General features: G+C 48.6%; 43 protein-coding genes (1 of these 43 running past the window's edge). 14 read left to right on the plus strand and 29 right to left on the minus strand.

The window, feature by feature from the left end; translation table 11 throughout:
• Positions 1-278: 278 nt before the first annotated feature.
• Complete coding sequence (locus VB741_RS18165) at positions 279-1799, plus strand: phosphomannomutase/phosphoglucomutase (RefSeq protein WP_323366609.1); 1521 nt, start codon at positions 279-281, stop codon at positions 1797-1799.
• 52 nt (positions 1800-1851) lie between these two features.
• On the opposite strand, the gene VB741_RS18170 is transcribed toward VB741_RS18165, so the two are convergent.
• The 22 genes from VB741_RS18170 to VB741_RS18275 all read right to left on the minus strand — a co-directional run bounded on the left by VB741_RS18170 (position 1852) and on the right by VB741_RS18275 (position 28050).
• Positions 1852-3045, minus strand: a complete 1194-nt coding sequence (locus VB741_RS18170) for a glycosyltransferase (RefSeq protein ID WP_323366610.1) — start codon at positions 3043-3045, stop codon at positions 1852-1854.
• Complete coding sequence (locus tag VB741_RS18175) at positions 3042-4160, minus strand: acyltransferase family protein (RefSeq protein WP_323366611.1); 1119 nt, start codon at positions 4158-4160, stop codon at positions 3042-3044. The genes VB741_RS18170 and VB741_RS18175 overlap by 4 nt, the downstream gene beginning before the upstream one ends.
• Positions 4161-4168: 8 nt before the next feature.
• Positions 4169-5242 carry a glycosyltransferase family 4 protein gene (locus tag VB741_RS18180; RefSeq protein ID WP_323366612.1) on the minus strand — a complete coding sequence of 358 codons (1074 nt, stop codon included), beginning with the start codon at positions 5240-5242 and terminating at the stop codon, positions 4169-4171.
• Positions 5242-6411, minus strand: a complete 1170-nt coding sequence (locus tag VB741_RS18185; RefSeq protein WP_323366613.1) for a glycosyltransferase — start codon at positions 6409-6411, stop codon at positions 5242-5244. Before VB741_RS18185 ends, VB741_RS18180 begins: the two co-directional genes overlap by 1 nt.
• Positions 6412-6448: 37 nt before the next feature.
• Positions 6449-7741, minus strand: a complete 1293-nt coding sequence (locus VB741_RS18190) for a hypothetical protein (RefSeq protein WP_323366614.1) — start codon at positions 7739-7741, stop codon at positions 6449-6451.
• A 4-nt stretch (positions 7742-7745) separates the two neighbouring features.
• Positions 7746-8438 (minus strand): hypothetical protein, encoded by a 693-nt coding sequence (locus tag VB741_RS18195; RefSeq protein WP_323366615.1) that lies wholly within the window; start codon positions 8436-8438, stop codon positions 7746-7748.
• 13 nt (positions 8439-8451) lie between these two features.
• Positions 8452-9819, minus strand: coding sequence for an O-antigen ligase domain-containing protein (locus VB741_RS18200; protein ID WP_323366616.1), 1368 nt, complete (start codon positions 9817-9819; stop codon positions 8452-8454).
• A 233-nt stretch (positions 9820-10052) separates the two neighbouring features.
• Positions 10053-11060, minus strand: coding sequence for a glycosyltransferase family 2 protein (locus VB741_RS18205; RefSeq protein ID WP_323366617.1), 1008 nt, complete (start codon positions 11058-11060; stop codon positions 10053-10055).
• Complete coding sequence (locus VB741_RS18210; protein WP_323366618.1) at positions 11060-12064, minus strand: glycosyltransferase family 2 protein; 1005 nt, start codon at positions 12062-12064, stop codon at positions 11060-11062. Before VB741_RS18210 ends, VB741_RS18205 begins: the two co-directional genes overlap by 1 nt.
• Positions 12065-12118: 54 nt before the next feature.
• The gene (locus VB741_RS18215; protein ID WP_323366619.1) at positions 12119-13390 is read right to left on the minus strand and encodes a glycosyltransferase; all 1272 of its coding nucleotides are present in this window, start codon (positions 13388-13390) and stop codon (positions 12119-12121) included.
• A 77-nt stretch (positions 13391-13467) separates the two neighbouring features.
• Positions 13468-14544, minus strand: a complete 1077-nt coding sequence (locus VB741_RS18220; protein ID WP_323366620.1) for a glycosyltransferase family 4 protein — start codon at positions 14542-14544, stop codon at positions 13468-13470.
• A 46-nt stretch (positions 14545-14590) separates the two neighbouring features.
• Entirely contained in the window at positions 14591-15649 is a 1059-nt protein-coding gene (locus VB741_RS18225) for a glycosyltransferase family 2 protein (protein WP_323366621.1), read from the minus strand.
• Between the two features lie 40 nt (positions 15650-15689).
• Positions 15690-17138, minus strand: coding sequence for an MOP flippase family protein (locus tag VB741_RS18230; protein WP_323366622.1), 1449 nt, complete (start codon positions 17136-17138; stop codon positions 15690-15692).
• A gap of 128 nt (positions 17139-17266) precedes the next feature.
• Entirely contained in the window at positions 17267-18202 is a 936-nt protein-coding gene (gene hepC / locus VB741_RS18235) for a heterocyst development glycosyltransferase HepC (protein ID WP_323366623.1), read from the minus strand.
• A gap of 157 nt (positions 18203-18359) precedes the next feature.
• The gene (locus tag VB741_RS18240; protein ID WP_323366624.1) at positions 18360-20615 is read right to left on the minus strand and encodes a GumC family protein; all 2256 of its coding nucleotides are present in this window, start codon (positions 20613-20615) and stop codon (positions 18360-18362) included.
• 93 nt (positions 20616-20708) lie between these two features.
• Positions 20709-21809, minus strand: coding sequence for a glycosyltransferase (locus VB741_RS18245; protein WP_323366625.1), 1101 nt, complete (start codon positions 21807-21809; stop codon positions 20709-20711).
• 125 nt (positions 21810-21934) lie between these two features.
• Positions 21935-23062, minus strand: coding sequence for an SLBB domain-containing protein (locus VB741_RS18250; RefSeq protein ID WP_323366626.1), 1128 nt, complete (start codon positions 23060-23062; stop codon positions 21935-21937).
• 1043 nt (positions 23063-24105) lie between these two features.
• Positions 24106-25260, minus strand: coding sequence for a bifunctional sterol desaturase/short chain dehydrogenase (locus tag VB741_RS18255; RefSeq protein WP_442786393.1), 1155 nt, complete (start codon positions 25258-25260; stop codon positions 24106-24108).
• Positions 25261-25312: 52 nt separating this feature from the next.
• Entirely contained in the window at positions 25313-25597 is a 285-nt protein-coding gene (locus tag VB741_RS18260) for a DUF427 domain-containing protein (RefSeq protein ID WP_323366628.1), read from the minus strand.
• A gap of 112 nt (positions 25598-25709) precedes the next feature.
• On the minus strand, positions 25710-26633 hold the full coding sequence (gene rimK, locus VB741_RS18265) for a 30S ribosomal protein S6--L-glutamate ligase (protein WP_323366629.1): 924 nt from the start codon (positions 26631-26633) through the stop codon (positions 25710-25712).
• Positions 26634-26688: 55 nt separating this feature from the next.
• A complete protein-coding gene (locus VB741_RS18270) occupies positions 26689-27156 on the minus strand; it encodes an ATP-dependent zinc protease family protein (RefSeq protein WP_323366630.1) in 468 nt (155 codons plus the stop codon).
• Positions 27157-27204: 48 nt separating this feature from the next.
• Positions 27205-28050 carry an Npun_R2479 family HD domain-containing metalloprotein gene (locus VB741_RS18275; RefSeq protein WP_323366666.1) on the minus strand — a complete coding sequence of 282 codons (846 nt, stop codon included), beginning with the start codon at positions 28048-28050 and terminating at the stop codon, positions 27205-27207.
• A 448-nt stretch (positions 28051-28498) separates the two neighbouring features.
• Here VB741_RS18275 and VB741_RS18280 point away from each other — a divergent pair, with 448 nt between their 5' ends.
• The 3 genes from VB741_RS18280 (at position 28499) to VB741_RS18290 (ending at position 33999) form a co-directional block, all read left to right on the plus strand.
• Positions 28499-29947: an efflux RND transporter periplasmic adaptor subunit gene (locus VB741_RS18280; RefSeq protein ID WP_323366631.1), complete on the plus strand. Its 1449-nt coding sequence runs from the start codon at positions 28499-28501 to the stop codon at positions 29945-29947.
• Between the two features lie 13 nt (positions 29948-29960).
• Positions 29961-33083, plus strand: coding sequence for an efflux RND transporter permease subunit (locus tag VB741_RS18285; RefSeq protein ID WP_323366632.1), 3123 nt, complete (start codon positions 29961-29963; stop codon positions 33081-33083).
• 328 nt (positions 33084-33411) lie between these two features.
• Positions 33412-33999: a hypothetical protein gene (locus tag VB741_RS18290; protein WP_323366633.1), complete on the plus strand. Its 588-nt coding sequence runs from the start codon at positions 33412-33414 to the stop codon at positions 33997-33999.
• Between the two features lie 27 nt (positions 34000-34026).
• On the opposite strand, the gene VB741_RS18295 is transcribed toward VB741_RS18290, so the two are convergent.
• Entirely contained in the window at positions 34027-34461 is a 435-nt protein-coding gene (locus VB741_RS18295; RefSeq protein ID WP_323366634.1) for a hypothetical protein, read from the minus strand.
• Positions 34462-34553: 92 nt separating this feature from the next.
• Here VB741_RS18295 and VB741_RS18300 point away from each other — a divergent pair, with 92 nt between their 5' ends.
• Positions 34554-36812 (plus strand): Tex family protein, encoded by a 2259-nt coding sequence (locus tag VB741_RS18300; RefSeq protein ID WP_323366635.1) that lies wholly within the window; start codon positions 34554-34556, stop codon positions 36810-36812.
• A gap of 94 nt (positions 36813-36906) precedes the next feature.
• On the opposite strand, the gene VB741_RS18305 is transcribed toward VB741_RS18300, so the two are convergent.
• Positions 36907-37890: a CAP domain-containing protein gene (locus VB741_RS18305; RefSeq protein ID WP_323366636.1), complete on the minus strand. Its 984-nt coding sequence runs from the start codon at positions 37888-37890 to the stop codon at positions 36907-36909.
• 261 nt (positions 37891-38151) lie between these two features.
• Between VB741_RS18305 and msrA the strand changes: the two genes are divergently transcribed.
• Positions 38152-38616: a peptide-methionine (S)-S-oxide reductase MsrA gene (gene msrA / locus VB741_RS18310; protein WP_323366637.1), complete on the plus strand. Its 465-nt coding sequence runs from the start codon at positions 38152-38154 to the stop codon at positions 38614-38616.
• 370 nt (positions 38617-38986) lie between these two features.
• On the opposite strand, the gene VB741_RS18315 is transcribed toward msrA, so the two are convergent.
• Positions 38987-39163 (minus strand): hypothetical protein, encoded by a 177-nt coding sequence (locus VB741_RS18315; protein WP_323366638.1) that lies wholly within the window; start codon positions 39161-39163, stop codon positions 38987-38989.
• A 484-nt stretch (positions 39164-39647) separates the two neighbouring features.
• Between VB741_RS18315 and VB741_RS18320 the strand changes: the two genes are divergently transcribed.
• Complete coding sequence (locus VB741_RS18320) at positions 39648-40238, plus strand: hypothetical protein (protein WP_323366639.1); 591 nt, start codon at positions 39648-39650, stop codon at positions 40236-40238.
• 84 nt (positions 40239-40322) lie between these two features.
• Here VB741_RS18320 and VB741_RS18325 read toward each other — a convergent pair whose 3' ends face one another.
• Positions 40323-41810: an NB-ARC domain-containing protein gene (locus VB741_RS18325; RefSeq protein WP_323366640.1), complete on the minus strand. Its 1488-nt coding sequence runs from the start codon at positions 41808-41810 to the stop codon at positions 40323-40325.
• Positions 41811-42035: 225 nt separating this feature from the next.
• Here VB741_RS18325 and VB741_RS18330 point away from each other — a divergent pair, with 225 nt between their 5' ends.
• A complete protein-coding gene (locus tag VB741_RS18330) occupies positions 42036-44594 on the plus strand; it encodes a VIT domain-containing protein (RefSeq protein WP_323366641.1) in 2559 nt (852 codons plus the stop codon).
• A gap of 137 nt (positions 44595-44731) precedes the next feature.
• Here the strand turns inward: VB741_RS18330 and VB741_RS18335 are convergent, their stop codons facing one another.
• Positions 44732-45523, minus strand: coding sequence for an SDR family oxidoreductase (locus VB741_RS18335; RefSeq protein WP_323366642.1), 792 nt, complete (start codon positions 45521-45523; stop codon positions 44732-44734).
• Positions 45524-45773: 250 nt separating this feature from the next.
• Here VB741_RS18335 and VB741_RS18340 point away from each other — a divergent pair, with 250 nt between their 5' ends.
• From VB741_RS18340 to VB741_RS18350, 3 genes are all read left to right on the plus strand, one after another.
• On the plus strand, positions 45774-46721 hold the full coding sequence (locus VB741_RS18340; RefSeq protein WP_323366643.1) for a glycosyltransferase family 2 protein: 948 nt from the start codon (positions 45774-45776) through the stop codon (positions 46719-46721).
• A 61-nt stretch (positions 46722-46782) separates the two neighbouring features.
• Positions 46783-50316 (plus strand): AAA-like domain-containing protein, encoded by a 3534-nt coding sequence (locus VB741_RS18345; protein WP_323366644.1) that lies wholly within the window; start codon positions 46783-46785, stop codon positions 50314-50316.
• A 375-nt stretch (positions 50317-50691) separates the two neighbouring features.
• Positions 50692-51084 carry a hypothetical protein gene (locus VB741_RS18350; RefSeq protein ID WP_323366645.1) on the plus strand — a complete coding sequence of 131 codons (393 nt, stop codon included), beginning with the start codon at positions 50692-50694 and terminating at the stop codon, positions 51082-51084.
• A 15-nt stretch (positions 51085-51099) separates the two neighbouring features.
• On the opposite strand, the gene VB741_RS18355 is transcribed toward VB741_RS18350, so the two are convergent.
• On the minus strand, positions 51100-52419 hold the full coding sequence (locus VB741_RS18355) for an AAA-like domain-containing protein (RefSeq protein ID WP_323366646.1): 1320 nt from the start codon (positions 52417-52419) through the stop codon (positions 51100-51102).
• Between the two features lie 285 nt (positions 52420-52704).
• Between VB741_RS18355 and VB741_RS18360 the strand changes: the two genes are divergently transcribed.
• The 3 genes from VB741_RS18360 (at position 52705) to VB741_RS18370 (ending at position 56859) form a co-directional block, all read left to right on the plus strand.
• Positions 52705-53955, plus strand: coding sequence for a PQQ-dependent sugar dehydrogenase (locus tag VB741_RS18360; protein ID WP_323366647.1), 1251 nt, complete (start codon positions 52705-52707; stop codon positions 53953-53955).
• A 183-nt stretch (positions 53956-54138) separates the two neighbouring features.
• Positions 54139-56136 carry an ATP-binding protein gene (locus tag VB741_RS18365; protein ID WP_323366648.1) on the plus strand — a complete coding sequence of 666 codons (1998 nt, stop codon included), beginning with the start codon at positions 54139-54141 and terminating at the stop codon, positions 56134-56136.
• Between the two features lie 63 nt (positions 56137-56199).
• On the plus strand, positions 56200-56859 hold the full coding sequence (locus tag VB741_RS18370; protein ID WP_323366649.1) for a response regulator: 660 nt from the start codon (positions 56200-56202) through the stop codon (positions 56857-56859).
• A 287-nt stretch (positions 56860-57146) separates the two neighbouring features.
• Here the strand turns inward: VB741_RS18370 and VB741_RS18375 are convergent, their stop codons facing one another.
• Positions 57147-57671 carry the 3' end of a protein kinase domain-containing protein gene (locus tag VB741_RS18375; protein ID WP_323366650.1) on the minus strand. Its footprint extends 2283 nt past the window's final position, so 525 of the gene's 2808 nt are visible here — the last part of the coding sequence; its start codon lies off the right edge, out of view; its stop codon occupies positions 57147-57149.

Below are 57671 nucleotides of genomic sequence, written 5' to 3' on the forward strand. Positions count from 1 at the left end.
TCACTGAGTTTGATGCGACCCTTGGGCTTGCTCAAGGAGGTTACCAATTCCTATATTTGGATTACGCTAGCTGATAATCTCTGTAACCTGGGAAAACTCTCTAATTTTTTAAGCCTGAGTAGTTACGAAAATTCAGCCGGTTTTGTTGTAATCACCCTAGAGAACTTTAGCCAGAGAACGCTACTGCTTAACAAAAACAGTGAATTTCTCGAATTGTCTATGGCACCAGGCATACTCAAAATGACCCCACTCCAACCCCATTTGATCCCCCCATCACCATGCAAGATTTCAACTGGAAAAAACTTCAAAATGGCTCGGATATCCGTGGTGTTGCCATCGACGGCGTCCCCAACGAACCCGTCAACCTCACCCCAGAAATTGCCCTGCGCCTAGGCCAAGCCTTCACCACCTGGCTAGCCACCAAACTCAATAAACCTACCACAGCTCTACAGCTCGCCGTCGGTCGTGATAGTCGGGTCTCTGGCCCCGTCCTCATGCAAAATGTGATGGACGGCATGGCCAGCCTCGGCGCTCAGGTCTATGACGTTGCCATGGCTTCCACACCCGCCATGTTCATGAGTACCGTCACCCCCGGTTTTGACTGCGATGGGGCGATCATGATGACCGCCAGTCACCTGCCCTTTAATCGCAATGGCCTGAAGTTTTTCACCGCCCAAGGTGGCCTGGGTAAACCAGATATTACCGAAATTCTGACCCTCGCGGAGAAAAATGACTTTTCCATGGCTGCCACTGCTGGAGTCATAACTGCCCGAGACTTTATCTCTGTCTATGCCAACCAGCTAGTGGAGAAAATCCGTACCGCTGTCAACTATGGAGAGAACTTTGATCATCCCCTCCAGGGACTGAAAATTATCGTCGATGCCGGTAATGGGGCCGGAGGGTTCTACGCCAGTAAAGTGCTCGAACCCTTAGGGGCCGATACCACCGGTAGCCAGTTCCTAGACCCCGATGGCATGTTCCCCAACCACATCCCTAACCCTGAAAACCCCGATGCCATGGCGTCTATTTGCCAGGCTGTACTAACCCATAAGGCTGACTTTGGGATCATTTTTGATACGGATGTGGACCGCTCAGCTGCGGTGGATCATCGGGGCCAGGAACTGAACCGCAATCGTCTGATTGCGCTGATTTCGGCCATTGTGTTGCAGGAACATCCTGGGTCCACCATTGTTACCGACTCCATTACCTCCGATGGCCTGACTCAATTTATTGAGCAGGATTTACAGGGCAAACACCACCGCTTTAATCGCGGCTATAAAAATGTCATCACCGAAGCTGTGCACCTTAATCAAACCGGAGAAGAATCCTGGTTGGCGATTGAAACCTCTGGCCATGGGGCCATGCGGGAAAACTATTTCCTAGACGATGGGGCCTACTTGGTGAGTAAGTTGTTGATTGAACTGGCTAAGGCTAAACAAACAGGACAATCGCTAACGGACCTGATTGCCGCTCTCAAAGAACCCCAAGAGAGTCAAGAAATTCGGATAAAAATTGAAGTAGATGAGTTTAAGACCTATGGTGAAAGTGTGATTTCACATCTCAAAACGTTTGTTGATCAACAGTCGGACTGGTCGTTGGTCCCGAACAACTATGAGGGGGTACGGGTGGCTTGTTCATCTGCTGCAGAGGACGGTTGGTTCCTATTAAGGCTTTCTCTCCATGATCCTGTGCTGCCTTTAAATATTGAGTCAAATGTGGCAGGGGGCGCTGCTAAAATCAGACAGCGGCTGATGACGTTCTTTAGTTCAATGGATTCCCTGGACTTAGCCGACCTGTAAACTTGCATCTATCTCAAAGCTAAAACGCTTTTATTGCCTGGGATATAGCCATTCAAGATGGATTTCTAATGTTGTTGATTTCACAGTTGCTAATCCTGCTGAGCAACTGTGAAATTTGCAAATTAGTAGCGGCTAAATTAAAACTCTGTATAGCTCGCTGTTGAGCTTTTTGGGCAATTGCTTTTGACTGGCTTGCCTGCTGCTGACAAGTATTGATTATGTCAGCTAATTTTTTAGCATCTCCAGGGGGAGTCAACCAACCTGTCTGCCCATGATCAATCAGCTCCACCGCTCCACCTGCTGCCGCCGCTACCACGGGTGTACCACACAGCATCGCTTCCACAATGACACGGCCAAAGGGTTCAGGCGCCGTAGAGGTATGGGTAACTAAATCACAGGCGGTCATGAGTTGTGGAATATCAGACCGAAACCCTAAAAACTTAACTCGGTGCTCCAGGTTCAGTGACTTAATCTGTTGATGTAATTGTTGTCCATAGGCCTGCTCACCAAATAGGGCATCCCCAACCAATAGGGCTGTCACATTATGCGGACAATATTGCAGTGCCTCGATCAATACATCCTGCCCTTTCCAGGGAGATAGACGACTAAAATGGCCAACAATAAATGGAGGTGTGCGATCTTCTAGCTGAGGTAGTATGGAGACTAGCTCAGCTTGTAAATGCTCTCGCTGGTTAGCGCAATGGAGATAATTTTCTAGGTTAAATCCGTTGTAAATCACATGCACTTTATCCCCATGCCCACCCGCTTGAATAAAAGCCTCACGACTTGCTTGTGAGTTGGCAATAACCAAGGCGGCTCGATTGGCCAAGGTAATAATAATGCGGCGATTAACGGTACTGAAATGATCAGGGGAAACAATATCGTGGAGATGATAGACCAGGGGGCGACGACTCAACAAACTGGCCAGCGCCCCAACAACTAAGGCTTTTTGGGTGTTTGCATACAGCAAATCGTACTGTTTACTCAGTTGAGCAACTGTGGTGATCAGGGGAATTAGCCGGTTTAAACTTTTAAGTCCGGCCAGGAAACCACTGTTTTTTTGTACTTGGAGGGTCTGCTGAGTGAGGATTTTAACAGGAATATTGCGTTTGCGCAGATATTCTGGAAAAGAACCCTCAGCAAAGACACCCACCAGGCTCGTTGCATGAAACTGCTGGGCAATATCAGCTAAACAAAGTTCAGCCCCACCCAACTTACCACTCTGATCGAGAAATAAAATCTTCATGCTTTTTTATACGTTAGACGATTTCTAAACATTGCAGCGACTCTCTTCTCAACATAGACATGGGCAAGCGCCCCAATCAGAACAGTCATTACACAGGCTAATACCATGCCGACTGTATAATAGCTAGTTCGATTGAGACCGGCAACCTGCATAGCTTTTGTGAAAATTGACAGGATTGGATAGTGGGTTAAATAAATGGAAAAAGCAGCCGCCCCAAGCATTACAAACCATCGATTTATTGATATCCTATAACTCTTTTCTAAGAAAGCAGCCCCACCAATAATGAGTATTGACGATAGGCCATAGGTCATAAATTCATAGTAGTGAGAAAAGCCAGTGGTCTCAGCACTGATCTGCAAAACATACACCTCTAATAATCCTGATAGGCAAAAAGCTAAGCAGCCCACCACTAACATGCTTAGGCTGACAGATTTTTTAAGCTGATTTGTTTTAAAGATAGTTCCTAGCAGACACCCTGCTAAAAATTCAAGATTGTAGTAAGAAAAAGTAAAATTGATTAGAAAGTGAGTTTTATCCCAAAGCTGAAATCCTGAGAAAATATCACCTAGTGCCACAAATGCCGATATTGAGAGTCCAGCTAATACAAGTTTAGACGCTACTTTAGGGATGAAAATCACTAAGGCAAACACAAAATAGAAAAATACTAGGTGACTCAGGAACCAGGCCGCGGAAATAATAGGAGCATGCTCTTGGGGAATCAGCAGTAACGACTTAATGATGACGGTAATATCTGTCTCATATCCTTTACCAAAGGATGGTACTAAAAAATAAACTGGAATAATGCAAAGGCTCACAAACCAGTAAAATGGATAAATCCGCTCACAGCGCTTGATTAAAAATTCTTTTGCTGAATTTTGATGCCCAATATATTTAAAGCTGGTCAAGGCCAACAAGAAACCACTTAAGACAAAAAAGAAATCTACACCCGAGTCTCCAAATTCAAATAAAGACAGTAAAAAGGGTTGATTAAATTTGAGTCTGAATAGCTCTGTCCCATGAAAGGCGACGATCAGTAGGGCCGCGATACCTCTCAGACTTTCTAATAGTTCCAGTTTTTGAGAGGATTGTTTGATAGTTTTAGTAGCAGATTTCATAGAGAGACCTAAATTGTTAGGCAATTTGGCTTCAGTTCACCGTATACTTGCAGGGTTTCATTGGCAACACGGGTTACGTTAAGCCAGTCGAGATTTTTTTGAGCCTGTTCTTTCCAATAATTTAGTTTGGTAGAATTCTGGAGTAGATCTGTAATGGTAATGGCTAAGGCTTGACTATCTCCCGGTGGGACTAACAGCCCTGCTCTTCCCTGTTCTAAAACTTCAGGAATACCATCCACACGGCTGGCTACAATGGCGCACCCCGCTTCTCGTGCTTCTGAAATAGCCAAGCCGAAAGGCTCTCGATGGGATGCTAAGACAAACACATCTGTGGACAACAAATAGGCCCGAGGATCGGACTGGAATCCTTCAAAATGAATCCGATCAGCGACTCGGGTCTGGTGAGCTTGGGTCTGAAATTTCTCTTTATCTGGACCATGACCGACTAGGTAAAGATGGGCTTCTGGACAATCTAGGGCAACGCGTTCAAAGGCGGTGATCAGCTCAGTAATGCCCTTGCGTGAATTCATTCCTGCCACCGTCGTGATGGCCGGACGCTGTAAAAAAACAGGCAGACAGTCTTTGGGAGAACCTGCCCGAGGGCTATCAAGGGTGCCGTTCGTGACCACTCGCAACTTTTTCTGGGGAATGCCCCGTTGTTGCATGGACTGAGATACGGCCTGGCTCACTGCGATCACACGATCGGCCAATCCCATTAGATTGGCACTTGCTTGAAACTCATTGTGCACGGTGGTGACTAGGCCGTACTGATTCCAAAGTTTCAGGCTGCGGGCCAGCAGCGCCCCTGTCATCATATGGGCATGGACGATATCCGGCTGTATCTGCTGAATAATCGCACGATACTGGACAACAACCCGAGCTAAATTAGGCCAGGTCCGGGTCTGGCTTACCTGAAAATGGGTCACCCCATGGTCGGCTAACAGCGTCTCATAGTCACCACCGCCAGACATAACACTGACGTCATAGCCGGCCTGGGCCTGAAGGCAGGCTAAATCGACGGCAACATTGACAATCCCATTCCCTATTTTTTGAATATGGTTGAGGATATGTAAGACTCGCATTATATTACCCCTACCGTGGAAGGTTGAGTGGAGGGCTGGATGGCTTGTAACCCATTCAATACATCTAAATATTGTTGAACAATACAATCGATGGTGAAGGCTTGCGATCGCACCCTAAGCACCGCCGCATCCATGGGGTTATTTAGCGTTGAAACAATAGCCTCAGCCATAGCTTCATGGTCACCGACCGGCACCAGTTTGCCATATTGGCCCTGGTTTAAAATTTCTGCGGGCCCACTTTCACAGTCAGTTGAGACAACCGGTGTGCCAGTTGCGATCGCTTCGGCAACTACATTCCCAAATCCCTCATAAATGGAGGATAAAACAAACACATCGGCCTTGGCCATATAGGCATAGGGGTTCTCGACAAACCCTGGAAAAAGAACATCATCTTGGAGACCAAAAGTTTCAATTAACCCATCCAGTTCAGGTTTAACCTCAGGCTCACGTCCATCCACATCCCCCAAAATCATCAATCGAGCTGGACAATGCTGACGCACCAGGGCCAATGCCTGCACTAACGTGGTAAAACTCTTTTGCTTAACAATTCGCCCCACACCTAATAAAACCGGAGGTTGACCTTCGGCAAACCAAGGATGAGTCACCGTCTCCTGGGATTTTTCAACAAAGTCCGATGTCACAACAGGGTTATGGATCACTGTCATCTCCTGCATCGGAATCTTGGCATTTTGTTCAAGATCGCGAGCTACACCGGCTGACGCTGTCACAATAGCATCAGCCCAAGGATAAAAGTGTTGTACTACAGACCACTTAAGCTTTTGCATTAGCATACCGTGGCGATCTTGAAATTGCTGGGAAAGGTTTGTCTGGACGCACATCACAACTTGAGTACTAACCCCTGCCAAACGCTTAGCCCACATAGCTGAACTAAAAATATCTAATGTAGAGATCAGGAAATTGGGCTGCTCTTGTTTTAAGTATTGCTTGAGGGCAAGGGTCTTAAACAGAAGCACAGGCGACTTTGCATCCAAGTTAACCAATCGTATGGTTTTTGGAATTTTCGATAAATAAGCTCCCTCAGCCTTGGCAACCACCAGATCGACATCAAACCCTCGCACTGCGAATCCCTCGGCCAGGTGCAGCATAACCCGCTCAGCCCCTCCACCATCGAGAGTAGGAATAAACAAACTAATAAATGGCTTTTGCATTTTTGCTCCTCAAGATTAAAATCTAAAAAACTTTGTTTTAAGCTGGCACTAGCTCCAGCACCGCAGGTGCATCATTGACATTTAAGACCAGTGACCTGGGGCTGGTATATTGTGCAGTTGATTCCACTGATTGCAGTGGTTGATAGAGTTTGGCGGCAGTGATGGCGGTCTCTAGTTGGATCGTGACGATTTGATTGGGCACGGAGATATCTTGCTGGGTTGACAAATCAAAACTGGGCACTTCTTGCCACAAAATCAAATAAAAATGTCCATTTTGTTTTTGGAGTAGGGTGTGATGAACATTTGTTGTTTCTCCAGTCATCGTATAACTGAGGGTGCCAGGAGAAAATGCACTGGCTGGATCTTGAAGCAGCGTAACTAAGTTTTTAATAGCCTCAAATGCGGGTTTCGGAGAACCATCCTGACGTAGTAAACCAAAGTTACCTTCCTTATCAGAACTTTTCCACTTGTCAATCAGCTCATTCAGATAGACTCGGCGGATATCTCGGTTAAAATACTCTAACCATAGTCGAGGAAAATATTTTCCAGCCGCTGCCTCTGATACACCGGGTTGACCCGAGTTATTAGAGACGGCATTATGCCATCCAGACTCAGTTGCAATCAAAGATTTGCCAGGACATATCTGCTGCGTAGCTGGGATCCAATGCCAATCTAGTCCCGCTGTGGGGGGTTCACCGCCAGGATAGCTATGCATGGCCCCATAATCACAGTCAACTGCCCCCAGTTGGCTAGCATTAGCCCAAAGAGCCACTGTCGGACTAAGCACATCAATCTGAGCCGTTGCTGGATCACCTTTAATCGCACCATACAGCTCAGATTGAAAGATTTTCACCCCGGCTGGAAAAGGCTGATCTTTATAGGTCAAGTTTTCCCAAACATCCCACTCATTAGGCCCTTCAACCGCCTCAACGGATGTGGGCATAGCCTTGACAATATCCACGGCCACTGACGCAGTTGCCTGATCCCTGGGATCCATCACCAGGGTAGATTTGATCCCCAGGGTCGCTAACTCCGAAAGCTTTGCCTGGGTAACTGTGTCATTGAGGGCGACCCCATCTCGAATGTGGTGAATACCTAGTTCTTGCAATTTCGGCTTAATAATGGAATCGTATTCACCATAGGCACTATTGGTTCTGTTGAGATGGACAACGACACCGATTGAATCAACAAATGAACTAGCAGAGTGGGCCGTTTCAGAGAGACTTTGAGATTGACTAGATAGTGCGGTAATGCCAGCAACTACGGTACTTACTAAAAATATTAGTAAATATTGCCAACGTTGATTCCAGATAGACAACCAATATTTCATAGGTCTAATTTTCCAAAAATTTCTGATACAACAAATTAGCCGTTAGCAAGAGAGGCTGCTCAGTTAGTTCTTTCAGAACATCTTGCTTAATCCGAGCTTTTTTCTCAGTGGGAATAGCCACTAAATGTTCAGGCTGCTTCAGATCTTTTTGAGCTTTCTGAAGTTGGTTAAAAATAGTAAATTTAACTTCAGATGTCATGGGCTCCATATAAAATGAAGTACCGTAACGCTGGTTAATTCTCTCGACAACTTGATGTGGATGCTGTGTTGTATCTTGAAAGTCTGAAATGACAATATTTTTACGTACTGGCCAAATTCGTTCGTAAAAATTGATATAGCTTTGAATCGCGAATCGAGTAGATAGGTTGCGGTCAACGACTAGGACCGATGCAATAGCATCGATCGGATTGCGAATTAAGACAATACAGGGAACATCGTATTCGATGGCTTTGATCACTTGCAAGGGGGCATGCATGTGATGTGCCGCTTTTATTGTAGGATTATACATCTGAAATACCCTAGAAAAAAATGAATTTGCAGAGCGGGGAAAGCCCTCTATACAAATATCTTTTTCAGGAGACACTTTCTTCTCTTTATTTTTCTCAGACAATGGGAGCAGCTTAAACAGGATTTCATGGCGTCCCATGATATGTCCGGCTCGATATTTTGTGTTTTTAATCAGTTTTCTGACAATCATGGGTTGTAAGCGATTAGACGGGGGTGATAAGGGAGTCATTGATTGTTTGTGAATGTATGATTTTGAGTTGAGCGTGATATCGAGATGCCGCTAGACCCATGCCTAAAAATCCCCAGAGCACCATGCCAACAATGCCAACCATGGCAACATTAAGACCAATTTGGGCAAAAATGCCAAATGCGATCGCACGGGCTGCACTGGCAAATGGATCAACGCAGGCTTCAGCCCCCTGAAAAAGCTTAAAGAAAATGAGAAACATTCCGGTGAGATATGGGATTGTTCCCATCCATCCCAGGGAAAACAGGAATGTCAAAATACTACTATCATTACTACCTAAATGCTCACTTTCCACCACTGTTCCTAACCCTTGACCAATCCCCTGGGTCAAGGCCTCACCCAGTAGCTCGTTGTAGCCGTCTAACCGGGCTTGATAGCTACCATCCTCCTGGGTATTTGAGAGGGACTCTAAACGTGGCGCAATCTCGCTGGCCAAAGGCTCTATGGAAGCTAATGGGATTACAAGTAAAGCCATCGTCATGAGTGTAACTAATAAGCGAACTTGCAGGTGTGATCTCAGTGAGGGGAGATATAACATTAACGCAGCTACCCAACTCAGCCAACCGGAGCGAGCCAGGGTTAATAAAAAAGAGAGATATCCAGCTCCAGTGGCCACAAACTTTAGGTTACCTCGATTACTCAATAGTAAAATCAGACCAGCCATCATGACAGCAGCAAAGGGCTGAGGAGAATTCATCGTGCTCCATACCCGAATGCCTAATGGTTCTGGATAACCAAAGACATTCGTATCCACAGCATTCACTAACCAGAAACGATCCCATTCCGGAGCCGTGAGGTATTGCCAAACGCCATACCCCCCCATCACCAGGACACCCCAGAGAAAAGTACACTGAATATTGTTTCGATAGGCAGGATACTCTCGCCAGTGGACAAACAAGTGAAACCCAAACAATAGTGGGGGCAACCAGTTTAGTAGGGCAACCACCGTCCCAGCTAACGGGTTTTGTACCAGTCCAATTAAAAATCCATAAAAGACACTGGCAAAGCATAGGAGAAAGGGGCCTCCTCCCTGACGATGGACAATAGGAAGGTGACGGAACAATGTTACTACAGAAATCAGAGTGACTAAAGGTGGAGCTAACAAGACGATGCTAGGATCTTGCCAGCCACTTTGTTGATCAATCAGACGGCGGACAAGCGGCGTTAGGAACCAGATCCACCAAGTAAACCCAATGTAGAGCAAGGGATAACGTACATAAAGTAGTGCGCCAACAGCCGTCGCCCCCAACGGAAAGAGCAGTCGCAAGCCCCCCCCCGCTCCGGCCAGAATGCCTAAGCCGACCATTAGGACTAAGCTCAACATTCCGGTCCAGGCTAAAGCAGGACGGAAATTAAGCCAAGCAAATGTACCCTGGCTAGAAGAATGGTGCAATTGTTGCTCTTGCAATATCATCTGATTTTGTTAGAAGTCATAAAGGGTGCTACCTCAAGCGGGGAAATCTTAGTCAGAGGCTGGAGCCAGACTTTAGAAACATGTCAGCTTTAGAATGGTGACCACCTTAAAATCAATGGTTACCCTTTGCTGAGCACCATCTGTTATCGCAGCTTTGTCAATCCAGGGTTAGGCATATGAGCCAAGGAAAGAGCCATAGATTGAGGTAAATAACTCATGCTAAGGGCAATCAACGTGCGTAAACTGAATTTCTGATGTCGCCATGACTGATGCAGATGGAAACGAGCTTCTACAGGTTGTCCCAGGCGCAGAAATCCAATGCCTAACGTCGTACTGGCATGGGCCCATTCTCGCTGAAAATAAGATCGATAATCGCGCAGATTTTCATCTTCCATAAACTGCTGATGGCAGAATGTGGCCGCTTTACCCTTGCGAATTTTGGCTTGAATATTACGACTCCCACTTACCATATTTTCAGATTTAGCATGCATCCGATAGTAGGCTAAACGCTCTGAACAATAATAGGCTCCCTGACCTGAACGACAACCTAAATAGGCAAGGTAATAATCCCAAAATACACCTGCTTTAAACAATTTGTCCCAGGACACTGCATTTCTACGAATTAAGGCAGCAGATGCTGTAAATACAGCCTGATCAACTAACCCAATTTTCCAAAAAGGTTGGTAAATGCCTTCCTGTAGTTTATGCCGTTTTTCTCGTTTACTATGCTTTTGACTAGCCGCCCAATTGACATGGCCATGGTCATCCATAATGTAATAGTCACAAAAAGCCAGCACCAACTCTGAATTCTCTTCTAAGGGGTGTACTAATTTTTCTAAAAAGTCTTTGTCCCATCGATCATCATCGTTAAGACTAGCAACGTATTTGCCATGGGTTTCAGCAAAAGCATAGGTTGAATTTAAGCCAATACCAACATTTTTAGCATTGCGTCGTAGGCGTAGACGTGGGTCTTGAAACGATTCCACAATGGGCTGAGGACTTTCATCACTGCAGTCATCTGAAACAATGATTTCGAGATTGGTATAGGTTTGGTTGATCACACTTGCGATCGCTTCTTTCAAATAGTCTAAGCGATTATAGGTGGGAATAATTACGCTAATTAGCGGGGCATTAAACATGGCTTTTATCATTACTGTTGTATTAACTTATTTTGTGGCCATATGGAAAATTTAGAAATCTGCTGGAATCCAGAAATAAATTGTTGATACAGTCTGTCACCTAAACGACGACGCAAAAAAAGAATGAGTCCTAATCGATGAAAGACTTTTGAATTAAAAAGAGCAGGATAATACCGAAGAGATTTTTCCTTTAAGGCATGTGCAGCGTCAAGATCATAGTTTTGTAAAGCACGATAGGCCACAGAAAGATAGGCAAGCCCATATGCTTTATCTTTCATAGCAGTTCCATCTATTTCACTATTTTGAAATGCCTTTTCTATAACTTTTAGGCGACCCTGTAAATGTAATTGTAAATTATGAGACTTGCTATTGGCATGGATTCTGTAACGAACTAAGGGCTCTTTTATGACAGCAAATTCATATTTTTCGGCAATCCGAATCCACATATCCCAATCTTCTGCAGATCGCAGATTCTGATCAAATAATCCAACTGACTCAAAACATTGACGCCGAACCATAGGGGTACTGCCACACATGATTGGATTTTCCTCAATCACCGATTCCCACACATGTCCTTCAGCATTAGATATTCCGATTTTTCCAATTGAGATACCCTCATCATCAATATTTGAGATCCAAGTGTTGACTAACCCTACATTGAGAAAAGTATCTAAAATATAAACCTGTTGTTCAAGCTTTGTTGGCTCCCAAAGATCATCAGCATCAAGAAAGGCAATATACTGCCCATTCGATGCAAGTACTCCTGCGTTGCGTGCTGTTGCACAGCCTTGATTTTCTTGATTGATTAGCTTGATTCGACTATCCGTAAGACCAGCTGCCCAATCAGTTATATGATCGGTACTCCCATCATTAATAATCAGAACCTCAAAATCAGCATAGGTCTGTCCCAAAACACTATTCAATGTTTTGGGAAGAAAAGCCATCGAATTATAAGCTGGTATTATTACAGAAACCTTTGTCACAGTTTTATTCTCCCCAAAAATCAGCGTCGTCATGTCAATCTGTAGTATCCAAGAATGTTGATAGAATTAAGCTAATTTAACCTAAATTCAATGGGTTGTAGCCAGCTCAAATGAAGGCTCAAAAAGTATTTTTTGGTATAGTTTTTCCAATCGTTCATTCAATTGTTCTAAATTGTAGTCTCTGACAATTTTTAGTTTACCTGCTTTGCCCATTTCTTCTGACTCATCAGGATGGTCCATTAGATAGCAAATTCTATCAGCAAGGTTATCGATATCTCTTTCGGGTACTAAAAAACCAGAAATACCATCGTCAACCAACTCAGGAATACCACTGTGATAGGTACTAATCACAGGTAATTCCATCGCCATTGCTTCCATCAAAACAACCGGTATTCCTTCCATGTCACCGTCTTTACTTGTCACACTTGGTGCAAGCAAAACATGCGACCGATTAAGTAGTGCAACAACATCATTGGACTTTTTTTGACCATGCAAAATGATGCAGTCCGATAAATTCAGATCAGTAATTAATTGTTGTAATTTATCCCTTAGATCACCATCGCCAATAATGTTGTACTCAATATTAGCAATCTTTCGATCTTTTAATATTTTTGCAATAGCACGTATAGCATATTCCAAACCTTTCTTCTCCACTAATCGAGACACGGAGACTAATCGGATTATCTCTTTAGACTTATGCTTATAAGCAGTAGAGGCAGCAAATTTTCTCAAATCTATCCCCATACGATGTACAAACAATTTATGCTCATCACATCCCATCTGGATCAACTTTTGCTTCCAGTAATTGCTGATGGGGCTAAATAGATCTCCCTCTAAGAAAAGGGATGAATAGACGCTTTCTCCGAACTCATGCACACTTTTGGTAACGTCAAAACCATGAAATGTTGTAATTAGTTTTCCATCAATCGCTCCTATGTTTCGGACATGCATCCCTTGTAAACCACTCCAGCCAAAGTGACATTGAATAATATCGTAACAAGCCTGACGATTGATAAAAGGAATGCATAAGTATAACAATCTCAAAGAAGCTGCATTTTTTCCATGCTTAAAGATATTTAGACTTTTGAGAATTAATAAAGAATTCTGAAATATATTGAGAGTGGCCAATTTGAGCCCCTTGAAAGCACGCAATATATAATTTTGCGGAATCTTAGGCCAATAATAGGTCCGTTCCAATAAACTATATTTGTTTATTTCTGGATGAACCGTGTCTTCATCACTGACTGTAGTTGCAAAAACATCAACTTCATGACCTTGTTGAATCAATCCAACAATCTGATCAAGTATAAAAGTTTGAGATATTGCTGGAAACTCGCCCAGAAAAAACGCAATTTTCATAATTTTAGCCAACCTAGAAAGAAGTCATATTCTGGTGTATCAAAATATATATATAGTCTATGCACTAAAGAGGTTTCTCAAAAATTCACCTTTTTGTATAGGTTGAAGGTTTGGTTTGCGATCGCAGACCAGTCTAGCTGAGTTTCAGCAAATTTTCGAGCAGCTTGCCCCTGTTTAATCTGACTCTCTTGAGATTCAGCTAAGGTCAAAATAGCTTCAACAAACCCATTAACGTCTCTGGGTGGTAACAAAGTAGAAAATGAGTCTCGTGTATAATCTGGCATGCCTCCTATATCATTCGAGATAATAGGCAGACCACAAGCAATACTTTCGAGTAAAGCATTATTAGCAGTACAGTCCAAGAGTGGTAATACCAAAGCTTTTGCCCGTCGATATACATTTCGGAGTTGTTCATCAGATAAGCCTCCGCACCAGTGAACTTGATCATAGTGTGCAATGCGGTAGAACTGAGGCTGTTGACGTTTGTTAGCAGGTACAATTAGGTCAAATTGAATTCCTGGATCACGAGCTAAAGTTGTCTCGATGACCTGAGATAGAGTATCCAAGTCTCTTAGCCAAGTCCCAGAAAAAACGAAACGAGGCATCTCAGTTCGGATTGGACTGGGACTGGGGCAAAAAAACTTGGTATCAACCCCATGTAGAATCAGGTGAACACGTCCTGGCAGGCAAGTTTCAAAGAAACTGAGTTCGCGGCTACTCAAGACAATTAGGGCATCCAGGGAACCCAGCAGTTCTGGATTGTGGCGCTCCAGCCGCCAGAGCCCAGCGGGCTGATGGGCCGTTGCCATTAAACGATAACGGAAACGACTTTTCCACTGGGCTAAAAGACCTAACATACGCTCTACATAGAGAACATGAATCAAGCTGGAACGATGCCAGAGGCTCTGACAAAGCGCGTTGAGTTCCATATAAGTACTATCAGAACTATATGTATCACTACCTTTAATATCCCTTGCAAAATAGCTGACACTCCGACGGGCTAGTCCCCGTAGGGGTTTGTTAGGTCGATACACAGTGCGATAGGCTGTTGGCTTTTGAGTCGCAAGGATATCGCATACTTTCTCATAGCCACTGTGACTCCCCATCCAGGGAAAGCTTTCACGAAGCCAAATGGTTGTTGATTGAGTGTTCATAGTCTTGCTCTATTTCTAGACGATAAAAGTCACCGTTACTATAGTCTTATGATCGAACAAGATGTCTATCATAGTTGTGGGCAGCTAGAAAGTTTCTAATATAAGTAGCTGGATTAAATTGTTGCTGAGACAGCTTAAACCAGCAGTAGTGAATAACAACACGTGGATATAAACCAGAAAACCTAATCAGGAATATAGTTTTTTTAATGGGATGAGATGAGCGTTCTGCCAGCCCAAATAATAACTGTTTAAATCGATAACAGTAAGTTAGCTGTCTGATCTCTAAATCAGATTCTTGAAGCAGCGCTTTGTCAATCAAACCCATGATAGCTGATTTAATCATTGTGCACCACAAGGCTTGCCCCTCAGCAGAGAAAATAAAGTCGTTTTGAGTGGCTTGTTTAGAATGAACTCGCCATGTGGCCAGGTAGTAAGGGACATGAATAGTATTAGAAGTTAAGCCGACTCTAATGCCCCATTCAAAGTCCCCATGAGAGCCAAAATCAGTCCTGAAATCTCCAACTTTCTCAAAAAAATTACGACGGATCAAGAGCTGAGTAAGAGATGAATACATTGTACCAAGGGCGCAGTAGAGTATGCCATCATAAGGGGCAAGTCGGATATGCTGTTGATTAATATACTCACCAAAGAACTTAATTTTATCCCATGTATTCCATTGTTTTCTGGTTTGCTGACCTGTTTCGTCAATAATATTAAGACAGCAATGGGCAATATCGCAGTTTGGCTGAGATTCTAAGGCCGCCACCATTTTCTCCAAACAGTCAGATGTCATGGTGTCATCGCTAGTAGCAATATAAACATACTCGCCATGAGCTTGAGAAAGACAGCGATTGATACCTGCATAGACGCCTTCACGCGGTGCTTGAGTAGCATAGATACGACTGTCTTTGTTGGCATAGGTTTGGATAAGTTCCCAAGAACCATCGTCCGAGTAGCTATCGACAACAACGAGTTCCCAGTCATTAAGCGTCTGGCTTAGAATCGTATCCAATCTTTCTGCCAAAAAAGGAAATGTATTAAGACTTGGCAGAAGAATCGAAACCTTAGGAGGCGTATTGTTTATTGATTCAAGATCTAAATGCATTGTTTATTCACCGTCGTTATTGCCATCACCGCCATCTTTATCATGAAGCAGGTATTGGAAAAAGATTATTTCTGATTTCTTTAATGAGTTTTGGGGAGACTGACGCTAGAGCAAACACATAAACTAAACTGCCTAACACTACGCCCATCACTAAAATCAAAGTATCACTTAACAGCCAGTCTTCAACTGTGTATCGCATAACAAATAACCCTATAGCCATAACTGCTGAAGAAATTAGGGGAGGTAAAAATTGCAATAGATATCTACCTAAGTTGATATGAATAATTTTTTTAATCAAAAGCAAAGGTATTGGGGAGAATACATAGCCTCCAATCACGAGGCCAATGGCTACAGCAACAATTCCCCAATGGACTAGAAACACAAATACAGTAATGTTACACAGCATACTTAAACATTGTAAGCCTAAGTTCCACGAAGGTTTACCTATTGACAGTAGAATTGTTCCATTAAACTGATAAACTGATTGTAGTATGCCGCTAAAAGCTAAGATCCTCATAACGGGGACACTTGGCATCCACTCTGCACCGAAAAGGGCTTGAATCAATTCAGGTGCTAAGATTGCCATGCCGATAAAAGCAGGGAATGAGACTAGACTTGTATACTGAGTAACTTTATAAAAGGTTTTTCTCATGCGCTCTGGATCTTCTTGCATTCGAGAGAATGTAGGCAAAGCCACTTGAGTAGTTACTGTGGTTAATAGTTTAATCATAATTAGCAGGAGCCGATAGGCAACGCTGTAGTAACCCAAAGCAACCGGCCCCAAGAAGTAGCCAATCAACATATCGTCTGAACGAAGATTGAAAAAACTCAGAAAATTCAAACCGATGATGTTGATGCCATAGCTAAAAAGTTCTTTAAAATGCTTAGGCGAAAATCTAAGTCTTGGCCTCCAGGCACTTGAACTCCATAGCATTACTGCACCTGTGAAGCCAAACACTATCTCCTTTATGACTAAACTCCAAATCCCTAAACCCATGAGGGCAGAACCTAGTCCGGCTATCCCACAGGCTACTGTTGCAACTAGAGAACGGGCTGCAAAAATCTTAAACTGCATGTTGCGTTGCAAAATTGCAGACTGCACACTACTGAGTCCTGCAAACAAAAAGCTGATGGACATCCATCGAATAATCGGAGCTAGCTCTGGCTCACTATAGAAGTTTGCAACTACTCCAGCCCCAGAAAAAACTGCTAGCAGAAAGACTAATCCCATTAGCACACTGGTCCAGAAGGCGGTATCTAGGTGCTCTGGCTCTAACTCATCTTTTTGAATAATCGCTTGTGCAAATCCTTGATCCAAAAAGATCTGCATAAAATACATAAAGACATTCGCCAGGGCCACTAACCCAAATGCCTCAGCCCCTAGCAGCCGTGCCAACAACAGAAAAATTGTAATTGAGACAAGCTGCGCGCCCCATTTTTCTAAGGCAGACCACTTTGCTCCCCGGATTGCCTTTTGTCGCAAACTCATAAGACACTACTCGCACTGGTAAGAGAAACTATTATTTATAGATTGGTAATGACTGCATTAGCAGTCATTACCTTTAAGTCAGAGTTTTTTCATAACCCATGCATTCGAAGTCACCATGAAACACTAACTTAGAACGCACCAAAGCCATTTACTACCTTAGGCAACGTCATTAATAACAACTTCAGATCTTCCTTAAATGTCCACTGTCTCAGATAGTCTAAGTCCATCCGATTAACAGCCGCTAAGTCACAAAACTTCGATCGTGCGGTCACCTGCCACATCCCTGTCATGCCTGGTAGTGCTCTCAATCGCTGCTGCAGTAATGGTTCAATGCGTACTGCATCATATAGAGCCCAAGGCCTTGGCCCCACTAAGGTCATCTCTCCTCGTAATACGTTTAACAACTGTGGTAGCTCATCCAAACTAAACTTTCGTAGCCAATGTCCCACTTTTGTCACCCGTGGATCGTGTTCCAGTTTATGTAGTAGCCCTTTCTGGTTTGTCATCACTTTATGGTGCCGGGTTTCTGCATCTGTCGCCATACTGCGAAACTTACAGATTTGGAATAGCCTGCCCTGGTAACCTACACGCCACTGACGAAATAAAATAGGTCCTCGGGAATCTAATCGTACCCCTATGGCCAACAGCCCCATTAGTGGCGTTAAAACCACCCAAAGAAGCAATGCAACGCACCAGTCTGCCAGCCGTTTTACTCGCCAGAGGATGGGTTGGCGATTCTGTGGTAAATCAGGTGCCGAAGGCACATTTAGATAAATCTGCTTTTTAGTGGCATGACAAATATCTGCCCAGGCCTTAAACTTTGATGAGTCCAGGGCTGGATCAAGATATATGCGTTTAACCGGTGAATGGCGTAAACAATCATATAACCAAGTTTTATTTCTCAGAGCAGGCATCTCAGGTTCTGACTCTGAAGAGCGAGGTCGCACAATCAATACATTCTTTTCCCAGGTCAATATGCAACCTTCAAAGGGAGAAGATGACCACTTATTAGGCGGCATTTGGAAAATTAGGGGGGCCTTTAACAAAACTGTGGATGTAGTCATAAGTCTGAAGAATCTCTTAATAGAAAGCCTAGTTCACTCAAGCTAGTCTGTTGCCATAAAAACTAATTTGCCTTGAGTCGATTTATTTGGTGTAAATTGACTCATCTTCCCAGTTGTGCAGTCTTTAACTGTCATGCAGTTTTTACTGTTCCAGTCCTTAGCTGCGCCAGAGCATTGCGGGCTCTTTAGAGACTTTTGCAGCCCCATTGCGTTCATATAATCTATCTGGCCGGGAATTTTCTCGATGCCCATTGGCAACAATGCCGATGGTATTAACCTGATTGAGCATGGTTATGGCATGGGTCAAATCGTCTTGAGTAATACGATCTAAGCGACTGACCATAACCGAAGCGCTGCACATAGAGGCTAGTTGCAATCCATCAGCTAACCCTGAAATGGCAGGAGCATCAACAATAACTAAATCATAGCTTGCTTCAGCTTTTGTCAAAAACTGCTGCATTTGCAAGGAACTCAAAAGTCTCATGGGATCTTCTGAAACTGAACCTGCTGGCAATACATCTACGTTAGCATCTAAATAGGATAATGAGACAGGAGAAATAGTTGTTTTATCATATTGGGTTAGGTTGTCATGCAGCTGGGTTGATAATCCCTGTGTGTTTAATAACCCCAAATATTTATGCAGTGATGGGTTCCGAAAGTTAGCGTCAATGAGCAATACGCGTTTATGCGCCCGTGCTGCACTGAGGGCTAACCCTATGGACAGGGTCGTCTTGCCTTCCTCCACTAAGGCTGATGTAACTAGCAATGAAGATAACGATTGGCTATTCGTAAGCTGGATCGTCTTATAAATTAAGTCAACAGCATTTCGAAATGTCTGACTTTGGTTTAGGGTAAGTGAATCAGACATTATTGGCTTGCTATCAAGCATCGTAAACAATGCACCTACCCTGCTTTCGTGTATTTCTGGAATAACACCCAAAAGAGGCAAGGCTACCTGTTTTCTTAATTCATCTGATGTGCGTACGACGGTATCTATAGCCTCTCGACTAAAAGCCAATGCCCCGCCCAAAAATACTCCTGCTACAACTCCCAACAGTAGATTTTGTTTGGGTTGGGGTGATATTTTTTCACCCAGCTGAGAGGGTTCAACAATATCCCAACTAAATCCACCCTGAGCTAATTCATTGCTCAATTCTTGACGAAGTTGCAAGAGTTGCTCCAATGACTGCTGTTGTATTTGTGCCTCAGGTTGAATCCGATTGTATTCTGCAATTAAGCTAGGAAATTTAGCTAGATCAGCCTGTAATTGTTGTGCAGCCTGCTCCAATCCAGTTTTTCGAGCCTTGAGGCTCTGTAAACTGACGTTAGCCTGTACAAGGCTGCTGACTAACTCTAGATCAATTGCCCCCAATTGTCCCTCTTTTAGTAATGCGGTTTCATTTAGATCAAATTGTTCTGGAATTTGTCCTAATGAGCGTTCAACTTCCGCCTGCAACAATGAAATCTGTCCCTGTCGCTGGGCGATCAGATCCTGAACACCCGGATCAGCCTCAGCATAAAGAGATTGTCGTTGCTCCAGCGCTAACTCCGTCTCTTGTAAGGCGTTGAGAAGCTGCTGGTAACGAGACGATTGGCTCAGGCGTGAGGCAATTAAAGCTGACTGTGGATCAGCTTGCAGTTGCTCTTGTAGAGCATTATATTCAGCCTGAACATCCAGATATTGAGTATCAACATCTATTCTGGTTTGCTCTATTTGTCTAAGCGAGTCAGCAACTGTGAGAGATTGCTGTTCTGGATCAATTAAGTTTTCTGCTTCACGAAACTGTTTTAAGGCTTGACGAGATACAGCCAGATCTTGCTGAACACCTTTGATTTGCTGATTGACTAAGGCTAAGCCGCGTTTAAGGCGCTGTTCTTGCTGTTCTTCATTGTAGCTCAGATACACATCACCTAATTTTTCTAAAAATGATTGAACAATTACCGGGTCTTCTCCGTTAAAGGTTGCTTTGAAAATTCCAGTTTTTTCATCACCTTCGGCTACTTGAGACAGGGTCAATTTTGTGTGCAGTCTGTCAGCACATGCTGATAAGGCTTCTGACTGCTCACAGAGTTCTGGATACTCAATACGTAGTCTCTTAACGGTTTGCTCAATAAATGATTTACTTCGCATTAGATTCAGTTGAGTTGCGTAGTCTGTCTGGGATGAAGAGGAACGTCGCCCTTCTTGTTGCCCTGCGGTGATATCAACGGTCTGACGATAGTTTGGTTCAACCAGTACCTGCATTGAACTTTGGTAGACCGGATTTTCTTTTAGGGTTAATGCGATCGCAATACCGACTGTCCCTACAATCGCCCCTCCAAACCAGGCAAAACGTCGTATCAGTATATTCAGAAGCTGACCATATCCGATCTCCGGTTTCTCTACAGCGGGGGAGAATTGTGTTGTTTGCATGGGTTTGTATCCTTTTCGCCATCAGTTCGCTATTAGTTCGCTATCAGATTGATTAGCTGCACCTGCTTGTCCCTAGTCCTATACAAGTGGGTTTTAGGCAACACCTCTATACTCTCCGTAGTTTTCTTCAATGATGGTTAAAACCTTTTTAAAGAAAACATCTTCTGTAAAATTCTGCAGAACATGTTCTCGAATTTGGCGATAGTTCCATTGAATGTTGTTGGCCTTAAGCATTGCCCGATACAAAGCTTCTGGAGACTGACGATAGAAAAAGACCCCGGTTTTCCCAGGTATTTGGGTATCTAACACACCGCCAGCTCCATAGGCAACAACAGGAGTACCACTGGCATTAGCTTCAATGGGTACTAAACCATAATCTTCTAAGGCAGTTACAATGACTGCTTTTGCCCGTGCCATTAGACTCCTACGCTGCTCATCACTCACATGCCCAAGAAATGAGATATTCGACAGAGCAGCTAATTCTAATCTCTCTCTCTCTGGCCCATCACCTGTGATAATCAGCGGCCATCCTAGCCAGTTAAACGCTTCGATCACAATATCTACTCTTTTATAACCTAATAAACGAGATGAAACCAGATAAAAATCTTCCTTTTGGTCAGAAAACTCAAACTGATTTATATCAATTGGATAGTTAACGGTAATAGCAGGTTGTTTATATATCTGCTGAATTCGTTCTGCCACAACGGTTGAATTTGAAATATATAAGTCTGGTTTTTGGGCATGGGTTAGGTCAATTTGTCTCAGTTTTTGAAAAACTGGCTCAATAATGGGCATTAATGCCTTATACCTTCTGTACTGATCAATGTAGGTATGCGTATCCCAAAGAAACCGAGTGATGTTATGGCAAAAGCAAACATGATAGGCATCAGGGCGTTTTATAACAGATTTTGCAAAGCTCGTTGTACTACTAATAATCAGATCATATTTTTTTAGATCCAAGGCTTCAAAGGCTGGAAAGTAGAACGGTGCAAGTAATCTGAAATTTTTGCTGGCACCTGGAATTGCTTGTAGCTTGGTCGTGTAAACGGGCCGTTCTCCAACATCGATTGTATCTTCTGGACTATACAACGAGGTATAAATATCAGCATCAGGAAATTGTCTACAAAGGAGTTCAAATACTCGCTCTGCCCCACCTTTTTGCGTCAGATAATCGTGTACCAAAGCCATTTTCATACTAGTCATACTCTAGAAAGGACAACAAAAATTAACCAGCACTATCTAGAGGGAACTAATGAGGCCTTAAGATTAGCCTCATTTTTAAACCTATTAAGCTGTATTTTGGAGAAAACCGGCACAGACTACAAACCAAACAGGCGAAGAATATTAAGACCAACGCTCAAGGGGGACAACACCGCTCCAAATGCATCACTCGCACGAGCTAAGCCAGAACGTTTCACAATGACGGTATCATTCGGACGCAAAGATGGATTAGTATCTTCATTAATACCTTGGGCAAAATCAACTTCGATCTCTCTCTGGGAGACTGTCCCATTAAGATTCAATCGGACTAACGTTACCGTTCCATGTCTAGCCCGATTGTTGAATCCTCCCGCCGCCAATATGGCTTGGTTAAGGGGAGTGTTAGGCGGAACAGTAATATTGCCCGGAGCTTCGACTTCTCCAACAACATTGATGGGAATCGCATCAGGTGAAAAACTTGCCGTAGCTAATTCAGTTATTTCATCCGTATTGAGGGTACTGGCGGTCGGAATAATAATGCGATCGCCATCTTGTAATTGAAGATCTTCACTTAAATCTCCTTCCTTTAAGAGATTCCAAAGGTTGACTGGAACAGTTTGAGATTGATTTGCCTTGCCCAGGCTGTCACCGACTGGGGCCATACTCGATAACAGTGCATCCGGTGAGCGTGGCAGACGACGTTGGACTTCAATCTGGCGAATATCTGCTAGTTGGGTGATTCCACCTGCTAGTTCAATGGCTTGGGTTAGGGTTGGTATGTCGGTCACTGAGCCAGTTGTACTGCCCTCGGCGGCAGAAATGCGATAGGCTCCTGGACGATGTACTTCGCCTGCCACTGCAATTTGAATAGGGCGAGTTTCCAATACACTAATGGTGACAACAGGTCGCTGAACATAGGGTTCAAGACTCTGCTCGATCTGGATTGTTGCCTGTTGTAGAGATAAGCCATCAACATCAATGGCTCCTACTATTGGCATATTTAGACGGCCACTAGATAATATTTTAAACTCTCCACTGTAGTCGGGAATATTGAATACGTCAATTCGTAAATAATCACCAGCGCCAAGAATATAAGACTCTCCTACTGCCAGTTCCATCGCAGCTGATGTATCCAATGCTGGCAAATTTGGTGCGGTGGGCAAGGATAATTCCCCCGGAGACGTAGACTGCGCAGTAGCCGTATGGCTAGCAGATTCTCCTAAAACCAAACAAACCAGAGTCAACATAATCAGGAATCGCCCTCTAGGCGCGTCTGTAAAGACAGTGGAAAAACTTTTTTTCATGGTTACTGTCAACAAAAAATAGCAACATCTGAACCTTCTAAGCAATTAAACAACTACTTATGACAGATGCAAAACTGCATACATAACTCTCCCCTAAACAGGTATGAGTATTTAATCACGGAAAATATGAACAACAGTGACTCAGAACTTCGCGCTAAAGGCACTGCAGAGCTGACCTCCATGCACGTACTGGCGTAGCACGATTAAGGTCACAAACATCTAACAGCCTGTGGCTCAGGCTCTACTATCTATTAGGTTGATTAATTCTTCTCTCAGTACAGATTCTAGATGGAATGATTAAATACAGGGCACAAATAATATCTAGCCTGATCTAGGTATCCAGGAAACGGCGACTCATTAACGGTCAGCATAGCCGCTGCTGATTTAGAAACAGTGTTAGCTTTTAGAAGCTTAAATACAGAGCATAAATAATGTCTAGCCTTGTGCAGCTGCTTGGGAAACCACGACGATCCATCAATCACAAATGCACATATTCATAAAATGTACCTTGCACTACAGGAAGGAAGTTTCTTTGCTCAAAATAAAAACTTCCAGCTGGACTCAAAATAGAATATGTGTGAAAAGTTATCCTCTAGGGAGCTTCAAAAACTACAGCAGATAAACAGTTTGAAGCACTAAGCGTTAGCGTTTAAGCTTTATGTATCTATACAATAGCGCAAACTTTAAAAATGAACCACATAACTTTATATTGTTATTGCATATTTTTTGTAAAGCTCTAAATCTCTTGGTCGATGGCAATGTTCTAGTTTAAGTAATTGATATTAGCTCAAAGTCAAGCTGATGTTGGGCTAGGCCGATAAAAACAAGGCGGTTATTTCCTTGGCTATTGCCGGTGATAAAATCTCTGCCTATCGAGAGTGCCTAGGGGTATCGTTCACCGTGCATACACATCAAGCCGGATGATAGGGTCTCCATTTTCTGTTGATGGGCAAACGGGTGATCTCAAAAAAGATCCTGGGTCGTCATTAGCGTGAAAAAAGTTTGAAATAAATGGTTTGCATGGTTTCTTTGACTGGAAACAACAAGTAGGTGAGGGGATTGATGGTGACAATGATGTTGCGGATGTCTCTTTTGACTAAGGCAACAATGGCCCCGGCTACCCAATCGGCGGACATGACCCCGACTGGATTCAGCTGGCTCTTAAAGGGGCCCAACACCAGCTTACGGATGACGCAGGGGGCATCCTGACGACGTAGGGTGATCAAATCTCCCAGCAGTCGTTTTGAGGTTTCATAGAGGGGGCTAAAGGCTGGGTTTACTTCCGCTTCGGAGGTATTGACCCACAGTTCTTTGGTGGCGGGACCGAGGCGATTGTCGACGGTGCCTAAAAACACCTCCATCAGTCGCCAGGCCGATAGAGCATTGACCTCAAGGGATGTGGCGATCGCATCTGCCGACCGGGCCCCTTGGACATTCACCCCGTGGTTAATCACCAGGATATTAACCTGATTTAGCATGGGCTTCAGGTCCTGTTCCTGGCCGGGGATCCAGGCAACCACCTGGGTGGCCCCGGCAATCACTGCATCGGCGGAGCGGCTAAGGGCAATGGGTTTTGCCCCCTGGGCCGCCAGCTGTTTAATCAGGGCTCGGCCTAAAGTACCAGAGGCTCCAGTGACGGCTACCGTTTTGCCCTTGAGGGATAGGGCGGTGCCTAGGAGCTTGTCCGATAGGGTGAAGTAACCGGCATAGTAGGCATTGGTCTCATCAAAGTGGTGCCGCCAGTGGTAGGTGCGATTCACCAGCCATAAACCGGGTGGGGTTTTGAGGGGGCCTGGCTCGTGGGTGAGGTCCGTGGCGTGGAGTAAGCCCTGCGATCGCAACAACGCCGCCACCAAAAACCCAGTCCCATAGAGACAGCCCAACCAAAATCCCCACAGGGGAGTCAAGAGGGCCACCATCGCCATCACCGCCATCATCACCAGGGACTCAGGCACATCGTTATATAGCTGAGCCTTTTGATAGAGTTCCTTACTCACGGGGGTAAAGTCTTTGCGATAGGCCTTATGGTGCCAATTATGCAGGCGCATCAGGGGTGACCAAACATGGCTAGCCACATGGTAGCTATCCCGCACCATCTCCACCGCAAATACAGACACCAGACCCCACAGCCCCTGAATCATCCAGGTCGTGTCTGGGTCTCCTAAAACATGCACCACAAGATTTTCCTCTGACTTAAGCCTCTACGGTGACACCGCGCCAGAACGCGACATAGCCCTTAATGTTGCTGGCAGCCTCTTTGGGTGCGGCATAGTACCAAGCCGCATCCTTATTTTGTTGGCCATCAACGTCAAGGGAGTAGTAGTTGGCCAGCCCTTTCCAGCCACAGGTAGACGTGGTGTTACTGGGCTTGAAGTAGTCCATGTTCAGGGCCTCAGGGGGAAAATACTGATTCCCCTCAACCACTTCACATCGATCACTTTCAGCCAGTACAGCCCCATTCCAAATTGCCTTGGGCATCGTTCCTATCTCCCCAATGGTTTGATCAATGTTTCGATATGTATCGTAACTGATGGTAAATCTTATTTGGCCTGGAGGGAAGGGCCATAGCTATTAGTGGGGGGCAACTGCCCTAACCCTGACCCGGTGACTTTTGCTCGACCTTTTGTTCAGCTTTTTGTTTTGCCCTTTGTTTCTCCAAATACTCAATTATCTTGCTAGCAATATCAATCTCCGTAGCCCGCTCAATGCCCTCTAAACCCGGAGATGAGTTCACCTCGATGACCAAGGGTCCCTGGCTGGCCCGCAGCAGGTCCACACCAGCTACCTGCAGCCCCATGGCCTTAGCTGCCCTAACGGCCGTATCCCGCTCCTGCAAACTGAGCTTGACCCGACAAACCTTCCCGCCGCGATGGACATTAGAGCGAAATTCACCGGGGGCGCCCTGACGTTTCATCGCAGCCACCACCTGGTCATTCACCACAAAGCATCTCAGGTCCTGCCCTTTGGCCTCCTTGATATACTCCTGCACCAAAATATTGACATTCAAACCGCGAAACGCCTCAATTACCGATTTCGCCGCCTGGTAGGTTTCCGCCAACACCACTCCGATCCCCTGGGTCCCTTCCAGCAGCTTGATCACTAGGGGAGCCCCCCCCACCAGCTCAATCACCCCCTCAATATCTTTGGTGGAATGGGCAAACCCCGTGACTGGTAGCCCCACCCCCTCTTTAGACAACAATTGTAAACAGCGCAGCTTATCGCGGGAGCGGGAAATCGCCTCAGACCCATTGGCACTCAACACCCCCATCATTTCAAACTGGCGCACCACCGCTGTGCCATAAAAAGTATAGCTGGCCCCAATCCGGGGGATCACCGCATCCACGTTAGTCAGGGGTTCGCCCTGATAAATCAACTTGGGACAGTCGGCTGTGATGTCGATATAACAGCGCATATGGTCAATTATTTTCATAATATGACCCCGTTTATTGCCCGCTTCCAGCAGCCGACGAGTGGAGTATAGAGATGCATCGCGCGATAGCACAGCAATTTTCATAGCAAGCTCAGAACGAGGTAGAGGCAGTGGGCTATCAGCCAGATGATTCCACCCACTATGATTCCACAGAGTGAGTGAGGAAGGAGGGCTGGCGACGCAGCAAAAACGAATTCCCCGGATCGACTAAACAGCGATCGCGAATGGCCTGCCGCCCCAGCAACATGCGAAACCCCATCTCATCCCGATTGGTTAAGGTCAGCTCTATGGGCCAAATTGATCCCCCTAGGGACAGGGTGGTTAGCACCACGGGCCGTTGTTCCTGGTGTCCTCCCGAATCAGTCACCAAGCGTTGGCACAGCAACGTCGCCTCGGCCTGCACCAGTTTTGAATCATCATGCTGAACCGGAGCAATATGGAAACGTACTTTTTGCCCGCCCTCCGTCTCAAACTGCTCGATATTGAGGGCATGAATGGAGGAAGAACGGGCCCCCGTGTCCACCTTGGCCTTAATTCTGTCAATACCCAACTCGGGCAACATGACCCATTCACGCCAACCAATCAGTAATAAGGGTTGGGCATCCATCTATTCACCGACTCCAAGCCTGTAAAGGCTCAGTATCTAATACCATGGCTAACAAGGGAGTAAATCCCGCTCATATTCCACCATAAAGACATTGGAATAGAGATTAGCAATGATTTGCTTACCCTCCTGGGTGAGAGCCAGGTAGCGCAAACTATCATGAACGTAATGGTGGACAACATTCCAATAAAACTTGGGATAGTTGCTGCGCAGATCGTGGGGAGTGACGTAGTTCAGCTCTTTATTTTGGCCAGTTTCTTCAAACTCATAGAAGAGGGCGCTAATTTTTTTCAGATAGCGTGGATCGCTGAGTTGACCAATTAAATCCGCCGCCCGAATCAGCCCAGGATAGTTGTTGGTATCCTGATGATCTTCTTCCTTGGGCACCGGAAACCGCGTCAACTCAATATTGTTTTTGATCCGCTTTGCATCAATGCGCTGATTGTTGCCAAACCGTTCTTCCACAAATAGTTTGCCCCGGTCCACATGGTAGGGCGTTAGGGCGGCATCGGTGGCCCCAGGGTCGAGTTGGACCATTTCTCCTCTACCGGTGGCGTAGCGATTTTCGTAATCCCGATCATCACGACATACGCCTTTGACATAGCCAATGTCGTGGCACACCAAGGAAATGATGAAATGGAGCCAGTCTTCGGCACTCACCCCCCCTTCACGGGTGTGCTTACCCCGCAAAATCTCTTGGCCCACCAGGGTAACTAAAATCGTGTGCTCCACGTTGTGGTAAAGGGCATCACTATTGGCGATGTTTTCCAAGGCCATGCTTCCAGCCCAGGCAATAATTTCTTCGTAGTCATGGTGCAGCCCACCATAGGTGCGTCGATAGCCAAACCGTATTTTTTCAACGAAATCAGCGATCAGAATCTCGGTGGCATTAAACATGGTATGGACTGCCTTGATGGAGGGAAATAAATGCACAGCGTTTAAGCTGAGCTAACGCTAGCACACTGTTAGGCTACCCTTGAATACGCCAAAGGTCCTGTAATGATATGCCTGCGTAGCCTAGATTGTGTAGGGTTTTCTAGATGGAAGTAAGTACGTAACTATGTCAGTCGTTCTAAACCATATCCAGGTAAACCCTGGGGTTTCTGCATGGACCCTGATTGATAAGTTTGGGACTGAGTAAGTTTGGGATAGATACCTGATTGGACATCCGCTCGATAGACGGTTGTGATATCTGCGAAATCCTTGGGGTTAGCTTGTCAGATAAAACTGGCACCGACTGTGATCACAGTCATCCTGAATTACGCCATAATGACAGCAGGTTTACATTTTCTTAAGATTTCCCGTATTGGGTTGGTCTTGTAGTAGTTCTGGTGATTGCTAGTCTGTGACGTATCGAAATTTTCAAGACGATCCTTCCATTCAAGACGACCCTAATGGTCAGAATGCCCTTGGCACATCTGGCACATCTAACGAGAGTTCTGGGGAAATATTTGGGGAGCGCTCCCTAAATATTTTTGGTGGCACTCCTGCAAATAGCGCCATGCCCAAGCGCTCGGGCCTATCCGGAGTCAGGGGAATAGGTCTGGGGTTGCTGCTGGGGATAGGGGTTTCCCTGTTGGGGGGACGACTACTATCGCGGCCAACGGCGGCACCGACTGAGACCAACGCGGCTGGGGCTGACACATCAACGGCCCCTGGGACTGCCGCCAGTGTGACCGTACAGCAAATCCAAGCCGCCACCATTCAGCAATCTTTAAAGGCGACGGGAACGGTGCAGGCCTTTGATTTACTGCAGGTGTCGCCCCAGGTGGGCGGGCTGCAAATTCGGGAGGTGCGGGTACGGCAGGGAGACCAGGTGACGGCCGGACAGGTGCTAGCGGTGTTCGATGACTCGGTGCTGCGGACTCAGCTGGCCCAGGCTGAGGCCAACTATGCCCAGGCCGAAGCCGAGGTGGTGCAAAAGCAAGCTTCCCAGGCCCAGGCCGAAGCCACCGCCGCTGAAGCCCAGGAAAACTTTGACCGCTACCAATCCCTCTATGACCAAGGGGGAATCAGTGAGGAACAGCTCAACAGCCGTCGGACCCATGCGATTACGGCAAGGGAAGCCGTCAGTGTTGCCCAAGCAGAAGTGCAGAGTGCCCAGGCTGCCGTCAATAGTCGCAGGGCTGAGATTAATCGATTGGAAACTCAGCTAGGACAAACACTGGTCATCGCCCCCGCCAATGGCCAGATTGCTGAACGTCAGGCCAAGGTTGGGGATACCCCATCTACGGGCAGCGCCCTGTTTACGATGATTCAAGATGGTTTATTAGAGCTAGTGGTGGACCTTCCCCAGCGACAGCTAGCGGCGGTTCAGGTGGGGATGCCGGTGAAGATTAGCTCCTCCTCCAATGACCAGATCAGCCTGTCAGGGGTGGTGCGCTCCATTGACCCCCAGGTGAATCAGCAAACGCGACAGGCGGCGGTCAATATTAGTCTGTCAGCCAATGGCCAATTGCGCCCGGGCATGTTTTTGCAGGCTGAATTTATGACGAGCCAACGGACAGGCATGGTGCTGCCCGCTAACGCCATTCTGCCCCAGGCAGACGATAGCTCTAGGGTGTTTACGGTCAACGATGACGACCAGGCGGAACTTGTGACCGTCACGGTGGGAGCCCGACTGGCGGCCACAGATAGTCAACCGGAGCGGTTAGAGATTTTGTCGGGACTGGATGAGGGGATGCAGGTGATCGTGGAAGGGGCTAGCTATTTACAGCCCGGTGACCGGGTGTCAGCGGTGCCGTCTCCTTTTTCTCAATCTGAAACAAAGGCCATCCCCAACCCAGCGGAATAACCGGAGAAACCCCATGAATTGGAATATTTCTGAGTGGGCCATACGCAGGCCAGTGCCGACACTGGTGCTATTTTTGGTGCTCACCCTGTCGGGATGGCTGTCGTTTACTCAGCTGGGTATTGATGCCAACCCAAACATTGACATTCCAGCGGTGATTGTCACGGTGAATCAGCTGGGGGCTGGTCCAGAGGAGATGGAAACCCAGATCACCAAAAAGGTGGAAGATGCGGTGTCGGGCCTTGGCAACATTGATAATGTCAGCTCCACGGTGACCGATGGGAACTCCACCACGGTGATTAGTTTTGACCTGGGGGTGGATACGGAACAGGCCACGAATGATGTGCGAGATGCCGTGACGCGGGTGCGGGATGACCTGCCCCAGGATGCCCAGGAGCCCCAGGTGCGACGGTTAAAGTTTGAGGGGGGACCGTTTCTGACCTATACGGTGAGTTCCGCTACCCGCTCGGTGGAAAATCTGAGTGATTTGGTGGACCGCACCATTGCCACAGAACTGTTGTCGGTGAAGGGGGTGGCCCAGGTACAGCGCTTTGGTGGGGTGGATCGGGAGATTATTGTTGACCTGGATCCGAATGAGCTAGATGCCCTGGGTATTACGGCCACCCAGGTGAATGAGCAGGTACGTCGTTCAAACATTAATTTGCCCGGTGGGCGCAGCAACATTTTAGGCCAGGAGCAGGGGATTCGCACCCTAGGCAGTGCTGCCACGGTGGAGATGTTGCAAAGCCTGGGGGTTAATCTGCCCGACGGCGGTACGGTGCCGATCCAAACCTTGGGCCGGGTGCATGATGATTTTGGCGAGGCGCGACAGTCGGCCTATTTGGATAATCAGCCGGTGGTGTCGTTTTCTGTGTTTCGCAGTAGTGGCAGTTTGCTGGTGGAGGTGGAGGATGGTGTGAAGGATGCGATCGCATCCCTCACCGACACCCTAGACGACGTCCAGTTCGACCTGATCTACACCCGCGCCACCGATGTGCGCAATTCCTACAAGGCCTCCATTGAGTCACTGATCGTGGGTTCCATCCTGGCGGTGCTGGTGGTCGGCGTATTCCTGCGCAACTGGCGCACCACATTAATTACCGCCACCGCCCTCCCCCTCTCCATCATCCCCACCTTTCTGGTATTGAAATACCTGGACTATACCCTCAACAGCATGACCCTGCTGGCCCTCACCCTAGCGGTGGGCAACCTGGTGGATGACGCCATCGTAGAAATCGAAAACGTGGAGCGCCACATCGCCATGGGCAAACCCCCCATGCGCGCCGCCATGGACTCCACCGCCGAAGTGGGCCTAGCGGTGGTCACCACCACCGCCACCATTGTGGCCGTGTTTTTACCCGTGGCCTTTATGGGGGGGGTGCCCGGTCAGTTTTTCCAACCCTTTGGGGTGACCGTGGCCGTCTCCACCATGTTTTCCACCCTGGTGGCCCGGCTGATGACGCCGATGATGGCGGCCTATTTATTGAAGCCCAAACCCATTGATGCCCAAGCATCCCATCAATCCGATGGGTATCGCGTGGGGGATATTTACGTGCCCAAGGGGTTGCTGCCCTACTTCCGTTTAGTGCGGGGAGCGCTGCGGCACCGGGTGTTAACCGTGGGCCTGGCGGTGGGCTTTTTCATTGCCAGTCTGATGTTGTCGCGGTTTATCCCCACCAGCTTGTTTGCCGCCGGGGATACGGGACTGTCTAACTTAAGTATTGAGCTACCCCCCGGTAGCACCCTGGCCAAAACGGAGCTGGTCACCCAGTACATTAGCGATCAGCTCAAGACCCATGGGGCGGTGGACAATGTATATGTTTCCCAAGAGCCAGCTCAAGCCTCGGCCGTAGCCCGGCTCCAGCCCAAGTCCCAGCGGGTATCACGGGAACAGTTTGAAAACGACATGCGCCAGATGTTTAAGCAGATCCCTGGCACCCGCATTAGTTTTGAAAACCAAGGCGGTGCGGGCGGCGGTGGCAAAGCCTTAGAAATTACCCTGCGCAGCGATAACCCGGCGGCATTGAAGGCCTCCTCCGATGCCTTAACCCAGGAAATACGTCAGATTGCTGGGTTGGTGGAAGTCAGCTCCAGTGCCAACCTAGTGAAACCCGAGATTTTAATTCGTCCCGATGCTCAACGGGCGGCGGATTTGGGGGTCACTGTGCGAGACATTGCTAGTACAGCATCCCTGGCCACCTTGGGGGATGCGGAATCGGACCTGGCAGAGTTTGACGTGGGGGACCGGCTAATTCCCATCCGGGTGCGGTTGGCCTCGGAATTTCGCAATGATCTCTCCACCTTAGAAAACCTCAAGGTGCTCAACAACCGAGGGCAACTGGTGCCCCTGATTGCGGTGGCCGATGTGGACTTTGGCAGTGGTCCGGCCCAGGTGGATCGGCTGGATCGATCGCGCCAGGTCACCATTGGAGCCAACCTGGATGGCATTACCCTGGGGCAAGGTTTGGAACAGATTTACGCCCTACCCGCCTTTGTTAATTTGCCTGAAGGTGTGTCCCAACAGCCCTCCGGCGATGCGGAAATCATGCGGGAGGTCTTTAGTCGGTTTGGCATTGCCCTGGCCACGGCCATTGTCATGATCTATGCCGTGCTGGTGCTGTTGTACAACAGCTTTATCTATCCCTTTGCGGTGATGGTGGCCCTGCCCCTGTGCATTGGTGGGGCACTGCTGGGATTGATGATTGCCCAAAAGCCCCTGGGGCTATTTGCCCTAATCGGCATGGTGCTGTTGATGGGACTGGTAACCAAAAATTCAATTTTGCTGGTGGACTATGCCCTGATGGCAAAGGCAAAAGGGATTTCTTTGCGGCAGTCGGTGATTGAGGCGGGACTGACCCGACTGCGACCGATTTTAATGACTTCGATTTCCACCATGGCGGGCATGGTACCCATTGCCATGGAATGGGGAGCCGGTGGCGAAACCCGTAGCCCCATGGCGATTGCCGTCATTGGTGGATTTTCCACAGCGACGCTGCTAACACTGGTGGTGGTGCCCGTGTGCTTTACCTTGATTGCCCAGTTTAATGATGGGATTGGCTCCCTATTGGGACGATGGACGGGGTTGGGTAATGACCGCGAGACTGGTCAACCGGAACCCATGACCACGGGCGTTAAATAGGCTGTGGTTGGGCCAAAACAGACCGCCCTGGGATAAATGCCGCCCTAAGCATGGGCAATGTTAGATAAAGTCTCGAACAAATGAATTCCCGTGGGTGAAAATTTCGTAAATTCACCGCCAAATGCTCCATGATTTCCCTGATGTGTAGTTAAGTTAAGCATAGGGATTTATGCCCGTACTGATGCCATACAGATGCCCGTACTGATGCTAAACGTATCTGCTGCGGGGATAGATATCCATGGTTATGGGTAATTTTATCGATTTAATTTATCCATTAGATTCGCGTTTCTGTTCATCTTTCTCAATCATTTAATTTCCATCATTTAATATGACCTCCCCTCAACCTACTAATTCAACCTCTCAACAGGCACCCGTTGAGCAATCGGCACCCGTTGAGCAACCGGCACCCATTGAGCAACCGACACCCATTGAGCAACCGACACCCGTGGCTCAACAGGCACCTGTTGAGCAATTGGATAAACCGTTGGCGGCTCCACATCCTGCCCATTTGCCCCAGAAGAAAAAAGGGACCGGCAAGGCTTGGTTGATGATATTGACATTTTTGGGTGGGGGTACTTGGTTGGCGTTATTTGTGGCCGGCATGGTGACCTTAGGCGGCGTACCCTTTTCAGTTGTTAGCCGAGTGTTGGCTACTCCGGATACCCGTAGAGCGTTATTTACCTTCAGGGCAACCCACCTCCATGACCTGATGAACGATATGGGTATCGAGGAGGAAATTAAGCAGTACCACAGCAAGCATATTAAAGACCCCGTGGAGTTGGACCAGCATATTCACCAAGTTCTCTATAATTGGACCCGCTATGTGGGTGAAAATTATGTGGTAGGGCCGAGGGGAAAACTGATTCCGAAAACCTATGACATCGTTGATGAAATCTATGAATGTCCTGAATGTTAGAGCCACACACCTGGGGCAGTCAAAGCATTAGAACGCATTACGAATGCCAAAGGCTTGCTGGACGGGGGGTTGTAAAAAATAGTAGATATAAAAACCACTGAAGGCAATAGAAGCCAGGCTGATGGGGCTTAGGAGCAGCAGTCCGCCCAGGTTGCCAAAGATGCCTAGGGCTTGTAATCCCAGGTTTAGGTACCAGGCCCAGGATTTTAGGGCCCATAGCCCCACTGCGATCGCAGCATTGCCGATGGCCATCACCAGAAAAATGCCCCCCAGCACCTTGGGGAAGGTTTCGGGTACCCCCGCCGGTAGCTGATCTAAAAAGTCCGACATCTCAGCATCGAGGCGCATTTCACCAAGAATCAGCTGGCCCAGGAAAAAGGTGCCCACACTGATTAGGGCGAGGAAAAGGGCTACGAGGCCATCAATTACTGCCAGGACTGTCACACCGATGGGCCGTTGCATAATTTTCACTAACTACACCTACTTGTAATTCAAGGTATATCAAAATTGCTAGGTATAATCATGGCTGCCTATGCGTAGGAATTTAGCCTGTTATGCAGTTTGCTTCTGTTATTGCCGCCGATTTGTCCGTCCGCTCTGCCCAGGTAGAGGCCGCGCTGGAACTGCTAGAGACCGGGGCAACGGTGCCGTTTATTGCCCGGTATCGCAAGGAAAAGACGGGGGAGCTGGATGAACGGCAGCTGCGGCAAATTGAGGAGCAGTTTGCCTACCTGACGGAGCTGACGAACCGCAAGCAGACAGTGCTGGAGTCGATTGAGAGCCAGGGTAAGCTGACACCGGAACTGCGCGATCGCATTACTAAATGCATGGTCAAAACAGAGCTGGAGGACCTGTACCTGCCCTATCGGCCCAAACGTCGCACCCGGGCCACCATTGCCCGCGAAAAGGGGTTAGAGCCCCTGGCAGAGCAGATTGCCCAGCTGAATAAAACTGGCGAGGCGGTGAAATCCCTGGATGACCTAGCGGCAAACTTTATTACGGATGAGGTACCCGATGGGGCGGCGGCCCTGCAGGGGGCATCTGACATTTTGGCGGAGGGGATTGCGGAGCAGTCGGACCTGCGGGCCTATGTACGTCAGACCCTACTAAAAACAGGGGTATTTAGCTCCTCGATTAAGCCGGACTATCCCGAGGGCAGCACTAAGTATGAGATGTATCGGAACTATGAGTGTGCGATCGCAAAACTAGCCCCCCACAATTTACTGGCCCTACTGCGGGGAGATAAGGAAGGCATCCTCAAGGTCAACCTCATCGGGGACGAGGACAAAATTCTGGAGCATCTGGCATACAGCCAGATCCGCACCAAGCAGGCCAATGTGGGACAGTTTTACCAGGCCGTGATAAAAGACGCCTTCTCTCGGCTCATGAAAACCTCCCTCACCAATGAGGTAATTTCCGAGAAAAAAGCCTGGGCCGATGGAGAATCCATCGACACCTTTGCCGTCAATATCAAAAATCTGTTGTTGGCCGCTCCCGCCGGGATGAAACCCACCCTGGGGGTGGACCCTGGCTTTCGCACAGGTTGTAAAGTCGCCGCCATTGACGGCACCGGCAAGTTCTTAGAATACAAACCAATTTTTCCCCATACGGGTAAACCAGAAGCAGCAGCCAAGATTCTCACAGAGATGATCAAGCGCCACCATATTCAGCTGATCGCCATTGGCAATGGCACCGCCAGCCGAGAGACCGATGCCTTTGTCGCAAATGTGATCCGAGACCTAGACCCCAAGCCCATCAAAGTGATGGTCAATGAGTCCGGGGCATCGATTTATTCCGCCAGTGAAGTGGCCATATCTGAATTTCCTGACCTGGACATCACCGTGCGGGGGGCCATCAGCATTGCCCGTCGGCTCCAGGATCCCCTGGCAGAACTGGTGAAAATTGAACCCAAGTCCATTGGCGTAGGCCAGTATCAGCATGATGTGGACCAGAAGCAGCTGAAGCAAAAGCTAGACGCCACAGTGGAAAGCTGTGTGAACTATGTTGGGGTGGATTTGAACATCGCCTCCCGCGAGCTGCTCACCTATGTGTCGGGGGTTAGTTCAGCCATTGCCAACAACATTGTTGCCTATCGGAATGAGCATGGGGCATTTTACAGTCGGCGACAGTTGCTCCAGGTGGCAAAGCTAGGACCCAAGGCCTATGAGCAATGTGCCGGATTTTTACGCATTCGGGATGGAAAAAATCCCTTAGACAATACGGCGGTACATCCCGAGAGTTACGACACGGCAACAACAATTTTAAAGGATAAAGGTGTAGACCTAAAGGCGGGGCTGAGGGAGCTAAACTTAGCGAATTTAGACCTGCAGCGATATGTGACCGATGCGGTAGGACTGCCCACCCTGCGAGACATTGTGAAAGAACTAGAAAAACCGGGGCGGGATCCACGGGCCGAGTTTACCTATGCCAGCTTCCAGGAAGGGGTGAATGAGATTTCGGACCTGAGGGAAGGCATGGTCCTGGAAGGGGTGATCACCAATGTGGCCAACTTTGGGGCGTTTGTGGATATTGGGGTGCATCAGGATGGGCTGGTGCATGTGTCGCAACTGGTGAATCGGTATGTGAGCGACCCGAAGGACGTTGTGCAGGTGGGGCAGGTGGTGAAGGTGAAGGTGTTGGAAATTAATCAGGAGTTAAAGCGGATTGGGTTGAGTATGAAGGCGGTGGACGGGGACAGCGGGAAAGCTGCCCCGCAGCCGAGTGGGAAGCGGGCGGTGGAGAAGGCGTTGCCGAAAGCAGCTAGTTTGGGGGATTTGCAGATGAAGTTTAGTCGCCCGAAACGGCGGAAATAAATTTATCGAACACCAAAGCCGAATGCCGTAAACCTAATGCTTCTAGACTGACACTCCCCCTTTTTCTCAAGACTTTGCGATCTACTAAGGATGGTTAGTTCTCTCTCCTAGGAAAGATTATTCCTAACGCCGCTGTTAGTAACCCTAACGCCATGGCTGGTTCCGGCGTACTCATGGGTTCATTGCTTAGGTGAGCTGACAGGACGGCCTGGGTAGCGGATATTTCTACTGCCACCAATTCGGCCTCAACCTTACCTAAGGCATAGGCCGTCTGGATTTTTTTCCCAATCTCCCCATCCCCCACAGCCAAGGCATCAGCCGAAATATCAGCAGTAATGGCCCCCTGGATTTTTTCCCCAATCTTCCCATCCCCCAAAGCCAAGGCATTAGCCGAGACATCAGCGGTAATGGCCCCACTGAGCACCGCCGTGTCACTACTGGCAATATCACCAATACTACAGTTACTAGGACTATAGGCCGCTTCAATATCGGTGTTACTATCCGTTGGTCGACCGAAGTCTTGGACCCAGTAACTATCAAAGTTCGAGCTGCCATTGGCACCAGGCGCTGGATCAAAAAACAACCCAAAACCCACATCAACATAGTTTGGATTAAGTAAATTAACCCGATGTCCGGGGCTATTGAGCCAATCCGCTACCACGTCTTCAGCCGAGTTATATCCGGCTGCAATGTTCTCGGCCGCTGAACTAAATCGATAATTCGTAGCCCGAATTCGACTAGCGACGGTCGACAAACCATCAGGACTGGTATGGGCAAAGTAATCCCTATTGGCCATGTCCTCCGCATGGCCCTGGGCCATCTGACCCAGTTTACGAGAAAACCGTAGTGTGGAAACCCCATGGTCAACACGCACTTGATTGGTTACCGCCAGCAGGTCATTAAAAATAGCCTCTAACTCGGTGTTACAGGATGGTGTGGATACGGCTACGGGTGTTGCTTTTGGTGCTGTTGTTTTCGGAGTACTGTCATTGCTATTGCTTCCACCGCCGCCCCCACCTCCACACCCCGTGAGCATGACACCGATCAATAAAATACTGGCTAACGATCTAAACCCCATGAAAATTCTGTCGAAACGGCTTGAGTCAAACTTTTGGTAGAACCCCGTAAACAGCCACCTCCCCTCTGGAGCGGTGTTAAACTGGAATGGTGTGAGACGAACCTGCCAACGATAAGTTTGAACAATTAATTTAGTTTTATCGACCGTTGCACTACTACATAGGGGTGGTTATGATTCATCACCTCTCCTTCAGTGGAAGTCACACCATCGGAGATTACCCAGTCGGAGATTACCTAGTCGGAGATTACGGAGATCTGGAAAATGACTTCAATAGCTACATTCGGCGCAGGCTGCTTTTGGGGGACAGAACAAGCATTTCGCCAACTCACCGGCGTCACCCATACCTCGGTGGGCTACATGGGGGGACATTTTGAAAATCCCTGTTATTTAGATGTGCTCTCTCGCATTACGGGCCATGCTGAAGTGGCCCAGATCAGCTACGATCCAGCGGTGATTAGCTATGAAACCCTGTTAGCAACATTTTGGCAGATTCATGACCCCACCAGTTTCCATCGACAGGGAGCCGATCGTGGAGAACAATATCGTTCAGTAATTTTCTATCACACCGATGAACAGAGACAGTGGGCTCATCAGTCAAAACAGTCTATGGCCAGTCATTACCCTAAGCCCATAGTTACTGAAATTGTTGCGGCATCAGCCTATTGGCTAGCGACAGAAGAACATCAACAGTATTTTGAGAAGAAAACAGCTAGGAAACTCCTGTGAGTTTTAGCAGTTGTTAAAATATAGGCTCCGAAGAAACACAAACTAATCAACTCTAAAAGAGGCTGATTGGCGATAAAGTGGCGACAACTGTATTTCTTTCAGGTTTAACGATTAGTAAACCCCTACCCTTTTGCTCCAATAGCCCTGTCACTTTGAGTGCAGGTTGAGCCGGTGCTACCTCGACCGGTATAAGTTCTGAATAGGTTCTTAACGAAAAAACGATCCTCTTTTTTCAAGGGTGAATAGCCAAAAAAATAACAAAAAAATAGCCCTGTTAACCTTTAATGGCTAAACAGGACCACTTTACATATAACTATCAGGGCAGAAAACTCAGACGCCGAGTAATTGCCGCTAGATAATGAACTTGAACCTACTTGGACTGGGTATCAAGCTGGTCTAGACGCTCAGCTTGAATATCTTTAACACTCTTGGTCTGGTTATCTAGGTGCTCAAGGCGCTGCTCTTGTAGCTTGTTACCACCGGCAACATCCTTTAACTGATCATCAGACAATTGCTCATCGGAAACGCTCTTGCTTTGCTCTTCCATGGAAGTTACCTCAACGTAGAAACAACGAAAATATTGTCCTGTTGTCAAACATGTAACGCAGGACTTTCCCATCATATCGACCACAACCAAAAATGGTAGTGGTTTCGCTGGTTTCTCAGGAACTTCTAATAGTGGGTTGGAATTCAGAGAGGTTTTTAATGTTTTATTAAGAGATTAGGGCTTATTTGTAATGAGTTCATATTAAACCTCAGGGAATACTGAGAATTTCCTGAGAATTTGTCTTGACAACAGAGTTTTTTATGATCAGTTTTGTTGCATGCATAGAACCTTAGTTTTAATGCTTAGAAGAATCTTAAAAATAGGCTAAACCTAGGTGCAATCGTGACCAATTTTGCTTGGGAGTTGAAGTGATGCTGAGAATAGTCTAAATGTTTCTTAACATTTATAAAGCCTGGGGTTAGATGGATTTTGATGAGTACGATGGATAATGGAGTTCCAAGCTTGGAAAAGGGATAGTTGATAGATGGGTGATAGTAGTATCTTTCGTCAAGAAGCGTTAGAGAGATTGTCTTCGCCAGAGCAGCTGGATCAGCTGATGCAGATTGTCTCTCCCCGTAGTTGGCTGCCGTTGGCCACCATCGGTGGGTTGTTGGGGGCAGCAATTTTTTGGGCTTGTGCAGGTCGTATCCCAGTCACCACCAGTAGCCATGCTATTTTGGCCTATGCCGAGGGTGACTCGGGAGAACTGGTGGGGGTGGCCTATTTCCCGACGGGGGAGTTGGCTCAGATTGAACTGGGTATGGACGTACTGCTGATTCCTGATGTGGAAGGGAACAAGCAAGCCGCTGGTGGCATAGAGGGGAAAGTGAGCAAAGTATCTTTACCCTCGGTGATGACCTTGGATGGTGTCCGGCAGCTGGAAGATCCGGCAGCAGATACGACGATTGAGGTCCTCATAGAGCTGACGCCCGATTCCAGTACCAGCAGCGGTTATAAATGGTCGGCCAGTAGCTTGAACATGATTCCCCTGGGTGGCATGCATGCCACCGCTCGGGTCACCTTGGATGAAAAGGCTCCACTGTGGTTTGTGCTGCCGTTTTTGCACCAGTCCTAGGACATATGCATAGGTCGAACTTGGAAAAATGTGGGGTAAGCCCATTTTGGGGGTAGCTTTGTCGGTGCGCTCCCTAAACCCCATTTAAAATTCCATTAAAATTCCATGCCGAAGTATCGCTAAGTTAAACATTAGATAACCCACGGTGCTGGAGGGTTCTTGTTTGGTTTGCTGTAGCCAGGTTTCGATTAGGGCTGATAGTGGCTGAGTCCCTAGCTGTTGATAGGTTTCCAGCAATGCCGTGAGCACTCGATCCCCCAGGATATCGTCAGTACCAGGACGGATCAGACAGTGGGTTCTCAAAAGTTGAAAGCACTGAATTGTCTGCTGCTGCTCTGCTTGGCTCAGCTCCTGGGTAATGGCTGCAACCAGGTGCTCCATGGCAAAGGTCATCACCATGGGTTGCAACCCAAATAAGGGCTCCTCTGTAAGAAAATGCTGGGTGATGAGGGAATGCTCGACCAGGTAAGACAGAGCCTTAATCACTCCGGCAGGGTCAGGGTTGAGCAAATGGGTTTGTAGCCGACAGAGGGAAATTGGTTCTTGCCAAATAGCCAACCAAAAGAGAAGTGTTTTTTCCAGGGGTTCAAGCGTCTCAAATTGTTGTTGGCAGAGTAAACGGATGGGATCTGGCAGAATAATTATCTCTTGTTCTAAAAAGGCGGCTGTTTGCCCCCTAAAGACAGTTTGAATCGTCGCGACCACCAGCTTTAGTGCAAGGGGGTTATAGCTGTAGATCCGGGCTAGGTTTTTTAGCTGATAGGTTTGGCCACCACAGCCATGGGCGGCCAGCAGCTGGGTCGCCGCATCGGCGGACAGACCGGCGAGGGGCAAGTGGTAGGCTCGGTTTAAGGTGTGAAATTGAGGGGGTAATGGTTGGCGGCTAATGACTAGTAGACAACTGCCATGGCGAGAGCGAGAAATTCGATAGAGGGGGTCTAAGTAGGTTTGGATTTGGGTCTCGTCTAGATCGTCTAAGATAATCAGTCTACGGTTCTGCATCGTTTGGAGGAGTTGTCGCACCCCCTGATCCACTGTTTCTATGGGACGACCATCGAGGAGGTCCGTGAGTAGGGCCTCCAGAGGCCTATCCATCGAACGCCAGATAATGCTTTCGAACTCTGTTTGTAGTTGTTCCGCCAGGGCTAATGCCAGGGCAGTTTTACCATGCCCCCCCGGGCCGCTGATGTTGATCAACTTTGCGGTTTCCGTGACTATCCAGGTCTGTAGCTGCTCCAACTCTGGCTCCCGGCCGTAAAATTGCTCAATATCTGGGGCCTCTCCCCAATCCACGTTTCCAGGCTTGGGTTCCAACTGCCATGATGGTTCTGCTATGGGTGCAAAAGACAGTTCGGCGATGTCTTGCCAAGTATCAATGCCAATGGTGTGGCAGATGGCGATAAAGGCCTCTTGTTGGATGCGTTCACCGCGCCAAAAGCGACGTAGGGTCGCCCTGGACGTGTGGGCATCCTGCCACCAGCGGGCGGTGCTGGTTTTGGTCCAGCCCCGGCGTTGTCGGGCTTGATTTGCGATCGCAAGCCCCTTTTCCGAAGCCCTAATAGACTGCCCCATACCAACTCCACCTGATTCATCCTGGGTCGGGTTTCCCCTGGTCTGCTCTTATCTCTATTCTGACCTAACCACCCCATTCCCCACTATCGGCAAAATCAATGGGCAAAATCCACCTGAGCCAAAAACTGAGTCAAACTGAGGCCATGAACTGAGCCCAAAACTGAGTCCATGCTGCCCGCTGGCTTGCTTAACCTGGAATCAGTTCACCCTCCTAGAGGTCTTATCATGGTCTATACATCCCTGCCCCAAATCCCTGAGCTGCCCGCTGGTCTATATGTGCTATGCCCTGAACAGCCCCTGGCATTCCCCCTGAAACATACCGCTGTCAAGGCAAAGGTCAGCGGCAATATTTCCCGGGTGGAGGTGACCCACACCTTTGAAAATCCGTTTACCACCATCCTTGAAGCCACCTATGTCTTTCCCCTGCCCGATGAAGCCGCAGTGGATACCATGGTGATTCGGTTTTGCGATCGCACCATCCAAGGCCGCATCGAACAGCGCGAAGCGGCCCAGGCCATCTACGAGCGGGCCAAGCAACAGGGCCAAACCGCCGGACTGCTAGAGCAAGAACGGGCCAATATCTTCACCCAGTCCCTGGCCAATATCCTGCCAGGGGAGGAGATCGAAGTGATGCTCAGCTACAGTGACCAACTGGCCTACAAACAAGGCTCCTACGAGTTTGTCTTTCCCATGGTGGTGGGACCGCGCTACATACCCGGCCACCCCATGGCAGAGTCAGAAACCCATCGAGGATCTGCCCCAGCACCGATGATGCTAAACCAGGATACGGATTTAGTCCCCGATGCCAGTCGCTTAAATGCACCGATTTTGCCCCCTGGGATGCGGTCCGGCCACGATATTCAGGTGACGGTGGACATTGAGACCGGAGGCCATAGTTCCAACCTCATCTCAAACCTCATCTCAAACCTCCAGTCCCCCTCCCACCAAATCGTAGTAGATACCCAGGAAACCCTCACCCGCATTACCCTGGCCCCCAGTGACACCGTGCCCAACAAAGACCTGATCCTGCGTTACCAAATCGCGGGGGATACCACCCACACATCCCTGTTAACCCAGGCCGATCAGCGCGGTGGCCATTTTGCCGTCTATCTGATTCCCGCCCTCAGCTATGACACCACCGCCTACATTCCCAAAGACATGGTGTTCTTAATCGACACCTCCGGTTCCCAGTCAGGAGCCCCCTTAGCCCAGTGTCAGGCCTTAATGCGACGCTTTATTACAGCCCTCCATCCCCAGGACACCTTTAATATTGTTAACTTTGCCAACACTACCCAGCAGCTGGCAAAAGTCTCTTTGCCAAATACCCCCCACCATCGCCAACAGGCCCTGACCTATGTGGATCGACTCCGGGCCGGGGGTGGTACCGAGATGATGCGCGGCTTTAAAACGGTACTCAACTTACCCCAGCTGGACCCTGAACGGATTCGCAATATTGTTCTCTTAACCGATGGCTACATTGGTAACGAGACCCAGATCTTTGCTGAAGTGCAGCGTTCCCTCACCCCGTCTAGTCGTCTCCATAGTTTTGGTGCCGGGAGTTCCGTCAATCGCTTTTTGCTCAATCGGGTGGCCGAGTTGGGCCGGGGCATTAGCCATGTGGTACGCCATGATCAAGCCATTGACCAGGTGGTAGATCGGTTCTTAAACCAAATCAACAATCCGGTCCTTGGAAATCTCTCCCTCCATTGGGAGGGACCTGGCACAGCCCCCAGTTGCTATCCCCTGGCCCTGCCGGATTTATTTGCCGAACAACCCCTAATTTTGTTTGGCCATAAGCCCGATCAACAACCAGGAACGTTACGCATTACCGGTATTGCCGCCGGTGGGCAACCCTTTGAACAATCCTTTGCCGTTGGGTTTGAACCGGCGGGCAATCCGGCCATTGCCCAACTGTGGGGTCGGGCCCGGATCAAAGCGTTAATGAACCAAATGGTGAACGGTGAGACCACCCAAGGGGTGGAGGCCGTCACAGCAACCGCCCTGGCCTATCAGCTGTTGTCCCAGTACACCGCCTTTGTCGCCGTCAGTGATGATGTCCGGGTAGAGCAACCCCATGACGCTGTTGCCGTCCAAGTGCCCGTGCTGATGTCAGAGGCCATGAGCTATGAGGGCGTGTTTGGAGCGGCGGTCAGTGCCCCCCTATCCAGGAGTGTTCCCACACGGACTCGCATGGAGATGCCCACGGCAAAAAAATCAGCGGCGGCCCGGCTGGGGGGACTGTTTCAAAGACATTCTGCCCCCCAATCCGAAAGCCTTGAAGTGGGGCAGGCATTTGCCCCGGCACCGCATGATATGGGCTCGGCTCCATGGCCAGGGACAACAGGGGACAGTTTTGCAGAAGTTGCGGCTGAAGAGCTGGATCTGCCCCTGGGGGCATCCGTCCCCTTAGAAGATGAGGAGCTGAGTGACACTACACTGCTAGAATCTGCCGTCGAGGGGAATCGGGTTGTCAGGGGGTCGTCCCAGCCACTAAAATCCCATCAGCTGCTCCAGATTCTAGAGGCAGACGGTCTTGAGGACCCTGTGCTCGAACAGCTCAAACAATATTTGGCAGATCTAACTCTGATAAATCCCCAGTCAGGAAACCTCGTATTTGAACTGGTGATCCAACAGGGCCGGGTCAAACGAGTAATGCTGGATGAAGCGGCCTCGGCACCGCAAAACCCCGAGGTGATTGAGAAAATTCGTTGCAGGCTCCTCACTTGGCACTGCCCCCAGACCCTCACCGCCCCCTTGCGCTTAGCACTGCGTCTACAGCCTTAAATCTCTGGAGGGTAGACAACAAATGTTTCACAACCCTAGGAGATTTTCGCCTGGCATGGTTGAGTGATGGCCTGGGAGAGAAAAACGTGAACTTCATGGTGTCTAAACACCGATGTTTAGACACCATGGAGTTTCACTCACAAACCCGGTTGCGTTTGCGCAAATAGAGCATTGAAATCATTCTTGACTGATGACTGATTCAGGGTTTCTGGTTTGGAAACCAGATCAAAGGCTTTATTGCGGGCACCAGGTTCTAGCAGTGCCTGCACCACAACTTCAGCCACATCAGCCCGAGGGATGGAAGTAGTCAGGCCCTCCGGTGGATGAGCGAGCAGCACATCATTTTTACTGACCACAAGTTCACGCTGATCACCGGGTTGGTCCAGCAATCCACCCGCTCGAATAATGGTGTAGTCAACCCCCGAGTCAATCAGATACTGCTCTGCTTTACGCTTCCAGATCAAGATATTGCCATTGCCCATGGTGTTGAGAAAATGGTTTTCATCTGTTCCCCCCATGGAACCTACCAGCACAATCTGTTGCACGCCTGCATGTTTAGCCGCATTAATTTGATTTATTTGCCCCTGGTAGTCAATCTGCTCAGGCATTTCCCCGGGTGCGAATGTAAATTCTGGTCGCTGTCCAGGCTGGGCTGGGGGCTTCATTTGCGGCGTTGCACTGGTGAGGATGACTAGAGCATCACAGCCTTCAACGGCAGGAACTAAGCTCTTGGGTTCAAGAATATTACCAAAGAAGAAATTCTGAGTTGAGCCAAACCGTTCTACAGCTTTTTGGGAAGAACGAGCAAAACCTCTGACTGAAAAAGATTCGGAGCGTGATTGAAGTTTTTGAACCACCAAGGCACCGGTTCGTCCAGTTGCACCTGTGACTAGAACTTGAAGCGGATGGGACATGGAAATTGGGGGCATAGGGTGGGCAGTACTTAGTATAAAGACTTTCTGAATTTAGGTATTTTTCTGCAGCATTTACATTTCGTTTTGAGTAAGAACAGTTACAAAATCGGGTGTTCCGCCAGCCAGAAAATCCCCATGGCGATCGACGGTATCGACCTGAATTACCTAAAATTTTTGGTTCAAAGGTTAATTGCAGCCGCTGGACTGTGTTTCTTGGCTGTGGATTTGGCACAATAGCTGAGAGCGCTTAAAGAGGCCCGGCACCATGGATACGGAAATGCCATCGTTTAGCATCGTCATTACCACTTATAACCGGTTGGAATTGCTGAAACGTGCGATCGCAACCGCCCTAGACCAGACCGTCCCCTGCCAGGTAATCGTGGTGGACAATGCCTCCACCGATGGCACCCAGAGCTACGTCGAAAGTCTGGGCGATCAGGTGCTGTACCACCGTAACCCCACCAACGCCAACCACTCAGGAGCCGTCAATGCCGGGGTGGAACTAGCCACGGGCACTTGGATCAAACTAGTGGATGACGACGATTATTTAGCCCCCACCTGCATCGAAACCCTGATCCAAGCCATTAAACAACGACCTGGAGCGGTGATTTGCTCCTGCCAGGCCGTCCAGGTAGATGGTGACGGTCTAGAACTCAGCCGCACCCCCATCACTGGCCCCGGTCAGGTATTTTATATCCCCCAGGCCGACATCCACTACGGCATGTTTCTAGAAGTAGTTCCCTTTGGCACCCCGATCCAGGTGGCCGTACGTCGCGATGCCTTGATCAAATCCGGTGGCTGGGATCTAACCATGACCGGCTTTGACGACATTGACTCCTGGATTCGAGTCGCAGACTACGGCGATGCCCTATTTATTAACAAATGTCTCACCTATCGCACCGTCTGGCCCGGCGGCTACGATCAAAAAATTACCCTACAGCGCCGTCTGGACACTAATATTTTGATCAAGGAACGGATCTACCAGCACATCAGCCCCAAGCATCAAAATAAACTACCTCAGCTCCAGGATATCCGCCAGTACCTTAGCCTCCATTGGATGATCGTCGCCCTCAAGCAAAAGCAACTGTCCACCGCCCTCAGCTTCGGCCTACCGGCCATCTTCTTCCCCAAAGCCTGGCAGTTGCTCCAACAAGCCATCAGGTTTCGTAAACAAATGTCCCTATCCCCCATCGCCAAAATAGTCCTCCAGTAGCTGAGGGTCCCCCGCTCTCCTTTTCCCCTCTTCCCCCTTTCTCCCCTGCCCCCACCTCTCCATGACAGCAACAATCTCCTCCTACCAAGTCGGCGGCAGTCTCCACGCCCAGGCCCCCACCTACATCAAGCGCCAGGCCGACGATCACCTCTATGAGGGCCTAGGACGGGGAGAATTTTGCTATGTGTTTAATACCCGACAAATTGGCAAATCTAGCCTGCGAGTAAAAACAAAATATCGTCTAGAACAGGATGGCGTCCGTTGTGCAGCCATTGACCTGACCAACCTGGGCAGCGACAATGTGACGATGGAAACCTGGTACATGGGAATTGCGGCGGAGCTATGGCGCAGCTTGCGGCTGGGGGGCGACTTTCAGGAATGGTGGAACCAGGGCAATAGCCTCTCAGACGTCCATCGCCTAGAGCGGTTTATGAAGGATATGGTCCTCCGGCAGCTGAAGGCTGACCGCATTGTTATTTTTATCGATGAAATTGACAGTGTCTTAGCTCTACCCTTTGCCGCCGACGACCTGTTTACCCTGATTCGCTACTGCTATAACCAGCGGGTTGACAATCCAGAATACCGCCGCCTGAGTTTTGCCCTATTTGGGGTGGCCACCCCAACGGACCTTTGCCAAAATCCCAACCGCACCCCCTTCAACATCGGTACTGCCATCGAACTCACTGGCTTTACCCTCGAAGAAGCCATGCCCCTAGGCCGTTGGCTAACGCCCACCGTGAGCAACCCAGTGGAAACCCTGGGCTACATTTTAGATTGGACCAACGGTCAGCCGTTTTTGACCCAGAAGCTATGTCAGCTCGTGATCAGTCGGTTAGCCCCGCGCACAGAGGTCTATATTGAGCAGCCTTGGGTGGATGGTCTGGTGCGATCGCAACTGATCAAAAACTGGGAATCCCAAGATGAACCCCCCCACCTCAGAATTATCCAAGATCGCCTCCTCTCTCGCCCCCGGTTAATCAGTCGGTTACTGGGACGTTACAAAAAACTGTTGTCGGGTCAATCCCTATCCCTAGAAGATAATCATCTACGAGAAGAACTATTACTCTCTGGCTTGGTGGTCAAACAAGCTGGGCAGTTGGAGATTCAAAATCGACTGTACCGAGAGGTATTTAACATTCCCTGGATCGACTACCACCTAGCCCGGCTACGCCCCTATTCCCAAACATTTGAGGCCTGGGTGAATTCCGGCCAAAGGGACCGCTCAAGATTGTTGCGGGGACAGTCTCTGATGGAGGCTCAGGTCTGGGCCAAGGACCAACAACTCAGCGATCTAGACTACCGATTTTTAGCCGATAGTGAAGCAATTGACCGACAAGAAGTGCAGCAGGCCCTGGAGTCTGAGCGCCTAAAAGAACTTGAAGCACGGCTGGAGGCTCAACAGCGCAATGTCACCCTGCAGCGTTTTCTGATCGTGGGCATGGGTATGGCATTCGTCAGCATCACCAGCATTGCCATGCTGGCCTACCGGCAGTCGCGACAAACCATGCTGACCCAGCAAGCCAGCCAAAATAACCAAGCCCTGTCCACCAGCTACTATTCTGATGCCCTGTTTAATCAGGACAATCGTTTGTTATCCCTGGTGGAGGCGGTGCGCGCAGGCAAACAGCTACAGCAGTTGCCGGTACCCCAGCCCAGCGTCAAACAACAGGTGGAACAAACCCTCCATCGCACCCTCCAAAGTATTACCGAAGCCAATCAGCTGCGGGGGCATCAGGCCCCCGTCTACGGCGTGGCCTTTAGTCCTGACGGTCAGCACCTGGCTTCGGCCAGCTGGGACAACACCCTCAAACTTTGGCATGCCAACGGTCAGTTGATTACCACCCTGATTGGACATACCAATGCGGTTTGGGATGTGGCCTTTAGTCCCGACAGTGACTACCTGGTGTCCGTCAGCGCCGATGCCACGGCTAAGATTTGGCCCATTGGCTACGACAATAACATCCCCGTGGTTTTGGCCCCACCCGTCACACTGCGAGGCCACAAGGGACAAGTCAATACGGTCGATATTTCTTTAGATAGCCAAACATTGGTCACGGCTGGGGAGGATGGCCATCTAAAATTTTGGGATAGAACCGGGAAGCTGTTGTTAGATATCAAAGCCCATGAGGCCAGCGTTACCCAAGCCATTATTAGTCCCGATGGGTTAATGTTGGCCACCGCCAGTGAGGACCACACAATTAAACTCTGGGAGGCCACCACTGGCCGATTATTGCAAGAACTCAAAGGGCATCAGGCCCCGGTCTATGGCTTGGCATTTAACCCCAGGGGAGATGTCCTCGCCTCCACCAGTGACGACACAACCGTTAAACTTTGGCAGCTGGCGGACAGCGCAGAAGGCTTCGATAGCCCCACGCCGGAGGACCCTGACAAAACCCCAATGATCACCTTAGAAGGTCATCAGGATCGGGTCTGGAATGTTGAGTTTAGCCCCGATGGTCGCCAGCTGGCCTCCACCAGTTGGGATAACACGATCAAACTATGGACCAATACCGGCATTCCATTGACCACCTTAAAGGGCCACGATGCCGGTACCTGGAGCGTGGACTTTAGTCCTGATGGCAAGGTCTTAGCCTCTAGCAGTGATGATGCCACGGTGCGCCTGTGGCAGTTGGATAAAGTTCCCCAAACCCTGCACGGCTACGAGGGTCCCGTGACCGGCCTGGGACTTAACCAACAAATTGTGGCCGCCGGTAGCTGGGATAAAACCATTCGTCTGTGGAACTGGCAGGGGGTGTTGCAGTCGGTTTTGCGGGGCCACACCGACCGAGTTAGACAGATAGCCTTTAGCCCCGATGGACAAACCCTAGCCTCCGCCAGTGAGGATCAGACCGTTAGGCTTTGGCATCCCGATGGGGACTTGCTGCAAACGTTAAGGGGGCATCAAGATCGAGTTTGGGGAGTGGCCTTTAGCCCGGACGGCCAGGAAATTGCGTCCGCCAGCTGGGACAAAACCATCAAGGTCTGGCGCACCACGGGGGAACTGGTGCGTACCCTGCGAGGACATCGAGACCGAGTGTATGGCATTGCCTACAGTCCCAATGGCCAGTATCTGGTGTCAGCAGGCTGGGACAAAACCATTAAGATTTGGAACCAGCAGGGGGAGATGCTTAAAAGTATCCACGGGCATCGAGAACCCATTTGGGGCCTTGCCGTCAGCCCAGATAGCAAGATGATTGCGTCCGCCAGCGCTGACCACACCGTTAAACTTTGGTCTGATGCGGGGCGGCTGATGGCCACCCTCCAGGGCCATCGGGCACGGGTCCACAGTGTCGCCTTTAGTCCTGACGGCAAGCTACTGGCCTCCAGTAGCTATGATCGGACGGTGCGGATTTGGCAACAGGACGGCACCCCCGTCACCACCCTGTATGGTCACAGTGGCCCCATCTGGGGGGTGGCCTTTAGTCCCGATGGCCAAACCCTAATTTCCAGTGGCCATGACCGTCGAATTATTCTGTGGGACTGGCAGGACAGTCGCAGCTTTGATCAACTGCTAGAAGATGGCTGCCAATGGCTAGATAATTACCTGGAAAATGGGGAAAATCTATCGGATACCGATCGCCAGCTATGTAGTTGAGGTATCTAGGGAGACCGTTAGAACATGCTTTTAAATTACTTTTTTCACCTTACACAATTTCAGTGTTTTCCCTTAAATTGCTTTCATAGCGATTTGCTCCATCAGATTGATTCATCAACTTAATCCATCAGACATCGTTTGACTTATCAGCTAGTTGCACTTAAGGCTGTAGTCAAGTAAAGAAACAATTTAATCCTGTTTTTGTTGAGCAGATGTGCCGGGGGGCGTGTTTGTTCACCAATTGTCGTCTTTACTTTTGGCCGAATCTTGTTTCGAAAGGCTTTATAGCAACGTTCTCAACACTATCTCAACACCACATTTGGTATCGCCATCATTACTACCAAACGATTTGAAGAATCACGGGAGATGAAGTCTATGAAGGCTATTGCACTTATTGGAAGTACCCATCAGTCCCAAACATTACTGGCTGATTTGTTGCATTGGCACGGGTTGTCTGTTTTTCAGGTGGATCCGGGAAATGCGCTCCTGCCCTTGCTCAGCTTTATTTCGCCTGAGTTAATTATTGTTGAGTCCTCCCTGGGGCAAGAGGCTGAGGCCATCTGCGATCGCATCAAGCACAGTTCCGTCCTAGGCCAAGTGCCAGTGATCGCCTGTACCAGCCAAGGTAATATCGACGGCAGCGCCGATGCCTACGTATATTCTCCCTACACGGCCGAAGAGATATTTGCCCATATCCAAGCTCTGCGCCCGCTAGCCTCAGCCCTGTCAGACAGCGTTGTCACCTCAGCCTGGGTGACTGACGCCTAGTCTCAGGTGGGTCTCCTAGTCAGAGCCCAATTTTCCACCAAAATAACGCCTGTACAGATTACAACTGGCCGTTGCCCTATTCCCCACCAGGTTGACCAGACCCATGCTTTCTAACCGATAGGCGGCCATGGGTTCCAATACAGCCGTCGTTTCCTGTTCAATTACTCGATAAAATGCCCGCGCTAGGTTGGGCTCCGCCTCAAAAATAGCTAGGTAGCTGCGCAGGTGATCGCTGTAGATGCCACTTTGCTGAGATGCCTCATCAATCAAGCGCTCTAGGTCCATTTTATGCACGCTCAAATTGTAGAGCGCGAGGTGAATCAAATAAGGATGCCCTTCCACCAAGGTATGGAGTGAGATCAAACCATCATCCCAAGCCACTTGATAGCGCCAGGCCAGCTGCCCGGTTTGATCTAGGGTAAAGGCCGGTAACCGCAGGGGAAGCCCCACATTAAATGGCGACTGATGAATTTGGAGGGGAATATAGGCTTCCGTGGCATAGGCCACCAGTAACCGCAGGTAGCCCCACTCCGCCAGGTTCTTAGCTTCCTCATGCCACACCCGCAACATGGGTAAAAATTCTTGGGCCATGGCCGCATGCTCAAACACCGCTTGTAGATCGTCAACCACCAACAAAAGCGGTTGCTGCAGTGGGTTTAACACGCTGCTTTGCATGTAGTTAGTGCAGCTAACCTTGCTGCCTAAATCAATGTTCCAAACATCATCCAACTGGGCCGTCAGCTTTAGCTGCTGGGCAATATTGGCGCAAAACCACCGTAAAAATTTATCAAAATTGGCCAATACACCACCATCAGCCTGACGAAAGTTGAGGCGGACCACCTTAAAGTTTAGCTTTTGGGCTTGGGCTACCAGACGATTGACCAGGGAGGTTTTACCCCATCGCTCCGGAGCCCGAATTCTGAGCAACGCCCCCGGCTTTAATAATTCACCCATGGCCTGGTTTTCCACCGGGGGTCGTTCAATGTAAAGCGGACTGCCCAGGGGTAAGGGGCTACCGGGAAATGTGGTATCAGACTGCTCCGTACCTGGCCACCAGGGGTCGGGGGAGGTGGGCTGATGGAGCTGATAGGCCTGCTGCCGTAAAACGGCATGGATATTTTTTTTCGTCACCCGCTCCCCCAGGGACTGGGAAATTTTTTGCCAGAGTCGGGAGCCCGTTACCCTTACATAGTCTGAATCGTAGCCCTCACTAGTGGCAATTTGGGCATAGGTAGAACCTTGCCAGCAGCGTCTAAAGACGACCTCTTGGATCGCCGTTAACCGATACGGTGAAAGGAGTTTGTCAACCAGTGTGATGGCATCTTCAGGAGACATGGGGCCAACACCGTCAATCAGAGGTATAGGAAAAGACTAGCAGCGGAGGTATCCCCCATTAACTGTTGTACATAAGCAAGCCACTAATATATCAGGCTGTTTGCTCTCTATTATGTAATCCCTTGGAGGGTTTTCGGCTGACAGGTGGCCAAACCATTACTGAGAAAGGTTTAACAGGGGCATATTATCCATAGGTCTAGCTTATGCATGGGCAAATTTTTACTGCATATTTCTGCCCCATGGGGTTTGCTACATAATGTTGGCATGTCGCCATTGGACAATGCCATGCATCGTTTCAATCCCCTAGGGTTGGCTGCGCTACGGATCGCCCTGAATACCAAGGCCCTAACGATAACCCTGATTACTGCAGCCCTGGGCCTCACGACCCTAAGCACCACGGCCTGCCAACCCCTAGGGTCTAGTTTTTCCGACACATCAGAATCTGACCTGTCTGACGCTGGTACATCAGCCTCTAGAACCTCAGGGGTGGCGTATCAGATCCGTGCGATCGCATCCGGTCTAGACCATCCCTGGGGTATGGACTGGCTGCCCGATGGTAGCCTGCTGATTACCGAGCGCGCTGGACGCCTGGTTCATTGGAAAAATGGTTCCATGATACCCATTGACGGGATTCCCCCCGTACTGGCCCGAGGTCAGGGGGGGCTAATGGATGTGGCAATCCATCCCCAGTTTGCCCAAAATCGCCTAGTTTACTTCACCTATGCCGCCGGTACCCCAAGCGCCAATCGGACCCAAGTGGCGGTCGCCCCCCTCGAAGGCGACCGTCTGGGTGCCTGGGAGGTGATATTTTCCGTATTCCCTGACAAGCCAGGGACCCAGCACTTTGGCTCTCGACTTCTCTGGCTGCCCGACGGCACACTGCTGGTATCCATTGGCGACGGCGGCAACTATCCCCTGGAGTTGGACGGAGCCCTGATCCGCCAACAGGCCCAGAACACCGATAGCTATTTAGGTAAGGTGCTGCGCCTCAATGATGATGGATCAGTGCCCGCTGACAATCCAACCATTGGTAACCAAGGTGTATCAGCCCTTTGGACCTATGGTCATCGCAATATTCAAGGCCTGGCCTATGACGCCATTAACCAACAAATATGGGCCACCGAGCACGGGGCGCGAGGTGGGGACGAGCTCAATCGTCTAGAGGCTGGAGAAAACTATGGCTGGCCCTTGGTGAGCCATAGCCGCGAGTATCATGTCGATCGGCCCGTCAGTCCACGTCAGTCTCAGCCGGGTCTGGTGGATCCGCAAGTCGTTTGGACGCCGTCTATTGCTCCCTCCGGTTTAGTGGTTTATACGGGGGAGACGTTCCCTGCATGGCAAGGAGATATCTTTGCTGGAGCCTTGGTCAATCAAGAAATTCGTCGGATTGAAATCACTTCCACGGGTCAGGCTAATGAAGCTGAGACCATTGCCATCGGCCAGCGGGTGCGGGATGTACGCCAAGGACCAGACGGTAATCTTTATGTGTTAACGGATGAGGACAATGGTCAACTATTAGTCATTACCCCCCGTTAGTCATTGCCCCCAACACCTAAATCGGTGAGCGGCTGAGGTAACTATCCTAATCTCTGAAAGGAGTCACTTCAGTTTGGTCAAATTGAGGAGGCGTGACTCTACAACCAATAGTTAGGGAACCTTGATCTCAGGTTTAATCACACGTTGGCTTGATTGAACTGACTGATACCGTTCTCCATGGGTATGCAACACCTTTTAATCATTGAAGATGACGCAGGCAAACGTGCAGTCAGTCTACAGGCTGACTCCGGTTCCATCGGTCGTGATGCTAGTAATTCCATTGTTTTAAACTCTCAGGAAGTCTCGCGTCAGCACGCAATTTTGTTGCGGGTTACCCGGCCTGGGAAAGACGATTATGAATTTAGAATTATTGACGGAAATTTGCAGGGTAAGCCCAGTACCAATGGGCTATTCATCAACGGTCGACAACGCAGTTCTCACAATTTGCGCCATGGGGATGAGATTGTGTTTGGGGCCAAGGTTAAGGTGCGCTATCAGGTGGTAGCGGAAGATAAAGATGTGCAGTGGCTGTTGTCGGGGAGCGATGAAGCGGCAGAGTACATGGCAACTCTTATTGCCGCTCCCGTAGACGCCTATACCAATCCTGACGTAGATCAATTACATGACGATGCCACGGTGATCCGATTAGCGTCGTTTCCTGAACTCTTTTCCCATCCCATTATTGAGATCTCCCTAGACGGTGAGTTGACTTATCTCAACCCTGCGGCCGTCAACCAGTTTCCCACCCTTCACATGGCTAAACTGAGTCATCCTATTTTAGAGGGAGCCATTGACACCGTAAAAACCCATGAACAACAACAGTTTGTCCGTAATGTTGAAGTAGGTAATCAGATTTTTGAGCAAGCATTCCACTATATTCCCCAGAGCGATCTGATTCGCTGTTATTTGGTGAATATTACGGATCGCAAACGGGCTGAAGCGGAACTCCAGGTCCTCCATGATCAGTTAGAAGCCCAGGTCAAGGAGCGGACTACCCAGGTATTGGCAACAACGGATCGGCTCAAACAAGAACAAAAGGCACTCCAGTCTAGCTATGCCACTAACCGAGCGTTGCTCAATGCGATGCCTGACCCCATGTTTCGCATTACGGGTGAGGGCCAGTTTGTGAATTTCAATGAGCCGAAACACCACACCCTGCCCTTTGTTGTTGCTGATTGTCTGCATCGTTCTTTGACAGAGGTGCTGCCAGAGACGGTAGCAACGGCGATGCAGCAATGCATTGACCAGGTCTTAAGTACTGGCGAAATTGAAATCCTCGAATTCCATCTCAGCGATGACCATGGCCTCATGCATTATTTTGAGGCGCGCATTGTCAGCAGCGACACTCGGGAAGTGATCGTGATTATCCGTGACATCACAAAGCGTAAACAGACTGAGGACGAAATTCGTCATACCCTGGAACGAGAGCGGGAACTAAACGAGATGAAAACCCGATTTGTGGCCATGACCTCCCATGAGTTTCGCACTCCGCTAACCACAATTTTGTCGTCAGCGGAGCTACTAGAACATTATGGTGAACGCTGGGATATCTCGAAACAACATCAGTATCTAAAAAAAGTCCAAACAGCCGCCACCCACATGACTAGGCTGCTGAATGATGTGCTGCTGATCAATAAGTCAGAGGCAGGGCGCATGGAGTTTAATCCCCAACCCCTGGTGCTAAATGAATTTTGCCAGGAAATTATTGAGGAGCTACAGATCACCACGGATAGGCATGAATTGCAGTTGCGATCGCAACTGCAAAATATTCCCCATCCCATTGATGGCAAGCTCATGCGCCATATCCTGACCAATTTGTTAGCCAATGCCATCAACTATTCCCCCAGTGGTGGCTCGGTTTTAATCGATCTAAACACCGTGGGAGAACAGATTGAGATCCGCGTGCAAGACCAAGGCATCGGTATTCCCCCAGAAGCCCATGCCACTTTATTTGACTCATTTGTCCGGGGTAGCAACGTCGGGACTATCTCAGGCACGGGGCTGGGGCTGGCCATTGTCAAAAACTCCGTAGTCCTCCACCAGGGCCAGATTAGCTTTGAAAGTACGGTCGGCCAAGGCACCACATTTACCATCACCCTGCCCCCAGGGGAGAAAAGAGAAAATGAGATCCTACCCCTTGGTAACCCCGAACTGTTGACGGGTACCCTAATACAAGCATAGGGGGTTACATTTACCGACCGACACTAATGTATTTACCACCGCTATATTTAGCACCACAAAAATATGACCAAAATTTTAGTCATTGAAGATGAGATGGAAATCCGCTCAAATCTTTTAGAGCTTTTGGTTCTAGAAGGCTATGACGTCGTCGGAGCTGACAATGGTGTCACGGGTCTATTAGGCGCTATGGAGCACAATCCAGATTTAATTATCTGCGATGTGATGATGCCTGAACTCGATGGCTACGATGTGTTGCAGGCCCTCAGGCAAGAACCTCAGACCCTGACAATTCCCTTTATCTTTCTAACGGCTCTGGCAAATAAGGGAGATATTCGTCGGGGTATGGTGTTGGGGGCCGATGACTATCTGACCAAACCCTTTACCCGTTCAGATGTTCTCTCTGCCGTTGAGACTCGTTTACAAAAAAAAGCCGATGCCCAATCCCGCATTAATCATGCTCAGCTAACCACCCTACAACAGGAAGTTCAACAGTTTCGCGCGGGGCTTAGCAACGACCAGCTTAGTTTAGTGACGGATATGCGACAACATTTAAAGGATGCTGTGATCAAATTGGACATCGTGACCAGCATTCTAAAAACCTTACCCCCTGGAGAAAAGCGTGAACGTAGCATTGCCCTGGTACAAAATGTCTGTGCTGCTGAGATCAAAATGTTGGCCAAGATTCCTAACTTTGAATACTTGCTGGAAACAACATCTACATAACACTAGCAATGTGTTATGTAGCCACAGGGGTAACCTCCACGGCTCAGTTAACCTTAGCTGGTTTATCTTGGGAAAAGTCCCTAATTAAATTTAGACAAGACTACTGAAACGACTACGATTACGATGAGTAATGCTCCCATTAGAAGCAACACGGTGGAGTACATGTGTATTTATTAAGATCTACTTTGTATCAGAATACACTGTTTTTAATTGAAGTCAGGATTTGCTCACAATATACTCACAATAAATGACTCAACCTAGATGATGGGGGATACTTCCCTGAGTCTTTATTTGTTGACAACTTTTTTGGGGCTAAGGGTAGCCATGGGACCATGGTCATTTTCTAGGGAGGCAAAATGTTCCAACAACAATCGATGGATGAACAGATAGCCACCCCCCACTTTCTGTAAAAAAATACGGGTGGTGGCATAGTCTAGAAATTTACTATAGTTCCAGGGAGCAGCGCCGCTACAGGTCAAAATTAGCCGTAATAGGACATGTTTAATCAGGGCCTCGCCACCGCCTGCGGCAAAGCCAAAGGCCAGACCTGTGGCTGCCCAAAATGAGGCTTTGGTATTACCCAGGAGAAAACCCGGCACATACAGGGTGACCATGGCCACTAGGGCAAAGAGGGTGGAGTTGCGGGCCGATTGCCAAATGCCTGCATTGGGCCGACTGGTATTGCCAATATGTTTGCCGCTCAGGCCCCGAATTAAACCAAAGGTGAGCCCCAGGGTGGCTCCAAAGGAAAGGCCAATCAGGCTATGGTTGGCTAAACAGCTGCCATTGAGCAGACAGACTCGATCGCCAAA

Origin of the sequence: Leptothoe sp. PORK10 BA2 (assembly GCF_034932105.1) — a bacterium.
In the GTDB taxonomy this organism is placed as follows: Bacteria; Cyanobacteriota; Cyanobacteriia; order Phormidesmidales; family Phormidesmidaceae; genus Leptothoe.

What these genes read in the sequence shown, in the direction of transcription:
- VB741_RS18165 (WP_323366609.1), top strand. Translation starts at nt 279, where the DNA reads ATGCAAGATTTCAACTGGAAAAAACTTCAAAATGGCTCGGATATCCGT.
- VB741_RS18170 (WP_323366610.1), bottom strand. Translation starts at nt 3,045, where the DNA reads ATGAAGATTTTATTTCTCGATCAGAGTGGTAAGTTGGGTGGGGCTGAA.
- VB741_RS18175 (WP_323366611.1), bottom strand. Translation starts at nt 4,160, where the DNA reads ATGAAATCTGCTACTAAAACTATCAAACAATCCTCTCAAAAACTGGAA.
- VB741_RS18180 (WP_323366612.1), bottom strand. Translation starts at nt 5,242, where the DNA reads ATGCGAGTCTTACATATCCTCAACCATATTCAAAAAATAGGGAATGGG.
- VB741_RS18185 (WP_323366613.1), bottom strand. Translation starts at nt 6,411, where the DNA reads ATGCAAAAGCCATTTATTAGTTTGTTTATTCCTACTCTCGATGGTGGA.
- VB741_RS18190 (WP_323366614.1), bottom strand. Translation starts at nt 7,741, where the DNA reads ATGAAATATTGGTTGTCTATCTGGAATCAACGTTGGCAATATTTACTA.
- VB741_RS18195 (WP_323366615.1), bottom strand. Translation starts at nt 8,438, where the DNA reads ATGATTGTCAGAAAACTGATTAAAAACACAAAATATCGAGCCGGACAT.
- VB741_RS18200 (WP_323366616.1), bottom strand. Translation starts at nt 9,819, where the DNA reads ATGTTGAGCTTAGTCCTAATGGTCGGCTTAGGCATTCTGGCCGGAGCG.
- VB741_RS18205 (WP_323366617.1), bottom strand. Translation starts at nt 11,060, where the DNA reads ATGATAAAAGCCATGTTTAATGCCCCGCTAATTAGCGTAATTATTCCC.
- VB741_RS18210 (WP_323366618.1), bottom strand. Translation starts at nt 12,064, where the DNA reads ATGACGACGCTGATTTTTGGGGAGAATAAAACTGTGACAAAGGTTTCT.
- VB741_RS18215 (WP_323366619.1), bottom strand. Translation starts at nt 13,390, where the DNA reads ATGAAAATTGCGTTTTTTCTGGGCGAGTTTCCAGCAATATCTCAAACT.
- VB741_RS18220 (WP_323366620.1), bottom strand. Translation starts at nt 14,544, where the DNA reads ATGAACACTCAATCAACAACCATTTGGCTTCGTGAAAGCTTTCCCTGG.
- VB741_RS18225 (WP_323366621.1), bottom strand. Translation starts at nt 15,649, where the DNA reads ATGCATTTAGATCTTGAATCAATAAACAATACGCCTCCTAAGGTTTCG.
- VB741_RS18230 (WP_323366622.1), bottom strand. Translation starts at nt 17,138, where the DNA reads ATGAGTTTGCGACAAAAGGCAATCCGGGGAGCAAAGTGGTCTGCCTTA.
- hepC (WP_323366623.1), bottom strand. Translation starts at nt 18,202, where the DNA reads ATGACTACATCCACAGTTTTGTTAAAGGCCCCCCTAATTTTCCAAATG.
- VB741_RS18240 (WP_323366624.1), bottom strand. Translation starts at nt 20,615, where the DNA reads ATGCAAACAACACAATTCTCCCCCGCTGTAGAGAAACCGGAGATCGGA.
- VB741_RS18245 (WP_323366625.1), bottom strand. Translation starts at nt 21,809, where the DNA reads ATGAAAATGGCTTTGGTACACGATTATCTGACGCAAAAAGGTGGGGCA.
- VB741_RS18250 (WP_323366626.1), bottom strand. Translation starts at nt 23,062, where the DNA reads ATGTTGACTCTGGTTTGTTTGGTTTTAGGAGAATCTGCTAGCCATACG.
- VB741_RS18255 (WP_442786393.1), bottom strand. Translation starts at nt 25,260, where the DNA reads ATGATTCAGGGGCTGTGGGGTCTGGTGTCTGTATTTGCGGTGGAGATG.
- VB741_RS18260 (WP_323366628.1), bottom strand. Translation starts at nt 25,597, where the DNA reads ATGCCCAAGGCAATTTGGAATGGGGCTGTACTGGCTGAAAGTGATCGA.
- rimK (WP_323366629.1), bottom strand. Translation starts at nt 26,633, where the DNA reads ATGAAAATTGCTGTGCTATCGCGCGATGCATCTCTATACTCCACTCGT.
- VB741_RS18270 (WP_323366630.1), bottom strand. Translation starts at nt 27,156, where the DNA reads ATGGATGCCCAACCCTTATTACTGATTGGTTGGCGTGAATGGGTCATG.
- VB741_RS18275 (WP_323366666.1), bottom strand. Translation starts at nt 28,050, where the DNA reads ATGTTTAATGCCACCGAGATTCTGATCGCTGATTTCGTTGAAAAAATA.
- VB741_RS18285 (WP_323366632.1), top strand. Translation starts at nt 29,961, where the DNA reads ATGAATTGGAATATTTCTGAGTGGGCCATACGCAGGCCAGTGCCGACA.
- VB741_RS18290 (WP_323366633.1), top strand. Translation starts at nt 33,412, where the DNA reads ATGACCTCCCCTCAACCTACTAATTCAACCTCTCAACAGGCACCCGTT.
- VB741_RS18295 (WP_323366634.1), bottom strand. Translation starts at nt 34,461, where the DNA reads ATGCAACGGCCCATCGGTGTGACAGTCCTGGCAGTAATTGATGGCCTC.
- VB741_RS18300 (WP_323366635.1), top strand. Translation starts at nt 34,554, where the DNA reads ATGCAGTTTGCTTCTGTTATTGCCGCCGATTTGTCCGTCCGCTCTGCC.
- VB741_RS18305 (WP_323366636.1), bottom strand. Translation starts at nt 37,890, where the DNA reads ATGGGGTTTAGATCGTTAGCCAGTATTTTATTGATCGGTGTCATGCTC.
- msrA (WP_323366637.1), top strand. Translation starts at nt 38,152, where the DNA reads ATGACTTCAATAGCTACATTCGGCGCAGGCTGCTTTTGGGGGACAGAA.
- VB741_RS18315 (WP_323366638.1), bottom strand. Translation starts at nt 39,163, where the DNA reads ATGGAAGAGCAAAGCAAGAGCGTTTCCGATGAGCAATTGTCTGATGAT.
- VB741_RS18320 (WP_323366639.1), top strand. Translation starts at nt 39,648, where the DNA reads ATGGGTGATAGTAGTATCTTTCGTCAAGAAGCGTTAGAGAGATTGTCT.
- VB741_RS18325 (WP_323366640.1), bottom strand. Translation starts at nt 41,810, where the DNA reads ATGGGGCAGTCTATTAGGGCTTCGGAAAAGGGGCTTGCGATCGCAAAT.
- VB741_RS18330 (WP_323366641.1), top strand. Translation starts at nt 42,036, where the DNA reads ATGGTCTATACATCCCTGCCCCAAATCCCTGAGCTGCCCGCTGGTCTA.
- VB741_RS18335 (WP_323366642.1), bottom strand. Translation starts at nt 45,523, where the DNA reads ATGCCCCCAATTTCCATGTCCCATCCGCTTCAAGTTCTAGTCACAGGT.
- VB741_RS18340 (WP_323366643.1), top strand. Translation starts at nt 45,774, where the DNA reads ATGGATACGGAAATGCCATCGTTTAGCATCGTCATTACCACTTATAAC.
- VB741_RS18345 (WP_323366644.1), top strand. Translation starts at nt 46,783, where the DNA reads ATGACAGCAACAATCTCCTCCTACCAAGTCGGCGGCAGTCTCCACGCC.
- VB741_RS18350 (WP_323366645.1), top strand. Translation starts at nt 50,692, where the DNA reads ATGAAGGCTATTGCACTTATTGGAAGTACCCATCAGTCCCAAACATTA.
- VB741_RS18355 (WP_323366646.1), bottom strand. Translation starts at nt 52,419, where the DNA reads ATGTCTCCTGAAGATGCCATCACACTGGTTGACAAACTCCTTTCACCG.
- VB741_RS18360 (WP_323366647.1), top strand. Translation starts at nt 52,705, where the DNA reads ATGCATCGTTTCAATCCCCTAGGGTTGGCTGCGCTACGGATCGCCCTG.
- VB741_RS18365 (WP_323366648.1), top strand. Translation starts at nt 54,139, where the DNA reads ATGCAACACCTTTTAATCATTGAAGATGACGCAGGCAAACGTGCAGTC.
- VB741_RS18370 (WP_323366649.1), top strand. Translation starts at nt 56,200, where the DNA reads ATGACCAAAATTTTAGTCATTGAAGATGAGATGGAAATCCGCTCAAAT.